At 36.0% G+C, this 57,671-nt stretch carries 35 protein-coding genes; 16 read left to right on the top strand and 19 right to left on the bottom strand.

What is annotated here, in order from left to right:
• Positions 1-138 precede the first annotated feature (138 nt).
• A complete protein-coding gene (locus tag F6K15_RS17910; protein ID WP_293062923.1) occupies positions 139-915 on the bottom strand; it encodes an HAD family hydrolase in 777 nt (258 codons plus the stop codon).
• A 1,078-nt stretch (positions 916-1,993) separates the two neighbouring features.
• On the opposite strand from F6K15_RS17910, the gene F6K15_RS17905 reads away from it, so the two are divergent.
• The 3 genes from F6K15_RS17905 to F6K15_RS17895 all read left to right on the top strand — a co-directional run bounded on the left by F6K15_RS17905 (position 1,994) and on the right by F6K15_RS17895 (position 5,581).
• Positions 1,994-3,904, top strand: a complete 1,911-nt coding sequence (locus F6K15_RS17905; protein ID WP_293062922.1) for a transketolase C-terminal domain-containing protein — start codon at positions 1,994-1,996, stop codon at positions 3,902-3,904.
• A gap of 400 nt (positions 3,905-4,304) precedes the next feature.
• A complete protein-coding gene (locus F6K15_RS17900; protein WP_293062921.1) occupies positions 4,305-4,985 on the top strand; it encodes a hypothetical protein in 681 nt (226 codons plus the stop codon).
• A 314-nt stretch (positions 4,986-5,299) separates the two neighbouring features.
• Positions 5,300-5,581 (top strand): hypothetical protein, encoded by a 282-nt coding sequence (locus tag F6K15_RS17895; protein WP_293062920.1) that lies wholly within the window; start codon positions 5,300-5,302, stop codon positions 5,579-5,581.
• 507 nt (positions 5,582-6,088) lie between these two features.
• Here the strand turns inward: F6K15_RS17895 and F6K15_RS17890 are convergent.
• From F6K15_RS17890 to F6K15_RS17880, 3 genes are all read right to left on the bottom strand, one after another.
• Positions 6,089-8,449 (bottom strand): hybrid sensor histidine kinase/response regulator, encoded by a 2,361-nt coding sequence (locus F6K15_RS17890; RefSeq protein WP_293062919.1) that lies wholly within the window; start codon positions 8,447-8,449, stop codon positions 6,089-6,091.
• Between the two features lie 253 nt (positions 8,450-8,702).
• On the bottom strand, positions 8,703-8,912 hold the full coding sequence (locus tag F6K15_RS17885; RefSeq protein ID WP_293062918.1) for a hypothetical protein: 210 nt from the start codon (positions 8,910-8,912) through the stop codon (positions 8,703-8,705).
• A complete protein-coding gene (locus F6K15_RS17880) occupies positions 8,905-9,900 on the bottom strand; it encodes a sugar ABC transporter substrate-binding protein (protein WP_293062916.1) in 996 nt (331 codons plus the stop codon). The genes F6K15_RS17885 and F6K15_RS17880 overlap by 8 nt, the downstream gene beginning before the upstream one ends.
• Before the next feature lie 426 nt (positions 9,901-10,326).
• Between F6K15_RS17880 and F6K15_RS17875 the strand changes: the two genes are divergently transcribed.
• The gene (locus F6K15_RS17875) at positions 10,327-10,503 is read left to right on the top strand and encodes a hypothetical protein (RefSeq protein ID WP_293062914.1); all 177 of its coding nucleotides are present in this window, start codon (positions 10,327-10,329) and stop codon (positions 10,501-10,503) included.
• A gap of 1,904 nt (positions 10,504-12,407) precedes the next feature.
• On the opposite strand, the gene F6K15_RS17870 is transcribed toward F6K15_RS17875, so the two are convergent.
• Positions 12,408-13,460 carry an adenosine deaminase gene (locus F6K15_RS17870; protein ID WP_293062912.1) on the bottom strand — a complete coding sequence of 351 codons (1,053 nt, stop codon included), beginning with the start codon at positions 13,458-13,460 and terminating at the stop codon, positions 12,408-12,410.
• An 845-nt stretch (positions 13,461-14,305) separates the two neighbouring features.
• Here F6K15_RS17870 and F6K15_RS17865 point away from each other — a divergent pair.
• The 4 genes from F6K15_RS17865 to F6K15_RS17850 all read left to right on the top strand — a co-directional run bounded on the left by F6K15_RS17865 (position 14,306) and on the right by F6K15_RS17850 (position 19,835).
• Positions 14,306-15,640: an adenylosuccinate synthase gene (locus F6K15_RS17865; protein ID WP_293062910.1), complete on the top strand. Its 1,335-nt coding sequence runs from the start codon at positions 14,306-14,308 to the stop codon at positions 15,638-15,640.
• Positions 15,641-16,602: 962 nt separating this feature from the next.
• Positions 16,603-17,199, top strand: a complete 597-nt coding sequence (locus F6K15_RS17860; protein ID WP_293062909.1) for a 50S ribosomal protein L25/general stress protein Ctc — start codon at positions 16,603-16,605, stop codon at positions 17,197-17,199.
• Positions 17,200-17,492: 293 nt separating this feature from the next.
• Positions 17,493-18,734 carry a calcium-binding protein gene (locus tag F6K15_RS17855; protein ID WP_293062908.1) on the top strand — a complete coding sequence of 414 codons (1,242 nt, stop codon included), beginning with the start codon at positions 17,493-17,495 and terminating at the stop codon, positions 18,732-18,734.
• Positions 18,735-19,187: 453 nt separating this feature from the next.
• On the top strand, positions 19,188-19,835 hold the full coding sequence (locus F6K15_RS17850) for a Uma2 family endonuclease (RefSeq protein ID WP_293062907.1): 648 nt from the start codon (positions 19,188-19,190) through the stop codon (positions 19,833-19,835).
• Between the two features lie 34 nt (positions 19,836-19,869).
• Here the strand turns inward: F6K15_RS17850 and F6K15_RS17845 are convergent, their stop codons facing one another.
• The 5 genes from F6K15_RS17845 to gyrB all read right to left on the bottom strand — a co-directional run bounded on the left by F6K15_RS17845 (position 19,870) and on the right by gyrB (position 29,613).
• Positions 19,870-20,082: a hypothetical protein gene (locus tag F6K15_RS17845; protein ID WP_293062906.1), complete on the bottom strand. Its 213-nt coding sequence runs from the start codon at positions 20,080-20,082 to the stop codon at positions 19,870-19,872.
• Between the two features lie 3 nt (positions 20,083-20,085).
• Complete coding sequence (locus F6K15_RS17840) at positions 20,086-22,077, bottom strand: ARC6/PARC6 family protein (protein ID WP_293062905.1); 1,992 nt, start codon at positions 22,075-22,077, stop codon at positions 20,086-20,088.
• 2 nt (positions 22,078-22,079) lie between these two features.
• Positions 22,080-25,109 carry a hypothetical protein gene (locus F6K15_RS17835; protein WP_293062904.1) on the bottom strand — a complete coding sequence of 1,010 codons (3,030 nt, stop codon included), beginning with the start codon at positions 25,107-25,109 and terminating at the stop codon, positions 22,080-22,082.
• 143 nt (positions 25,110-25,252) lie between these two features.
• Positions 25,253-26,119, bottom strand: coding sequence for a 5'-methylthioadenosine/S-adenosylhomocysteine nucleosidase (locus F6K15_RS17830; protein ID WP_293062902.1), 867 nt, complete (start codon positions 26,117-26,119; stop codon positions 25,253-25,255).
• 245 nt (positions 26,120-26,364) lie between these two features.
• Entirely contained in the window at positions 26,365-29,613 is a 3,249-nt protein-coding gene (gene gyrB / locus F6K15_RS17825; RefSeq protein WP_293062900.1) for a DNA topoisomerase (ATP-hydrolyzing) subunit B, read from the bottom strand.
• Between the two features lie 336 nt (positions 29,614-29,949).
• Here gyrB and miaA point away from each other — a divergent pair, with 336 nt between their 5' ends.
• Positions 29,950-30,900: a tRNA (adenosine(37)-N6)-dimethylallyltransferase MiaA gene (gene miaA / locus F6K15_RS17820; RefSeq protein ID WP_293062898.1), complete on the top strand. Its 951-nt coding sequence runs from the start codon at positions 29,950-29,952 to the stop codon at positions 30,898-30,900.
• A 329-nt stretch (positions 30,901-31,229) separates the two neighbouring features.
• On the opposite strand, the gene hpnJ is transcribed toward miaA, so the two are convergent.
• Both hpnJ and F6K15_RS17810 read right to left on the bottom strand, forming a co-directional pair.
• Entirely contained in the window at positions 31,230-32,663 is a 1,434-nt protein-coding gene (gene hpnJ / locus F6K15_RS17815; RefSeq protein WP_293062897.1) for a hopanoid biosynthesis associated radical SAM protein HpnJ, read from the bottom strand.
• Between the two features lie 72 nt (positions 32,664-32,735).
• Positions 32,736-32,924, bottom strand: coding sequence for a hypothetical protein (locus F6K15_RS17810; protein WP_293062896.1), 189 nt, complete (start codon positions 32,922-32,924; stop codon positions 32,736-32,738).
• A gap of 776 nt (positions 32,925-33,700) precedes the next feature.
• Between F6K15_RS17810 and F6K15_RS17805 the strand changes: the two genes are divergently transcribed.
• Positions 33,701-34,576 (top strand): alpha/beta fold hydrolase, encoded by an 876-nt coding sequence (locus F6K15_RS17805; RefSeq protein WP_293062895.1) that lies wholly within the window; start codon positions 33,701-33,703, stop codon positions 34,574-34,576.
• Positions 34,577-35,345: 769 nt separating this feature from the next.
• On the opposite strand, the gene F6K15_RS17800 is transcribed toward F6K15_RS17805, so the two are convergent.
• The 3 genes from F6K15_RS17800 to F6K15_RS17790 all read right to left on the bottom strand — a co-directional run bounded on the left by F6K15_RS17800 (position 35,346) and on the right by F6K15_RS17790 (position 41,678).
• The gene (locus F6K15_RS17800) at positions 35,346-35,516 is read right to left on the bottom strand and encodes a hypothetical protein (protein ID WP_293062894.1); all 171 of its coding nucleotides are present in this window, start codon (positions 35,514-35,516) and stop codon (positions 35,346-35,348) included.
• 123 nt (positions 35,517-35,639) lie between these two features.
• Entirely contained in the window at positions 35,640-39,008 is a 3,369-nt protein-coding gene (locus F6K15_RS17795) for an efflux RND transporter permease subunit (protein WP_293062893.1), read from the bottom strand.
• Between the two features lie 678 nt (positions 39,009-39,686).
• The gene (locus F6K15_RS17790; protein ID WP_293062892.1) at positions 39,687-41,678 is read right to left on the bottom strand and encodes an efflux RND transporter periplasmic adaptor subunit; all 1,992 of its coding nucleotides are present in this window, start codon (positions 41,676-41,678) and stop codon (positions 39,687-39,689) included.
• A 237-nt stretch (positions 41,679-41,915) separates the two neighbouring features.
• Between F6K15_RS17790 and F6K15_RS17785 the strand changes: the two genes are divergently transcribed.
• The 3 genes from F6K15_RS17785 (at position 41,916) to F6K15_RS17775 (ending at position 46,390) form a co-directional block, all read left to right on the top strand.
• A complete protein-coding gene (locus F6K15_RS17785) occupies positions 41,916-42,764 on the top strand; it encodes an Npun_R2479 family HD domain-containing metalloprotein (RefSeq protein ID WP_293062891.1) in 849 nt (282 codons plus the stop codon).
• 861 nt (positions 42,765-43,625) lie between these two features.
• Positions 43,626-44,750: an AI-2E family transporter gene (locus F6K15_RS17780; protein ID WP_293062889.1), complete on the top strand. Its 1,125-nt coding sequence runs from the start codon at positions 43,626-43,628 to the stop codon at positions 44,748-44,750.
• Positions 44,751-45,322: 572 nt separating this feature from the next.
• Entirely contained in the window at positions 45,323-46,390 is a 1,068-nt protein-coding gene (locus tag F6K15_RS17775; RefSeq protein ID WP_293062887.1) for an ABC transporter permease, read from the top strand.
• Positions 46,391-46,723: 333 nt separating this feature from the next.
• On the opposite strand, the gene F6K15_RS17770 is transcribed toward F6K15_RS17775, so the two are convergent.
• Complete coding sequence (locus tag F6K15_RS17770; protein WP_293062885.1) at positions 46,724-46,849, bottom strand: hypothetical protein; 126 nt, start codon at positions 46,847-46,849, stop codon at positions 46,724-46,726.
• 86 nt (positions 46,850-46,935) lie between these two features.
• Between F6K15_RS17770 and F6K15_RS17765 the strand changes: the two genes are divergently transcribed.
• Positions 46,936-47,847 carry a class I SAM-dependent methyltransferase gene (locus F6K15_RS17765; protein WP_293062883.1) on the top strand — a complete coding sequence of 304 codons (912 nt, stop codon included), beginning with the start codon at positions 46,936-46,938 and terminating at the stop codon, positions 47,845-47,847.
• Positions 47,848-48,426: 579 nt separating this feature from the next.
• Here F6K15_RS17765 and F6K15_RS17760 read toward each other — a convergent pair.
• Positions 48,427-48,780 (bottom strand): Dethiobiotin synthetase, encoded by a 354-nt coding sequence (locus F6K15_RS17760; protein ID WP_293062881.1) that lies wholly within the window; start codon positions 48,778-48,780, stop codon positions 48,427-48,429.
• Positions 48,781-49,755: 975 nt separating this feature from the next.
• Between F6K15_RS17760 and F6K15_RS17755 the strand changes: the two genes are divergently transcribed.
• Together F6K15_RS17755 and F6K15_RS17750 are read left to right on the top strand one after the other, a co-directional pair.
• A complete protein-coding gene (locus F6K15_RS17755; RefSeq protein WP_293062880.1) occupies positions 49,756-52,248 on the top strand; it encodes a hypothetical protein in 2,493 nt (830 codons plus the stop codon).
• A 15-nt stretch (positions 52,249-52,263) separates the two neighbouring features.
• Complete coding sequence (locus F6K15_RS17750; RefSeq protein ID WP_293062879.1) at positions 52,264-53,037, top strand: hypothetical protein; 774 nt, start codon at positions 52,264-52,266, stop codon at positions 53,035-53,037.
• Between the two features lie 148 nt (positions 53,038-53,185).
• Here F6K15_RS17750 and F6K15_RS17745 read toward each other — a convergent pair whose 3' ends face one another.
• On the bottom strand, positions 53,186-54,652 hold the full coding sequence (locus tag F6K15_RS17745) for a carotenoid oxygenase family protein (RefSeq protein ID WP_293062878.1): 1,467 nt from the start codon (positions 54,650-54,652) through the stop codon (positions 53,186-53,188).
• Between the two features lie 475 nt (positions 54,653-55,127).
• On the bottom strand, positions 55,128-56,585 hold the full coding sequence (locus F6K15_RS17740; protein WP_293062877.1) for a folate/biopterin family MFS transporter: 1,458 nt from the start codon (positions 56,583-56,585) through the stop codon (positions 55,128-55,130).
• Between the last annotated feature and the right edge of the window lie 1,086 nt (positions 56,586-57,671).

Genomic DNA, 57,671 nt, shown 5'->3' with positions numbered 1-57,671 from the left:
TAAACTTAAAATAATGACACTATTTGCGTCCATATTTTTTCACACTTACAGCTTAACATAGGAAATTGACAAAGTAGTAATGGCAGTTGCTATAGATTAACATTGCATAAAAAATCTTGATTTTGTGGTTGAATAAAATTAATTTTCTTCTAATAGTAATTCTGCTAATTCACAAAAACCTTCTGCTTCTTTTTGACTGCTAATATAAACTGGCTGATGATTCAATTTATCGGCATATTCGAGAATATTTGCTACTCCCACCGACAAAGGAAATTTACTTTTATAAAACAGAGTTTCATCATTAGGACTATCACCAACTGTAATAATTTTTTCTGTTGTTAATTCCGGAAAATATTCTGACAAAACTTGCAATAAACCCGTAGCTTTATCCTGTTCTAAAGGTTTAATATGACATTGCACAGTGCTATAGGTAAAACTATAACCTTTGGAGTGACAAATCTCTGCTATTTGTGTCAGTTCAGATAAACTTAAATCCTGAATATCAAAAGTCCAATCTGTGAGTCTAAACTGATTATCAACAGATTCTTCAATCCGAGGAAATAGACTTTTTAAGTATTGGAAAACTTCAGCTAAATTTTGTCTATGTAGATTAATATTTGGGATAGAAGTTAAAAATTTAGGTGCTTCGCTATGAGTAGGATAAAATAAACCGCCATTTTCAGCGATCGCTCCTACTACTGGCAGATAATTTTTAATAGCTTGCACCCAACCTGCAGAACGACCTGTAATTACTAATACCTGAATTTTAGCTGCTGCTAATTTTTCTAAACTCAGGAAAAGATTAGAAGTAAATTTACCATTTTTAGTTAATGTACCATCCATATCAGTAGCTATAAGTTGAAGATTTTTAAGGGTTGTTTTTGCTACTGTTTCAGAGAGAGGAATCAAAGGCATAATTAATTTTATGGTCGATCATTTCAAAACTTTTGAGATTATACCAATCAGCAAACCCTAATTAAGTCATTCCAGTTCCAAGGAGCTATATAGCTGCCGCACTTGCTCCCTCCGCTTATATGGTTGGGGGAGATGGGGAGATGGGGAGTATTAAATTATACACCATTTTGTGGCATGAAAGTAGCGTTCTTAACATCCATTCCGCAGCTTAATCGCTCTAAGCACGCGATTATTGATCAGGACTTACGCAAAGGCACTATTTATAGATTATAAAGACTATTGTACAATAGTTTTGAGCGCTATATATAGCTTATCTGCGTAAGTCCTATTGATGTTCTATTTATCTATTGTCCAATAGTTATTGCTCTGCTGAGAAAGCGTTGGCGGAGCAAGTGCGGCAGCTATATCGCTCTATGAAAGCGACTATTGATGTTCTATTTACTATTGTCCAATAGTTAGGGATAACCGTTAAAATATCAAAGCTTTTACCTGTAAAGGTTTCAGCTTTTTGATTTCAAATACTGATGTTCTATTTATCTATTGTCCAACAGTTACAGCAGTTTCAGCGCGTTATTGTTGTAGATATGCACAAGCAAGTGCGACAGCTATATACTTTCATGCAACAAAGCCATAGACCACCATTACAATGCACCACCACCTTTATTTTTAGGATATCGACTAAGACCCAAAACAAAATAATATCCAATATCAGGTTCAAATAATTAGCGATCGTACTGTAAGTTTTGTTTTGCACCACCACCTGTTGGCAGAGCATTTCGTTTGCGTAGCATTCCAAGGGAAAGGAAAAAGTGCGATTCACAACCCAATAATCCCAACAATAAAGATTGGTTTGTTGGGTTTCCTTTGTCAACCCAACCTACAAACTAGATGTAGGGGCGAATGGCATTCGCCCTCACTCGATAGTAAAAAAATAAAATAATTATTAAAAAACTCACCAACTATGGTAGGCTTTCTTTAACTCTTTGCCCATAAACATTTTATTCCTCATCACAGGTATGAAATAAATTATGGACACAGATATATAAAACATAGATAAATATTATCACTGTTATTAACCATGACAATTACTACAGCACCATTTCCAATTGACATAGGAAGCTATAAACCACTTTCTCTCGACCCCACAAACCCAACTCTCACAGACGAACAACGCGACACACTCAAAGCAAATATTCAACTTTGCCGTGATACTATAATTTTCTTCACCGCCACTGGTGCTGCTAGAGGAGTAGGAGGTCATACAGGTGGCCCTTATGACACAGTGCCCGAAGTTATGATTTTAGATGCCTTTTTCCGAGGTGCAGCAGAAAAATTTGTACCTATTTTCTTTGATGAAGCTGGACACCGTGTGGCTACTCAATACTTAATGGCAGCTATCGCAGGAGAACTTCCTGTGGAACGTCTGGTAAATTATCGGGCAGCTAATTCTCATTTACCAGGACACCCAGAATTAGGATTTACTCCTGGAGTTAAATTCAGTTCCGGTAGATTAGGTCATATGTGGCCTTATATCAATGGTGTGGCAATGGCAAATCCTGATAAATTAGTCTTTTGCTTGGGTTCCGACGGTTCTCAACAAGAGGGTAACGATGCTGAAGCAGCAAGAATGGCAGTAGCACAAAATCTCAATGTTAAATTGATAATTGATGATAATGATGTTACTATTGCGGGTCATCCCTCCGACTATTTAAAAGGTTACGACCTCAACAAAACCTTGACAGGTCATGGCTTAACCGTACTTGAAGGAGATGGGGAAGATTTAGACAGTCTGTATCAACGAATATGTCAGGCGGCTACAACTGAAGGTCCGATCGCTGTGATTAATAAGCGGAAAATGAGTGTGGGTATTGAAGGTCTAGAAGGTTCTACCCACGGACATGATGTGATTCCTTTAAAATTAGCGATCGAATATCTAGATGCAAAAGGCAGAACTGAAGCAGTTAACTATCTTAAAGATATTGAAAAACCAAAGCAAAGTTACACTTTTATGGGTGTAAGTGACAAAATGGGTTCTAACCGCAACGTCTTTGGTGAGAGTGTGGTATCTGTCCTCAAAGGTATGAGTGAAGAGGAACGCAAAAATCATTTATTTGTTGACAGTGACTTAGAAGGTTCTTGTGGTTTCAAACAAATTCATGATGCTTTTCCAGAGCGGTTTATTAGTGGTGGCATCATGGAGCGTGGCAATTTTTCTGCTGCTGCGGGGTTTGGTATGGAAGCAGGGAAGCAAGGTATTTTTGCCACATTCAGTGCTTTCTTAGAAATGTGTATTTCTGAAATTACAATGGCGCGGTTGAACAACTCGAACGTTTTGTGTCACTTCTCCCACGCTGGTATAGATGACATGGCAGACAATACTTGCCACTTTGGCATCAATAATATGTTTGCCGATAACGGTCTTGATGATGGTTATGAAACTCGCTTATATTTCCCTGCTGATGCGAACCAAATGAAAGCTTGTGTGGAAGCAGTATTTACTCAAACTGGAATGCGGTTTATCTTCTCCACTCGCTCCAAAGTACCAATTCTGTTAGACAGCAATGGTAATGAATTCTTTGGTGAAGGTTATAAGTTTACTCCTGGGAAAGATGAAGTCATCCGGGAAGGTACAGCAGGTTATATTGTCAGTTTTGGTGATGCGTTGTACCGCTCTCTTGATGCAGTGGAACGTCTGAAGCAGCAAGGAATAGATGTTGGTTTGATTAATAAACCTACTCTCAATGTCATTGACGAAGATATGTTGCAGAAAGTTGGTAGTGCTCCTTTTGTATTGGTTGTTGAAGCGTTCAACCGTCGTACAGGTTTGGGTAGTCGTTTCGGTTCTTGGTTACTGGAACGTGGTTTGACTCCTAAGTTTGGTTACTTAGCTACTCACCAAGAAGGTTGTGGTGGTCTATGGGAACAGTTCCCTCATCAAGGGATCGATCCTGAAGGTATTATGAGTAAGGTTAAAGAGTTAGCTAGTTAATTTTCTTTTAAATAGAGTTGTTGGGAAATAAAAATTCAAAAGCCTTAAAAGCTTACTATAATAAGATTTTCAGGATTTGAGGGTCGAAAAACACTATAAACCTTGACTAATAAGGGTTTTAGCCATTTTTCAGCTTAATTCCCAACAACTCTAATAGAGTAATATCATGTTCGGATAATCAGTTATAAATAAAATTTCAGAACTGACAGTACCGAATAAATACTGAAATTATCTTGAAATACTGAAATTATCTTGATTTTTCTCCTTTCTTCCCCTCCTGGGAGGGGCGAGGGGTGGGTTGACTTCTGACTTCCCCTCCTGGGAGGGGTTAGGGGTGGGTTGACTCCTGACTCCTCGCTAAGTTATTTATAAGTATTCAACCGAACATGAATATAATATTATGGTAAAGCAGATTAATGGCTGGATTCTTGAGGGAGTTGTAGCATCTGGTAAAACCACATTAATTACAGAGTTGCAAAAGGTATTAGCGACGAAACATTCTTCTAGAACAAAGGTTTATATTAGTGAACATTACACCGAACGGGTCCTAGAAGATGAAAAAGCCAAGGGAATCTTAACAGCACAAGCTACTATTGATTTGGCCTCTCACATTGTTGAGAAGTTGGAAAGCATTGCCTCTTGGAAATCTGGTAGTAAATTTCATCATAATCAAGGCAATGCTATGATTGACTCCATCCTAGAAAGGTTTCTAGGTAGTCATTATGCCAACCTAAAAACCTTGAAGTTATGGAATTCAACCTCTGAGGATGAATTCAAAATTAGGGATATTTATAAACGTTTAGAAGAACTAGGGTTCTCGGTAGTAATTCTGAAATTGCCAGATTCTCTGATCAACCAAGCTGTTGCTACTACTAAACTTTATAGAAACGCCGCCTGGTCTCGGTATCTGGAAAAAATAGGAAATGATGAGCAAGTAAGTATCTACTACTTAAATTGGCAAAATAAACTATTTGAATTTTATAACCGCATTAGTAAATTTATCGAGATTAAAACAATTACAGTGGATTTTATTCACCACAGAGATTACTATAGTGAATTAGCAAATTCTCTCGTTAAATGAGTATTAAGTTTATTTTCTTTGATATTGATCAAACCCTTGTCGATTATTTGGGTGCAGCGGGTAAGGCTGTTGTACGTCTTGTTAAAGAATAACCAATCTTAAATGGTATTTCTAGTGGAGAGTTTTTGTCCATCTGGAACAATTTAAGAAGCCGTTATACACAGCACATGATATTACTCCTGACTCCTATAAAAAGTCTCACTATTTGTAGCAAAAATTTATCAAATTGCTATTCTTTATATTGATCTATTTATCAGTGTTCAACCAAACATGATATACAATTTAAACACATAATTAAAAAAAACAAAGACAATATGGCCTTAGCAGAAGAATGGAGAGATAGAGGGTATTATGTAATATTTCAGGAAGACTATGTAGTCCTGTTTCCTCGTGGTAGTGGTAATTGCTATAAGATACTTGTTGATGACGGTAAGTGGATGAGATATGATGATGAATTTGAAGAACCTTGGGTAAAATTTGAACCTTCTAAAAAGGAGAAAACTAATTTTGAAGATATAGCTGCTAAGTGCTATTGTTTTTCTGTAGGTGGTGGAATTTGCGATTATTGTTCTGGGGAAAAATTACCTAGTGATTAAGATATTTTTGGAGAATAAATCAAAATTAAATCTTTGATATCATGTCTCTTTGAATACCAACAATAAAAAATTTAGGGAATAGGGAACAGGGAGAAATTTATCAAAGAAAACATTTTTATTATTGCTAATTAATGAGACTTGATATGAAAATTGGGATTAATGCCATTTGAGTAAATATTGACTACAAATTTCTTTTTCCTTGGTCTAAAAATTAGGAGTCAGGAGTCAGAAAGGAAGATAATTTAGAAATCTTTTCTCATCGCTGAATATCAAACATTTTTCTATACTGAATATCTTGTCTATCCTAATTCTAATTTCCCTATCTCTAAAAATTATTTAAACTGTTCAACCGAATATAATATTGCTAAGTCAAGCACTTTTCAGAACTGCCTTAATTTATCTTTTATGGATGTGGGTTTAATACCCCACCGTCACTTGCGGTGCTCAAAATTGTTTGGGGAAGTAGTCCCCATGCAATTTTCAATTTTCCCTCCTGACTCCTGACTCCTAACTCCTGACTCCTTCTTTAAGGAATTTTTCTAGAGTTGCAGCAAGTTCCTGCAGTTGTACAGGTTTACTTAGATAGTCATTCATACCTGCTTTGAAACAGTTTTCTCGGTCTTCTTTCATTGCGTTTGCTGTCATAGCAATAATCCAAGGTTGGCAATTAGATGTAGTATTTTTAAATAGTTGACGGATATGATGGGTAGCTTCTATCCCATCCATTTCAGGCATTTGTATATCCATAAAGATGATGTCGTAGAATTGGTTTTTGACTGCTTCTACTGCTGCTAAACCATTTTTTGCTATTTCTATAGTATATCCTAAGCGATGCAACATTTTCTTCGCAATAATTTGGTTGACAGGATTATCTTCTGCTAAGAGAACGCGTACCATAGATTGTTTTATGCACTGGGAATTATTGGATTTTTGAGTAGTAATTAATGATGAATTTGAGTTTACTTGTTGTGGTAATTCTGGAGCTAGAGGTAAGTCTAAATCTACCCAGAAAATACTACCAATTCCTGGTTTGCTGGTTACTTTTAATGAACCTCCCATTGTCTCTACTATTTTGTTGCTAATTGCTAGTCCTAATCCTGTTCCTTCAACTTTGTTTTGATTCTTTCCTACTTGTTCAAATGGTAGGAATATTTTTTCTAAGTTATGGGGATGAATACCTTGACCTGTGTCTTCTACTTGAAAGCGAATTTTTTGCTGTTTTTCTGATTGTGAATAATTTTCTCTGATAGAACCTACTTTAAAGTTAACTCCCCCTTGGTCAGTAAATTTAATGGCATTTCCTAATAAGTTAATTAGTACCTGTCTTAATCTTTTTTCATCTACTATAATTCTAGGAGGTAATTTGTCAGTAACTTGATAGTTCAAATAAATTTTCTTTTCTTGAGCACGAACCCTTAATATTTCAACTATTCCATGCAGAAATTTGGGGAAATCTAACTTTTCTGGCAAAAATTCTAGTTTACCAGCTTCTATTTTAGATATGTCGAGAATATCACTAATGAGTGTAAGTAAATGAGAACCAGATTGATAAATAATTTCAACTTCTTGTTGTTCTTGAGATGTAAAATTTGGTGAATTTTGCAGAAGTTGGGCTATACCTAATATTCCATTTAGAGGAGTCCGTAATTCATGGCTCATGTTTGCTAAAAATTCACTTTTTGCTTTATTGGCAGTATCAGCAGCTACTTTTGCTTCCATTAATTCAGCAGTACGTTCTTTGACTCTAATTTCTAATGCTTCAAAAGAATTTTGTAACTGTTGAGCCATTTGATTAAAGGATTGTGCTAAAGCTCCTAGTTCGTCATTATGTTTAACTTTTATTCTATGGTTTAATGCTCTATTTGCCATAGTAGCTACAGCTTGGTCTATAAACCGTAATGGCAATACAATTCTATGTCGAGTAAAAGAAACTATGTTATAGACAATTAAAACTATAGATAGAAGAGTCAGCAATAAAAATATTACTGGTATTAGGAATGGTTGAAGTGCTTCTTTTATTGGTTCTTCAACAATAACTAACCAAGGTACTTTGGCTAAACTTTGACTATTAGAGAATACCCAATTTTTATCAATTGCTTGATATATATTTATTTGTGGTTGATATTTGCTACTTTTCCCACCAGATAATGCTTTAAGGTTCGTTGTTTTTTGAATAAAATTTTGGTTCTGATGAACAATGACTAAACCTTCATTGTTTACGATATATACATAACCGTTATTTCCGACTTTAATTTCAATTGTTTTATCCCATAATTCTGTCAAGTCAACTCTCGCCACTAATGAACTTTGAGAAATTCCAATATCATTAGTAACAGCGACCGCTACTTCTAAATATGGTTGTTGATTTTCAAATTTGACGTTACTAATATATAAAGATTCAACTCGACCACGATCAGATAACCAAGGTTGTTGATTTATTTGTTTTTGTTTTGGACGATTAAATCTACTATTTTGTACTAAAACTTTCCCGTCCAGACCTACAACTATTAAATCTAAAAAAGAGCGATTTCTATCTCGCATCTGATTCATTATCAAGTTGATTTTATTAAAATCATTAGTTGTTGATAAAGCAGCACTTGTTGCTACCATATCGCTTTCTAGTGCTAAAAAAAATTGGTTAAAGCTTGTAGCTGCTTCTACTTTGGCATGGTTAATTTTTTGATGAGCTTGTTGTATTGTTACTAACAAACTTAGTAAAGTTGTAGCTGTAATACCGAGAATAGCAATTAAGCTAAGTATAATAACTCTAAATGTTATTTGTTTTCTCAAGGATGTTGGTTGTTGTTCTAATTTCTGAGTTTTGAAATTAGGATAAAAAATTTTGGTGTAAATATTATTGATATTCATGAATTTAATAGTTAAATTTATCTTTTCTTTTACGAGTTTAATACCTCACCGTCAACGGGGGTACTTAAAATTGTTTGGGATTTTAATCCCCATACAATTATACCAATTCCCAAAAGTATTGCTATACTTGGGCAGTACTTCAGTTATCAACTAATCAGCACAATCAAAATCACTTTGCATGCTAATTTCAGCTTGCATTAATGTTAATTATTCTGATGTTTACTTCCCCTCCTGGGAGGGGTTAGGGGTGGGTTCACTCCCCCACTCCCCCACTCCCCCTCCTGGGAGGGGTTAGGGGTGGGTTCACTCCCCCACTCCCCCACTCCCCCTCCTGGGAGGGGTTAGGGGTGGGTCCCCTACTCAACAAAATGTAGAAAAGTTTTTGAGAAATGGTATTAGACCTTCTGCCTTCTGCTTTCTTCCTTCTTCCTTCTTCCTTCTTTCTTCTTCCTTCTTCAATCAAAATTTTCTGAAGTTATGACTTCAGTATTTGGTAAAAGGATAATATTGGGAAAATTTTCTCCATTTTCTAGATGACGAATCATTAATTGAATTGCCAATCGTGCTTGTTGTTTTGGTGCTTGATTAATTGTCGCTGTAATTTTACCTTGTTTAATTGCTTGTAAACCATTTTCTAGGCCATCAAATCCTGTAATAATTATTGGCGGATATTGACTATTTTTTACCGCTTGACTAGCACCTAGAGCCATACTATCATTTGCCGCTATAATTGCATCAATATTGTCAAACTTTTCCAACAAGTTTGTAGTAGTTTCTTGTGCTTTTGATTGCTCCCAGTTAGCAGATTCAATAGCAATTATTTTCATATCCCCTGTTTTTAAACCAGCTGTAAAACCCAGACGACGCTGAATAGAATTATCATGATTTGGCGCACCATCTAAAATAGCTACTGTACCTTTTCCTCCTAATTTTTTAACCACCCACTCACCTATTGATTTTCCCGCAGCAAAATTATCAAATCCAACAAAAGTTAGTATTCTATCACTATTAAGTGGAGTATCCATAGCAATAACTGGTATACCCGAATTAATAGCTTTTTCGATGGCAGGAACTAATCGAATTGAATCAGATGAACCGATGATAATTCCATCTATTTCTTCCGTTTCAATTAAATTTGCTACTAGAATAATTTGGTCTTCAACAAATTCTGTTGTTTGAGGTTTTTCGGAATTAATTATAGTGATATCTACATTGAAATTTTGTGCTGCTTTTTCAGCGCCTTCTTTGACATCTTTCCAATAAGGTTCTTGTGGAGTAGTTTTCAGAATGTAGGCTATTTTCCAAGGTTGGGTAGCTTTAATTTCTGTTTGAAAAATTTTGTCTGATACTTGACTAACTGGAGAAGATAACTGTTTTTTTGAGAAAGTTGGTTCAGGGTCTTCTGAAATTTTTGCTTGGTTATTACAGCCAAAATTTAATAAACAAAGCATGAATATTATCATAGTTGGTAGAAATAAATAGCAGGAATCATACAGATTATTTGGCTTCATATTGGTTATTTAATTTTCGAGTTCGATTGATGATAATTGCAGTAACAAACTTTGATATCTTTTCCAGAGTCGTTATGACAAAATAAGAAAAAATAACCTTGTTCGAGATATGCCTTGCATTATTTACAAAATTATAGAAATGCAGCTTTAATAAAAATCAAGCTTGGGGGTTACCGAATAATTAATAATTAATAATTAAATAATTCTGGTTTAAAGCCTCCCCTTTTAAGGGGAAAAAGCGGTCGAGGGATTGATGAGTTTCCTAACCATATCCAATCGACCAAGAGAAAAGAAATAATACTTCCTTATATTCAATTCCGTAACGGTTTTAACCAGAGGTAATTATCAATTATCCATTATCCATTAATGAAAGCATCTGACCTAGATAAGAGTTTGAGACATGATTATCTAATAAGTTACCATATTTATTCTAGAATATCTACTTTGATTAAGAAGGGAAGAAGGAAGAAGGAAAAAGAGAGAAGGAAAAAGAGAGAAGGAAAAAGAGAGAAACAAGAAGGAAAAAGAGAGAAAGAAAAATAGAGAAGGAAAAAAATAAAAATAATAATAGATATAAATAACAAATAGGATTGAAGAATTTACTTCTCGGTATGAATTTATCAGTGTTTTTTTGTGAATTATATTGAATAACTGCTATTACTAACACCAACTGTGGAAAAATAATTTCACTAATAAAATAATAAGGGCAGTTGAAATACTTTACCGAATAATTAAGGTTTAAAGCAACTTCAGTTGAAGAAGGAAAAAGGAAGAAGTAAGAAGCAAGAAGGAAAATAATAATAGATATAGATAAAAAATAGTATTGAATAGGTTGCTTATCGGTATGAATTTATCAGTGATTTTTTGTGGGATTATATTGAATAACTGCTATTAATAAAGCCTAGTGTGGAAAAAGAATGTCACGAATAATAAGAGCAGTGAAAATACTTTACCGAATAATTAAGGTTTAAAGCAACTTCAGTTCAATAAGGAAGAAGGAAGAAGGAAAAATAATAATAGATATCAATAACAAATAGGATTGAATAAGTTCCTTCTCAGTATGAATTTATCAGTGATTTTTTGTGGAATTATATTGAATAACCCCTATTATTAATACCAAGCGTGGAAAAAGAATATCACGAATAATCAGGGCGGTTTAAAAACTTTACCGAATAATTAAGGTTTAAAGCAACTTCAGTTTAAGAAGGAAAAAGGAAGAAACAAGAAGCAAGAAGCAAGAAGGAAAATAATAATAGATATAGATAACAAATAGTATTGAAGAGGTTGCTTCTCGGTATAAAATTCTCAGTGATTTTTTGTGGAATTATATTGAATAACTTGAATAACTGCTATTACTAAAACCTAATGTGGAAAAAGAATGTCACGAATAATAAGGGTAGTGAAAATACTTTACCGAATAATTCAGGTTTAAAACAACTCCAGTCAAGGAGAAAAGCGGTCATTTTTTAGCTTTAAAATTAGCGCACAACGCCCGTTAACTGCTAGCCTCTTATATCATGTCCGGTTGAATACTTACACTTTGGAAGAGGTAAGGCAGAAGGCAGCTATGCTGTAGGCAGAAGGAAAGAAAAGGTTAGAAGGGAAAAGGTTTTTTTCACTGATTATCCGGACATGATATTACAGAGGAACTCAAGCTTTTTCCTTACAGTGCAAGATGCTACACAAACAGAATACTGCGTAAAAATATTGCGGAGCAAAACGCCATATCCAATGAACTAAGATGAACCTATCCCAATAATAAGATTTTTGCTAAAAACTCTAAATATTTTGAGATTACAAAACGAAAAATAAAGCTTTTTCAACATATTTTACTTAGGGCTTGCTGATTAAATATAAAAACATTGGTAGGTAAAGGTTTTAGCCTTTTGAAGTCTGGAAAAAGTACAAGAAGTTAGGTCTAAAACATCTCACGGAGTGAGTATTTTCGGGTAGCTATGGCAAAAAAATCACTCTTACTATTATGAATGGCCACTGACTCTGTAATCCCTATTTATTCTAACTACTCCCTACTCCCTACTCCCTATTCCCTACAAAGAGCAAAAAGACTTTATTCAGCAAACCCTACTTAAACAAATAAATCTGTTAAAAATAGTGGGATAGGTTCAGAAAAGAAAAAAATTATTTTTACTCAACCATATTCATTTCAAGGAGAGGTAATTATTAATTATTAATTGTTGAAAGGAGATTTTTATTTGACCAAAAATATAAATTTTAGTCGATTTCGTATTATACCAAGGGTGAAAAAAATGCTTAACTTAGGTGAAACTCGTTAGCTTCGCATAACTATCGTTAATGTCCCTACCAAATCTCCTACTCCCCTACTTCCACCCTCAAGAAAATGTAGCAAAAATTTATCACGCTTGGTATTAGATAAAAAAACAGCCTACTTATAAAGTAAAGCTGCCTAAGAAATGTAGTTTTTACTTTTATACCAAATTAGAGTTTATGACTCCTGCAATAATAGATTCTGGCTGTAATAATCCTGTTAACATTTCCTCTGGTCGCTGACCATGAGGCCAAGCAAAAGCATGACGAAATGCTGCATCTTGACAAGCTTGTAGTTGTCGAAAATCAATCACATCTAATGTTAGTAAATTCTCATATTCAAACGGCAAACGTACATTATGTAAACCAGCATTATCTGTACAAATAGCAATATCTACTCCAGCATCAAAACATTTGTCAAATACTATCTTTAACTGACTCATATTATCCATAGTACCTGTTTTGAAATAAGTCGTTGGACAAACTTCTAAACATTGCCCTGTATTAGCTACCTCTTTTAATAGTTCTGGATGTTTTAAAGGAATTTGAATTCCATGACCAATTCGCATTAAATAAGGTAGTAATTCTGGATGACAACCGTTGGGAGTTTCATAAAGATGTCCAGTAGTTTTTACTTTCTGGGAACGCGCATATTTATACAGTTTAATAAACTCATCTATACGTTCGCCATAATGATTATCTCCACCAGCTAAATCTATAGCACATACATATTCTGGCATTTGCACTGCTAAATCTACAATTGCTTGATTCACTTCATAGGGTAACCTACTGTGCATACATAGAATTTGGCTAGTAACAATAGGATATTCATTTTGTTGACTTGCCTTACCCACAGTCGTAACTATTTCTGACATTAAATCTATACGTTGAGACTGAGATAAATGCTCTGGAGTTCTCAAGTAAGGAGTATAACGTAACTCTAAATAAGCTAAATTTTCAAATGTATAAGCACCTCGAATTAAGCGATAAATAAAGTAAGGTAATGTCTCAATAGTTTGAACGTGTTCTACTAATGTATGTAGTTCCAAATATTCATCTAATGTGTTCCTTGGTTTTGTATAAAATTCTTCAAATTGTTGATATTTGGGAAAACGATTTGCTAGCTCCTCGTTTTGACGTTGGAAATATCGCCATAAAACTCTAGGAACTACGGAACCTCCTAAATGTCGATGTAATTCTGCGTGTAAAGCCATATAAATTTAATTTATCCTTTAAGTATAAATCTTAATAGCTAATCTTGATATGTAGTTAATGTTGATAATTCGTAAGCATTTAGCCGTCAGCTATCAGCTATTGCTTTTAGTTTACGATAAAAGCTCTATTAATTGTCTTAACTACAAAAGTTGGTTCCCTTGACCTTAAAGTCAGTTGTTAATTTAAACACTGTTCTTAAAGAGAAAGTCTTTTGACTGATAGCTGACAGCTAATAGCTGTTTGCGCAGCATTCCGCAGGAAATGCTTACGATAATTCTATCTAGGATGGTAATAGTATTTTCTAGGATTAAACAATCAGTAGTTATACCATTTCTCAAAAGTTTTGCTACATTTCCTTGGGAGTAGGGAGTAGGGAGTAGGGAGTAGGGAGTAAGGAGTAAGGAGTAGGGAGTAGGGTTTAAAGAAATAAGATATTTTGGATTAATGCCGATAATCGAATGCAAACATTACTGAATTATTATTATTACTTAATAACTGAAGTTGCATTGGAAGTATAGGATTATTTTTGGGAATTGGTATTATCCAGTCATAATTAAAGAATTGAATTTGCTAATTAGCAACCCAGTTAATGTTAATTATTCTGATGTTTAATTCTCATTAATTCTCACTGTAGAGACGCTGCATGCAATGTCCCTACCTACTCCCCTACTCCCCCACTCCCCCTTATGCTAATTCCTCCTATTTGAACCCTCAATCACAGCAAGAGTTTTAGATATACGGGTTATTGTAACAGTAATTAACAAAAATTAACAAAAATAAATTGACATAATATTTAGTAGATGCAACAATAGCAAATCGTGTTAACTATCCGTAGAGGAGACCCTTGGCTAACGTAATAGTGATAGGTGCCCAGTGGGGCGATGAAGGAAAAGGAAAAATTACTGATTTGTTGAGCAAGTCAGCAGATGTGGTAGTGCGTTACCAGGGGGGAGTAAATGCTGGCCATACTGTTGTTGTTGATGGTCAAACATTTAAACTACACTTAATTCCTTCCGGTATTCTTTATCCTGATACTGAGTGTATCATTGGCTCTGGAACAGTTATCGACCCCAAAGTTCTGATTGAAGAATTAGACCAAGTTGAAGCTTTAGGAATCTCCACATCAAATTTGATGATTTCTCAAGCCGCTCATGTGACAATGCCTTACCACAGACTAATAGACCGAGCATCAGAGGAACGTAGAGGTAGTCAAAAAATAGGAACTACAGGAAGAGGTATTGGTCCAACTTATGCTGATAAGTCCGAGCGTACTGGGATTCGGATGATTGATTTGATGAGTCCAGATAGATTAAGAGAGCAGATAAATTGGACGGTTAATTATAAGAATGTAATTTTAGAAAAGCTTTATAATCTATCTCCTTTAGAGCCAGACGAGGTAGTAAAAGAATATTTGGAGTATGCAGAGCGACTCAGACCTAACGTTATAGACGCGTCCTTAAAAATTTACAATGCAATTCAGCACAAACGCAATATTTTATTTGAAGGAGCACAAGGTACTCTCCTAGATTTAGACCACGGTACTTATCCTTACGTTACTTCCTCAAATCCAGTGGCAGGAGGTGCTTGTGTGGGTGCAGGAGTAGGACCAACAATGATTGACCGAGTAATTGGGGTGGCCAAGGCTTACACTACTAGGGTGGGAGAAGGACCATTTCCCACGGAAGCTAAAGATGATATAGGGACATTGCTGCGCGATCGCGGTGCAGAATTTGGGACAACAACTGGTCGTGAACGTCGGTGTGGATGGTTTGATGCGGTAATTGGACGTTATGCAGTCCGAATTAATGGTATGGATTGTATGGCAATTACTAAATTGGATGTATTGGATGAATTGTCAGAGATTAGAGTATGTGTAGCTTATGAAATGGAGGGCGATCGTTGTGAAGATTTTCCCAGTAGTTCTTTGCAGCTAGCTAAATGTAAGCCTATTTATGAAACTTTACCTGGTTGGCAAAAGCCAACTGTAGATTGTAGAAGTCTTGAAGATTTACCCAAGCAAGCTTTAGATTATTTACGGTTTTTGGCAGAGCTAATGAATGTGCCTATTGCCATTGTGTCTTTAGGAGCTAGTCGTGACCAGACTATTGTAGTTGAAGACCCAATTCACGGGCCAAAGCGGGCACTCTTAGGTTCTCATGGTACTACGATTATTTCTTAATTAATCGAAATTGATTTTAATGTGGATGGGTTTGAAGAAGGAAGAAGAAAGAAGGAAGAAGGAAGAAGGAAGAAGAAGGAAGAAGAAAGAAGGAAAAATATGGCGCGAGTTTTAAGCTTTTGATATGTCTACGCCCTTTCCTTCAACTGTGATAATATCTATCTATTTCTGTTATTTCTCTTAATACTAACTTCTGCCATAAATCATAATTATAGATATTTTAGAAGATTTGGTAATCCTGTCGCCTTCCTCGATCCTCAGAAATTTTGTATAGAGACATAATGACATAATAGAGTTGTCGCTAAATAAAGGGAAAAAATCGCTCCAACCTAGACAGAGCAATAATTCTAAGCATTTTTGCTAGTCAAGAGCTACAATCTTTACATAACAAGGTTTCTGGTATTTTTTGAAGTTATAAAGCGACAAGTCTAATATTAGATTATCAGTTTGACACTCCACGGGATAAATCCGCATGGATTCTTCAGAGGAGTTGCAAATCGGGTTAAAACCTCGATTTTCACATTGCTCGTTTACGAAGTATGCCGTTAGGCAAACAACCACATTGCCAGTACCGTACCGTAGTACATATACAGCAGCAGTCCACGCTTACGGTGTCAATGGCCAATACTCTCTCCGGCCAAAAGACCATTGAGACTACTTTTTAAGTTTAAGGTCAATTATAACACATTTTTTGACTACGGATTAAAATCCGTCGAGTCGTTTCCATCCACCGCTTAAAAGACGGTGGTTTCCCACTTACCGAAATTTTACGATGATTGAATAATTATAAATAAGGGAGTAGAGAAAATAGAGAAATTTGTTGTTGAAGTGAAAAGAGTGTTGTTTCCAGATAGCTATTAATAAGCAATTTTCCCTTCTTGCTTCTTTCTTCTTTCTTCTTTCTTCTGCTATGTCAAAAAATTTGATATAATTGGTAAGCAAACTAAGCGAAAAAAGTCAAGATGGAAGTTACAGTAGAATGTCAAAAAAGACCTGAAGGTAGCAAAACCAAAGCTCTAAGACGAGAAGGATTAATTCCTGCAGTATTATATGGTCATCAAGGTACAGAATCAGTTCCATTAACAATTGAAGTTAAAAAAGCACAAAAGTTGTTAAAGGATACCTCTATTAACAATACTATCATCGATCTTCAAGTTCCTGATATTTCTTGGAGTGGCAAAACTATTCTTCGGGAAGTTCAATCTCATCCCTATAAACCCTTAATTCTTCACCTAAGTTTTTTCTCCGTAGCTGCTCATGGAAGTCTAGATGTAGAAGTACCTATACATTTTGTTGGCGATCCAGTAGGAGTTAAAGTCGGTGGTGGAATTTTAGACCAGACTGTTACAGAATTAGCAATCAGATGCAAACCAGATAAAATTCCTGAAACATTAGATATAGATGTCTCAGGTCTTAAGTTAGGAGAGTCTCTTCAGCTGAGTCAAATTACTTTACCAGAAGGAGTAGAAGCGACAGGAGAAGCAGACTTAGTGTTAGCGCGTGTAATGGCTCCTGCGGGAGCGTCATCTACAGAGTCAGAAGGTGAGGCAGCAGAATAAAGTAGATATTTCATAAGTATCAGTTGATATTATTATGACATAGGTGTGAAAAAAAATGTAGAGGCATTTCATGGAAAGTCTCTACAAAAATTTCTCAAAAAGTTTAACGAAAACCTGAAATAGATGTAGGCAAGGTATTAGATAAAAATGGTGTCTAGTATTTTGTAATAATAAAAAATACTAGATTGATACACCTTAAATGGTGCAATAAATGTAGGTTGGGTTGAGGGACAAAACCCAACTTACTTGGTTTTTGTAAGGTAAAATAAAATTTAGAGTAAACAAGAAAAGTTATGGAAGAAGAATTATTGAATCCAGGGTTTGAAACACCAGAACTTGAAGACGATCAATTTACCGACCAACTAAATAGACTAGGTTTAAATATTATTCCACCGATTCCTGATTGGCAGATATACGATCCAGATGGCCTAGTTCAGAGTTTCGCAGATGCAGAACTCCCGGCATTCGATGCTCCACTTGTGGGTATATTTAATCCAGCAACAGGAGCAGGTAATACACCTCATCCCGATGTTGGCGTACCAGAAGGAAACAATATCGCGTTTGCTGACAGTGGTTTGCTAGCGGGTGAAGGTCGAGTAGGAATATTTCAGCCTCTCAATACAGTGCTGGAAACTGGTAAAAGATACACCTTAGAGGTAGAAGTAGGAAATCCTCAAGCCTTTACTCTGCAAACATTACAAGCTAGTTTTGATTTAGATGGTTTTCCGGGTTATCAAGTGCAACTGTTGGCAGGAGATGAAGTGTTGGCAGTGGATGATAACTCTCTATCTATTTCAGAGGGAGAGTTTCAGACAGCAACTGTTTCCTATCGGTCTAGTGTAAATGATGCTTCCTTGGGAGAAAACTTGGGCATCCGTTTGGTAAACCTCAATGAAAGTGAAGGTAGGTCGGTAACTTTTGACTCTGTAAGCTTGAGTGTGGCAAGTATTGGCACTCAAGGCGACGATCGCCTTGTTGGTACAGATGAAAATGACCAAATTATTGGTGTTTTGGGTAATGATACGCTATTTGGTAAAGATGGTGATGATGTTTTAGAAGGTCGTCTTGGTTTTGATATCCTTTTGGGTGGGGATGGTGACGATATTCTCAGAGGTGGTCAAGGTCGCGATCGCCTTAATGGTGGTAGTGGAAACGATACTTTGGCAGGTGGTGCAAGTATTGATCGCTTTATCTTCAATACTAATGTGGCTTTCAATTCCGACGATATTGGTGTAGATAATATTACAGACTTCCAGTCAGACTTGAGACCAGACGAAGATGGAAACCAAGGAGACCTAATATTACTAGATAAGACAACTTTTGCTGCTCTTAACAGCGATAGTGGAAGAGGTTTCAGTGATGATAATGATTTTGAAATAGTTGACACCGATGATGCAGTCAATAGTTCTGATGCTTTCATTATCTATAATGAAACATCAGGGGAACTATTTTACAACGCTAATGGTAATATAAATCAGTTTGCTCTCTTAGAGAATGCTCCTGCTATAACTGAGGATAATTTCCAAATCAGATAAGTTTTGTTTTGGGAAATTTTAGTTGAATTGTTACAAATTACTTTATCAATGGTGTGTTGTATTTTGTAATAATAAAAAATACTAGATTGACACACTTTAAATGGTGCAATAAATGTAGGTTGGGTTGAAGGATGTTAGCGCCAGCTTATCCGTAGGATAACCCAACTTACTTAGGGCTTGCTGGTTAAACTAAAAGTATTGACAGATAAAGGATTCAACCTTTAAAGGAGCGAAAAAAGTGCCTGGTTTTATGTTGAAAATTCTCTAAAACTTAGCAGAAAAGACAGGGGGGATAGCAGAAAAATAACTCTGACAATTGTTCCGACTATCTTTTCTATAATTCCTTGTTTCTCCTAACTATTCTAATCTCCCCTACTCCCCCACTCCCCTACTCCCCTACTCCTGAAAAAGACTTTTTCAGCAAACCCTACTTAGTTTTTATGAGGAGAAAAAATGCTGCTTAAACTCCAACAATTAACTGTTCCTCCAGGACAGCGAGTGTTATTAAAAGATGTAAATTGGCAAGATTTTGAAGGAATTTTAGCCGACTTAGGAGAAAGTCGTAATTCGCGAATTGCTTATGATAATAATACTTTGGAAATTATGGCATCATTACCAGAACATGAAAGTGCAAAAGTGATTATTGCAGATTTATTTAAGGTGCTGATGCAGGAGTTAGAAATTGATTTTTGGCCTCTTGGTTCCACAACTTTTAAAAATGAATTGATGCAGCAAGGTATTGAACCTGATGACTGTTTTTATATTGAAAATGAGGCAAAGGTACGAGGTAAGAAACGAATAGATTTAACTGTCGATCCGCCTCCAGATTTAGCATTGGAAATTGACGTTACTTCTCGGACTCATCCTAATATTTATCAAAATTTAGGTGTTCCTGAATTGTGGAGGTTTGAGAGGGGTAAGTTGAAAATTGATGTGTTAGAAAATGGGGAATATGCAGAGTCGGAATTTAGTATTCATTTTCCTGATTTGCCCTTGACTGATGCTATTCCTGAATATTTGGAACGCTCTCCATTTATAGGTTGGAATAAGACTATGAATACTTTTCGTGTTTGGGTGCAGCAACAGGTTTCTGCAAAATAAAGTAGGTTGGGTAGAACGATAGTGTTAGCGGAGCTTATCCGTTAGGATAAACCCAACAAAGTCGAATATTAACTTGTTGATAATTCATATTGTTATTGAGTTTTGTTTCTAAACCTAACTTACAATCTGCTGGTGTTGGGTTTCGTTTCTCAACCCAACCTACAACTTTAATTAAGAGGTGAAGTGCAGCGGAATGTAGTTTGATACCCCGCTCCAAAACACAATTTGTGAAATAATTTTTAGACAAATTTTATTGGCTTATTTTCTGAGAACCAGCAATTTTCCAACGACCATTTTCCCACTGTAAACTATAACGATATACACCAGTGGTGGGATTACTCCGTGTTCTATCAATTATTCCATTAACCCAAAGTGTAGAGCTTTGGTATATTCTTACATCAATTATTACCCGATCTCCTTCTTCATCAAATTTTCCAGAAGCTTGAACTGTAGGATCGCCAAACCTATAATACCCATACTCTTTTCTCAGCCATTCAACTGTTCCTTCTCTCTGCTCAAAATATTGACCTGTTGTATATTGTCTGAGAATTTTAATACTAAATGGATAAGCAAAGACTTTTTTCTTTGCTTGTAACCATGATTTTATTAGTCTTACCGCTTCTGGTTCGGTAATTCTGATGCCATTGCTAGTGATGACATACTTTGGAACTCTAATAGCAGGTCGATCGTTAACAATGATACTAACCGTTTTACTAACAGTATTTTTACCGTCATTAACAATCACTTTTAGAGAATCTTGATCGATTTGTTGACTTCTATAAATGACTCCATTAGGAGCTGCAAAAATATTATTAATAAGACTTATATTGCCACTTAAAGTAACTTCCTGAGTTTGGTTATTTTCGATATTATCCTCTGGTAAACCTTGAGGTACATTTGTTTTTACAGTCAGTTTACCGTTTACAGTTTCTAGAATAACACTGATATTTTGATTGTTTGGATCGCTAATATTAATATCAGTAATAGGGAAATCCCTATTTTGGTCGGGGACTTGGATATCCCTAGGAACATTAATCACAGGTGGAGGATTGAGAGGATTAACGGTTATGCTGACGCTTTTGCTAATAGGTTCGACAATTAGAGCATTAGGTGGCCAGACCAAACCTTTCACTAGATTATTAATAGACATAGTAATGCTAAGAGAATCTTCTCCACTAAAGTTTTGATTTCCTTGATAGATGATACTATCAGAATTAGCTAGAGTGGTATTGACTTCCGCAACCGTACCACTTAGAGTCACTTTGTTACTTTTATTATTGCTGATTTCTTTAGAAGTTAATCCACCAACTACATCGGGTTTAACTGTGAGTTGACCGTTACTGACTTGAAGAGTAATTGTAATTTTTTGATTTTCAGAACCATTAATACTAATAGAACTAATAGCTAAATTTGCATTTTCTTTAACAGTTTGAGCAGTAGGAACATTGAGAGTGATGTCTTTTTGTGTAGGAATAACATTAATGTTTGTGCTGAAGGGTTCGCTGATAGCATTATAACCATCGGCGATCTTAAACTCTACTGTACGAGAGCCAAAAGTAGGATTTTCTGAGACGTTCTGATAGACAATATTGCGAACTACAACTTCAGCAATTTTCCGTGTAGTGTTTCTATTAAAAGTAACTTCCAGAGGTGTTGTTCCTTCACCTCCAGTGAAATTACCGATAATAGTTCCACTGTAGGTAATGTCGTTGCCATCAATACCAATTTGACCCGAATTTATGCCATGATTACGGATACTTATTTTGTCCTCAGGTGTGACGTTTGTTGTGAATTTTACTGTTAATTTACTGAAGTAAGGTGAAATAAGATCTTCAACATTAGCTATATCAATTATAGAAATACAATTATTTTCTTTGATACAATCGGGAATTTTTTCTCTTGGCGACTTTGTATTTGTTGGTAATGGTGATATTACTACTGTTTTTTCTTTTCCTTTAAATATAACTATATTAATCGCTAAAATTCCGATTATAATTACCAAAATTCCAATCACCCAACCCCATTCTACCAAAAACATTTCAATCTGAAGCCGTTTTGCAATTACTGGAATTTCATCATCTTCTGAAGTCTTTTTCCACTTACTCAACACAAACTTTAAGGTCCTTTTATTATATTTACGTTGTTGTAGTGCTTCAGGTAATAAACAGAAAGCTTTGTATAAAGAACTAATCAAAGATATATTTTGATGAGAATTAGGGCGAGAGTTAATTTCATTTTGCATAGTTAACATTTCTCCTTAATTTCTTTAATACGACGTTCTTCTTCTCGATCTAAAGCTATAGCAAAAGAAGTAAAAGCTAGTAAAGCAATTTTTTGGGCTGCTGTTTTAGCTTTTCTTGGTTTTGTTACTTTTTTGTTTTGATCAGCTTGATTTTGCTCTCTCCTAACCCACCGAAATAATGCTTTTTCTATGTGAGTTAATGGAGGTTCTGAGTCAAGCCAAATTTGGTACAAACGTCCTTTTACTTTGATTTCATCATCACCATCTTTTAAGCTAGCACGTTGTTCAAGATAAATTTCAGTCAGGATACCAACAAAATAGTTACGTTCACGATTTGTCAAATAGAAAACTAAATTTTGTAATTTATTTTCAATCTCATTAAAATATCGTAGTGTTATATTATTAATTGCTAAGATAACAGCTTCACGAATAAAAGGATGATTCTTTTTGTTAAAAATTAAGAGAGATTTTTTTTCTTTGAGAATTTCTTCAAATCTCTCAACTACCTGAATCAGTATATTATTTTTATCTTCTTCTTTATACTCTATTAGTCCATAGGTTAATACTACAGTTTTCAGTAAAGTATCATACTTAGTAATCTTAGTTATATCTATATCTCTAGTGGATTGAACCTGAAGACATTCAGTGTACCATTTATCAAGTATATTAAGAACATTTTTTCGGTTTTCATCCGAGTAAATATAAGCATGAGCTAAACTTAAAGCGATCGCATGATTTAAAAAGTCTGCGTGTTTCTGAGTTATCTCTTTTAGCCAATCACTTAATTGTTCTAAATATAAAGGAACTATATGAAAAAGGGTATGATAACCAAAGTAAAGATGAACTAGAGGAAATCTGCTTTCTGATAATTCTTCTAACCACTCATATAATTTTCCTGAGAGTTGATGTTTATTGACATCTTTATTATAATCATTGATGGCAGAGTTAGTTACTGCTAAGGCTACAGTAGCACCAATACAATCATCTCTAACCTCACCTTCTTGTAGATTATTTTTCCACTCTATATAGCCTCGATAAAATGAAGCTCGTAAAAGAATTTCAGGAGAATATTCTAAACAACTACGAAATATTAATTCTTCTTGCCATAATCTATACTTGTATAAATATTTTTTTCCCTTATTTATTTGATATTGCCAATGACTATCCAATGATTTAATTAAATATATATTCCCATCAAATGACTCATCTACAGCAATAATAGATTTTAAGTTTTTCTTCCCTAAGTAATACTCTTGCAATTGAGGATTTTCAATTTCTTCTAATTCATCTTGAAACCAGCTTAAGTTAGCCAGACTGTTAACTATAAAACTGCTTGTTTTTGTGAATATATTTTGTTCGTTTTGATTATATTCTATTTCATTTTCCTTCCCTAAACGATTCTTGAAAAAATTAATTATTTTTGCTGATATTTTGCTTTGGTCTTCAGTTGTTTGAAATTCTTCTTCTTGAATGACTTCAAAAATATCTTGATCTATAGTTATGCTATAAAAGCTTTCAATAATCTGAAAAAATTCTTGTTGACGACCATAAGAATACCATTGTGCAATTACTTCTGCTGCAACGTTCTGTACAATAATATTCTTATCCAAAGCTAGAGTAATTAAAGCTCCTTGAATTCTAGTCATTGCAATTGTAGAATCACCAGTTATACTGGCAGAAACTAAACCAAGGTCTGTAATTGTTTCACCAATTACTTTGCGTAACTGATTACGTTTTATTGCATTACCATACAATTCCCATTGGGAATAATCTTTAAATACCGATTTTTGAACAAGCTCTATTAAGACAGATAGCGCATTTATAATCTGTCTCCCGTGACTTTCCCATGCTACTTTCAACAGCGTCCGACGGTTGTCGCGGGATAGTATATTAATAGACGGAGCATCAAACTTATAATTTTTGGTTTTAATAACTCTAAAATTAGGAGAGATATTTTGATATAATCTATTGGGGAAAAACTTAAAATAATTTTCTTGAAGTTTCTCTAAATCATGATAGTCTAAAGCACGCAAAGATGAATCTCTTTCCTGCCATACTTTTTTGACTAAAGTTTCTAAAGCAGCAAATAATTGGTCTTCAAAAAGACCATCAAAAAAGCTTAATCCCAAAGCTAGTAGTTGTTCGCGTGAATCAAGAATTTCGTAATAAAGTTTTCTGATAAATTTTTCATCATTCTTGGCAATTTCTATTAAATTATCAATATCAATCTCTCTTTGTTTATTTTTTTCCTCTTCAGTTTTTTCCTCTTCGACTTTTTCCTCTAATTCCTGACGCAAAATATCTACAAAACGGAACAAATTAGTTGGCGTATTCAAACTTTTCGCTACTCGAATTAATTCTTGGCGTAAACCCTGTTTATTATTCTTTAAACAAGGATAGAATCCTTCTAGTAAGTTTACCTTTTTGAGTTGGTCGAAAAGTTCTCTTGCTAAATAATTTTGGCTATAAGTAATTTTATTAGTTAAGTCAGGGAAAAATTTTCTAGCATTTTTTTCTAAGCGCCAACTCGAAAAACTTATTTCACTGCTAATAATTACATAATGTTTTTCATTAGCTTTTATTGTCTCATAAATTTCCGATAAGTTTGATGTAAAATTTTTAGGAGTAAGATCGATCAAGACAAAAATCGTTGTTGAATCTGTCTTAGTAATTTCTAGTTCAAGGTTAACTAGCTGGTGATTAGAAGTTTGTTGCCACTGCTTAACAGGCGATCTATCTTTGTAAGATTCTGGGATTTCTTCTGTAATCTTTTCTCCAAGAAGCAAAGCAAGATTGAAAGCTAGTTGTTTTTTATCAATTCCTAGATTACCTCCTAACACTAAAAGCCTTTCTTCTTTGAGTATATTCAGGAGTTCAGGAGTTATCTCTGGACTTTTAAACTGAAATAATCTTATTTTTTCCAGAGATATTTCCTCAAAAACAACATCACCATAATAGTTAGCTATTTTTGCATAATCACCAATTACTTGACTCTTAACATCTTTATTAAATTGATATTTAGGCTGATTCATATTTTAAATTTTCATTGGCTTCATTTATTAGTATTTATTATTTAAGTACTAGACAGAATTAATTGTGCATTTTTGATTTCTGTGTCATAGAGCTATCATAAGAATCGACAACAAAAAAATTATATAAAAATAATTTTATCTACCTACTTCTTGTTATTATTTATAGTTGCCCCGTCTCCAATGACTTGAGCTTCAACACTTCCAAAGAATTGATATTTAGGTCCTTGACTCTCAGGAATAACTGGACTTTTATCTACTTGCTTTTCGCTATTGGTATCTGGTTTTAGTTTGCCCAATACCTCAAACGCAAAAGCACTAGCATGATGAGCCGCTATTTCTTGATAGCCACTAGCATCGGCTTTACTCTTACCATCAATTAAATCAGAAATCCCTCGAATAATTAATGCTGAAACTTTTTGATTAGCATGAGCAGCTTGCAAAATACCATGGCTTTCCATTTCCACTGCTAAAGCATCACCATAATTATTTTGAAGAAAATTAAACAAATCCGATTCTTTATTCGCAACCACCTTTTCTCCGGCTGCAATAGGAGCAACAAATACTGTAGGGTTTGCTGAATCAGAAAGTCTAGCTAACCAATCTGTTTTTCTAGCTTCAGCTCTTGCCCGGTGGATCATATCATGGGTTGAAAGACCTAAATCGGGTCTAGGTTTAAATGTCTGCGCTACCTTCCCTGATTCATAACCATAAACTTTGGTAGCTGCTACCACATCTCCTAGTTTGACATCTTTCATGCCTCCTGCTACCCCTACAAACAGAATCACATCAGGATTAAAATAAGCGATCGCTCTTTCTGCTTCTATAGCTGCGGATGAATTTCCTGCACCTGTTTCCACAATACCTACTTCCCATTCATTGTATTTACCAGAAAATTGACCCTTCTCATAAATTGTTCCTTGAGGGTGTATCATCTCTTGTAAATTACTTAGATGATTGCGTACCGCTATATATTCAATTGGAATAGCTGTTAGAATAACTGAACAAGGCATAGATTTATCTTTTTAATTAACTTACTTATCCTTTACATACTTACCCTAGCAAATTTAAAGTAAGATTGACAACTGAAAATCTATAAAAAAGCTGTCCTCAAAGGATAGAACTTTAGACCCAATTTTTTTACAGTAAAAAGCCTTTTGTCTAGCCAAATTTACTATACTACCGATCGCAATTCTAGAGTGAGCAAATATTGAGTTATACCATCCAACATCAACTCACATTTGCCCACCCTACCTAATTAAATATCCAAATCAGTAATATTTAATTTGGGTCCATAAGTTTCAATAAACTCACGCCTGGGAGCAACCCGATCGCCCATCAACACCGTAAATATCCGATCCGCCTCCGCAGCATCTTCAATTTCTACTTGCTTCAAAGTCCGAGTTTCTGGGTTCATTGTTGTATCCCAAAGTTGTGCTGGCATCATTTCACCAAGACCTTTAAACCTTTGGATAGTATAGTTAGCATTAGCAGGAAACTCATTTTGAACCAGTTGGTTGAGTTCGCGATCGCTATAACAATAGTAATGATTCCGACCCCGCTCCACTTTATACAAAGGAGGGCAAGCAATATACACATAACCCTGGTCAACCAACGCTCGTTTATATCGGTAGAAAAATGTTAATAACAACGTGCGGATGTGGGCACCATCAACATCTGCGTCAGTCATAATAATTACTTTATGATAGCGTAGTTGAGCAACATCAAACTCATCACCTTTGATACCCAAACCTAAAGCTGTAATCATTGATTGAATTTCATTATTTTTGTAAATCCTAGCATCATCCGTTTTTTCAATATTGATAATTTTACCCCGCAACGGTAATATTGCTTGAAAACGGCGATCGCGACCTTGTTTGGCACTATTATGCACAAAAACTCCGCTAGCTAAGGCAAAGTTATGAGTATTAGGAACTTCAATGTCGTAAACATCCCGTCGTTCTTCCAGAGGTTCAATAGAAACAACCCGATGATTATAGTTACGAATAGCATCCCGCGCTAAAAGTTCGTCTCCTCCAAAATAGCGATCGCAGAAAGTCTCAAACTTCAACATTGACTTATCCTTCTCGCGACGACGATAAATATCATACAATTCCAAATCTATGAAACGAGAACTCTGATAAACCTTATGCAACGCCTCAAGAGTCTTGCGATAGTAAGTTTTATTTAATGCCTCGCGACGTTTGGCACGAAATTCAGGAGTCCACTGTTCCTTAGTTTTTTGCCGTCGCCACTCCAACAAATCTTCATCTTGCCATTGCTGTTTTGCTACTTCAGAAGCTGCCTCCCGTGCTTCTGGGTTATTATCAAAATAATCCCGCACTCGTTCAGCTTGAGCTTCACAGTTCTCAGCTTTACTCCAATATTCCTGCTGCGCTTTCATTAACTGTTCGCGATTTTCTTCACGATACTCTTCATTGCTATCATAAAACTCCCGCCATTTCTGAACCATAAAAGCTTTATATTCATCAACTTCCCACTGTGCTTTCGCTTGTTGTGACAAAATCTCTCGCGTCTCAGGTTCCTGCATTCGTTCCTTCATCTTCGCCCGATATTCATCAGTTGTATGAGCTTGACGACTTTTTTCTTTGACATCAGGACGATGCAAAGTGAATTCAAGATGTTCCCTGTGTAATGCTAAGTGGTCCTCTGCTGGAAGTCGTTGAATATTGGTAGGATTATTATTGAGTTTATTAAAATCAACATGATGACGATGGTTGCCATCTCCTGACTTATATACTCCTGCATTCAAGTTATAAAAATCTGCTAACAAATGGGTATAAATCCAACTATCTTTTTTTGGATTCCAAACCATTTCATAACCATCTAATCCCTGACCAGTTTTTGTCTTTTGAGATAACTTTCGATACAGAGGCATCAAAGCATCATTTGGTGTTAATAAAGCTGCTGGTTTATAACTACCATCTCTGAGCATAAAAGGATGATCTGGAGTACAAATTAGAGTTTCATCATTATCCAAAGTTATCTTAATAACTCTGGCATTTTCCTTCGTCATTCTCGCATTAATTATCCTTTCAATTGCCACATATCCCTTCTCATTAATTGTGTAACAAAAATGTTCTTTACCCTCAGCTTGTTCGGCTACTATTTCTCCAAAGCTGAGATTACGTCCATCAGCTAAAGCAATTTGTTGATTTTTGAGCCAACATCCTCCAGCGCTGTCGCCCTCGACTAGGTATATCTCGGATTCTTCAGGGTTTTTCGTACTGCAATCGGCTAGTTTTCCTGGTAATGGAGAAGATTCTAAAACAGATTTTCTCCTAACTAAATCCCTCGCTCGACGAGCTGCTTCTGCTGCTTTAAAAGCTTGAATAGCCTTCTCTAAAACTGCATCAGCAATTTGAGGATTAAACTCTAAATATTCAGTTAAAACTTCTCCTACCAAAGAGTCAACAATACCTCTAACTTCAGTATTGCCCAACTTAGTCTTTGTTTGACCTTCAAATTCTGGTTCAGGAACCTTTACAGAAATAACTGCCGTCAAACCTTCCCGGACATTTTCACCACCTAAATTAGAATCACTTTCTTTGAGTTTATTCCGCTTACGAGCAATACCATTCATAGTTCTGGTTAAAACAGTTTTCAACCCCTCCAAATGAGTACCACCATCAATAGTCCGAATATTATTGGCAAAACCGAGAACATTATCACTAAAAGCATCCACACACCATTGCAAAGCTACTTCCACTTGTACATCATTCTTTTCCCCTTGTACAAAAATCACCTCTTCATGCAAAGGTTGCTTTTCCCGGTTCATATAGACAACATATTCCTTGATACCACCCTCATAACAATAAGATTCAACTCGTGGTTCATCACTTTTGATTAATTCTAGGCGGTGGTCTGTAATCGTAATCTTGACACCTGCATTCAAATATGCTAGTTCTCGCAGACGACCAACAACAGTACTGTAGTCAAACTCTATACCTGTAGTAAAAATTTGTTCATCGGGGAGAAAATGTACTGATGTACCCGTGCGCTTTTCTTTATTAGACTTAGATTTCAGGTTACCAGTAGGTTTGCCACGCTCATAACCTTGGATATGTGTCTTTTTATCCCGCCAAACCGTTACCTCTACCCACTCTGACAAAGCATTGACCACAGAAACCCCCACTCCGTGTAATCCCCCAGAAACTTTATAACCACCACCACCAAATTTACCTCCAGCGTGGAGAACTGTCATAACTGTTTCTAAAGCTGACTTACCTGTTTTAGAATGAGTATCCACCGGAATTCCCCGGCCATCATCTGTAACTCTAACAGAACCATCTTCATTCAGATCGACTTCGATGTGGGTGCAATAACCAGCTAGCGCCTCATCGATAGAGTTATCAACAACTTCGTAGATTAGATGATGTAGTCCACGAGGCCCTGTGGTACCAATGTACATTCCTGGTCGTTTGCGTACCGCTTCGAGACCTTCGAGAACTTGTATTTGTTCAGCGCCATAATCGCTGCTGGCCATAGCAATATCCCTCCTAATAATGGCTTTAATCGCAACTTTTGTCAAAAAATGATAAAGTTCTAGTAAATTATAACATAAAAGCCTTAAAAGCGACTCTAGGCTATTTTGAAGAGAAATTTATTTAGGGGATATACCCAGTAGTATATAAGTCAAAAGTCTATAATCAGGAGTCAGAAGTTATAGCAGAAGAAAGAAGGAAGAAGGAAGAAGGAAAAGTATTACGTTGTCTGAGTTTTAAGCTTTTGATCTGTCCTAACCTTTGCTTTGACTGCTATATATTATGCTTGGTTGAATACTTAAATAATGGGAGAGATGAGGAAGAAGTAGTGAAGTGCCATGAAACTTTCTATCAATGGAAATGTTATTTATCTGAAGATAATGTTAATTACTATTTGTGGGCCTACTGCTATGGGTAAATCTGGATTAGCTTTGGGTTTAGGCCAAAGATTAGGATCGGCGATTATCAGCGCAGATTCTCGTCAAGTGTATAAATATTTTAACATTGGAACGGCAAAACCAACTACAACAGAACGGGAATTAGTACCTCATTACTTAGTAGATATTTGTGAACCCACGGAAATTTTAACTCTAGCAGAATACCAGGAACAGGCACAAGATTTAATTAGTAAAACTGATGTGGCATCTCCGAGTTTATTAGTGGGGGGTACGGGTCTGTATATTAAGGCAGTAGTTAAAGGTTTAAAGATTCCTAGAGTTGGGCCTAATGAAAAGTTGCGATCGCAGCTAGCAGATTTAGGCCAAAAACAATGTTACGAAATGTTACAACAAGTTGATGGGATAGCTGCTCAAAAAATTCACCCTAATGATGCGGTACGAACGTTGCGAGCATTGGAAGTTTTTTATGTGAGCGGGAAACCAATTTCTCAACAGCAGGGAGAAAACCCACCAAATTATCCTATTTTGCAGATCGGGTTAGACTGTGATGTGGAAGTTTTGGGTGATCGTATTCGTCATCGGACTAATAAAATGGTGGAAGTTGGGTTAGTGGAGGAAGTCAAATTTTTATGTGAAAAATATGGTACGGAGTTGTCGTTGTTAGATACATTGGGTTATGCAGAAATGAAACAATATTTGGCAGGAGATATTAGTTTAACTGAGGCAATAGATGCAACAGTTTTACATACTCGTCAGTTTGCCAAGCGACAACGGACTTGGTTTCGAGCATATCCAGAAATTGAATGGTTTGATACAGCAGCAACAGGTTTATTAGATAAAGTTTGGGAGCGAGTGGAGGAGTTTATATCATCTCCGGTTGAATACTTATAGATAAGGGAGTAGGGAGCGGGGAGATTAACGAAGTCAGAAGTCAGAAGTCAGAAGTCAGAAGTTAGAAGTCAGAAGTTAACCCACCCCTAACCCCTCCCAGGAGGGGAAGTAGGGGATGCGTGAGCAACTCTCCAAAAATATTGCGCCTTAAAAGGCGGGGTTTTAGACCTTTATGATTTTGATAAAGAAGATAGTTTTTTTCATCACTACAGTAGTTTTGCTCTAGCAATAAGACAAGTATTTCAATGGTTAGAGCAAAACTACAAACAAAAACTTGATTATAACGCGTTGTATTTAATTTGACAGACCTACTTATTATCACTTTGAAGTTAATGACTAGCAGCTCTGTGATGACGCTCTCTCAGATAAGAGAGAAATTCCCGACCCTCACGCAAACGACGCACCAACATTTGCGGGTCTGCCAGCATTTCACCAACTATAGGAATAATCGACTTTGGTCTAAAATAAAACTGACGATACATCCGCTCCACACCATCTTCAATTTCACTACCTGAGAGATGAGGATACTGCAAAGCTGACATCTGAATTCCAGAATTTGCTACCAAAGCATCGCCAGTAAACCAACCATTTTCCTGAGCTTGACTATATAATTCTGTTCCAGGGTAGGGAGAAGCGATCGACACCTGAATTGTATGAGGGTTGACTTCACAGGCAAAACGGATAGTCTCCTCAATAGTTTCCCTACTCTCATTGGGTAAACCAAGAATAAAAGCTCCATGAACTTTAATCCCCAACTTATGGCAATTTTCCATAAATTTGCGGGCGACTTCTAATTTAATCCCTTTCTTGACTCCATCCAAAATTTTTTGATTACCAGATTCAAAACCTACTAACAGCAAACGCAGTCCGTTGTTTCTCAATTCTTTGAGGGTGTCATAATCTAAATTTCCACGGGCGTTGCAACTCCAGGTCAGCTTCAGTTGTTTCAAATGTTCGCTAATAGCGATCGCTCGTTTTTTATCAATAGTAAAGGTATCGTCATCAAAAAAGTATTCTCGTACAGAGCTACCCCAAATTGCTTTTGCCTCTGCCATTTCTCGCCCCACTGCTTCGGGACTTTTGGCACGGTATTGATGTCCGCCGATAGTTTGTGGCCATAAACAGAAAGTACATTTAGCAGGGCAACCGCGACCTGTATATAAGGAGATGTAGGGATTGAGTAAATAACCTATTAGATATTTACGAATATCGAGATGTTCTGCATAAACCGGAAAAACGCTAGGCATCGAATCCCAGTCGTGAATTAATTCTCGTTCTGGGGTATGCTGAATATTGCCTTGGGAATCAAGGTAACTCAACCCTTTAATTTCTGCAAAAGGTTTCCCTTCGGATAATTCTTTACAGGTATAATCAAATTCGTTGCGACAGACAAAATCAATAATTGGATTATCCCTGAGAGTTTCTTCGGGCAAAACTGCTACATGAGCGCCAACAAAACCTACTTCTGTCTCAGGGTTTTGCGCCTTAATAGCTTCTGCACATTTAACATCATTGGCGAGGGAAGGGGTACTGGTGTGCATAATTACCAGTTCATAATCTTTAGCAATTTTGAGCACATCTTCCACAGTTTGATTATGGGGAGGAGCGTCTACCAATTTACTTCGGGGTACTAGAGCAGCAGGTTGGGCTAACCAAGTGGGATACCAGAAGGAGGTAATTTCTCGTTTTGCTTGGTATCTAGCTCCGGCACCTCCATCAAAACCATCAAAGGACGGAGGATTTAAAAATAGAGTTTTTTTCATCTTGAATAGTAGACTCTTAAGATACAGGGATATTCCGGGGAACATTCCTAGGTTTTCTTTTTATACCATAAGTTATCTGAAGCGACTTTTTGATTCAAGAATTCTCAACAAAAAAAGTTTTTGATAGTTGCATACCTCTTCTCTGTTTAAACCTATAATCATGGGATTTCCCCAAGCAATTCCCATTACTCCTGCTGCTCCTAATCTGCTAATATCGGCTAAATAATTAGCTTGTTGTTCTGGAGGAATATCTGGATTCAACAATTAATAATGAATAATGAATAATGAATAATTACCTCTCCTTGAAAGAAGAGGATTGACAAAGAGATGAAAATTTTTCTTTATTATCCCCTTAAAAGGGGAGGCGCATACCCACAATTTTTCGGTAAATTCTACATAATATTCTTGCCAACATTTATAAACATCAAAATTTTGTTGAGTTATGATCAAGGCTGAAGTTGATAGATTAAAAGATGGTATAAAGTTGAGATTTGTACAAGCTCTCTGAGCAAATACTATCAAGCCACCATTGGCATAGGTATGCAAAATTTTATGCCATTCTTGATATGACCAATTGATTAATTCTGATATACAAAGATGATTTATATAACTATATATTAACTATATAACTATATATAGTGTCATTTTCTTTTTATCTTTACTGAAACGTCAAATAATTTCCTGAAATTACTGTAGGATCAAAGTTTTTATCCTATAAGATCTGACTTTTGACTTTTGATATCATCTCCGGTAGCATAGGTCTTGTATAGAGAAGGTAAGGAAGAAGGAAGAAGGAAGAAGGAAGAAGGAAGAAGGAAAAATTTTACTTATATGGCGGTAGATATTTCCCCAACTTTTACACGGGACTATACCAATTGACATGATATGACTTCTGTGAAACGGTATAAGTTAACCCAAAAAGTAATAGCTCGAATAATAACAAGCGTGATAAATGTTTGCTACATTATTTTCTTTGTTTTAAATGGTATAATATCATCATAAAAAATCTCATTTGACACTCTATTTTTTTTAACAAAATGCTAGCTAAAATCAGAGATACAGAAATCTATTTTGATGTTGAAGGTGCTGCCCTAGTGCCAGATGGGGAAAGGATGCGAGAAAAACCTGTTGCTTTTGTGATTCATGGTGGACCGGGTGCAGACCATACTTCCTATAAACCTACCTTTTCTCCCTTGAGTCAAAAATTACAATTAGTGTATTTTGACCACCGGGGGCAAGGGCGATCGGCGAGGGGAGCAAAAGAAACTTATACCTTAGAAAATAATGTGGAAGATATGGAAGCATTGCGTCAATATTTAGGGCTAGAAAAAATTGTGATTATTGGTACTTCTTATGGAGGAATGGTTGCCCTCAGTTATGCAGTCCGTTATCCAGAAAATGTTAAATCTTTAATTGTTATTGCTACTGCTGGAAGTTCTAGGTTTTTAGAGCTAGCAAAAGTTAATTTAGCCAAAAAAGGAACAAAAAAACAACAAGCGATCGCTCAATTTTTATGGGATGGTAAATTTGAGAATGAAGCCCAACTGCAAGAATATTTCCAATTAATGATGCCTATGTATTCATTAAGTTATAAACCAGAAACATCAGGAAAAAGTTGGAATAGAACTATTTTATCTCCTGATGCTATTAATGTTGCATTTGGCGGTTTTTTACGTTATTATAATGTGCTTGATGAGCTAGATAAAATTACAACTCCCACTTTAATAATAGCAGGAAAACATGATTGGATTTGTCCTCCAGAATTGTCAGAAGAAATCGCTACAGCTATTCCCAATGCTGATTTAAGAATCTTTGAAAATAGTGGTCATTTAATCAGGGTTGATGAACCAGAACTGCTTCTGGATGCAATAATTGACTTTTTGGTTTACAATAGTAGAGTTAATATCAAATAATGAAAAAATCTATCCTCGCAACGAGGGGCAAATCTACATAACAGGATTTGATCTTATAGGAGATTTTGATTCTATAAAAATGAATGAGACTCTATTACAAAAATTTCTTCAATTGATTGCAAACTATTTAGGTTTGCAGATTCGAGAGCCAGATTGTAATAGTTTATGTAATAAGATATTTGTGCGGATTAAATCACTAAGATTATCTTTACCTGAGCAATATTATCAAATTTTAAGAGGTTATTTGGGGACTTGAAAATAAATTGTATGAGCGATCGCTATTAATTTAATTTATACTTTTGTTATGAGCGATCGCTCATACTTTGAACATCAATTCCTTGTAGAGTAAATATTTTTTTCTTAATGCAGTTGAATCATCCGTAAATTCCTGTGAAAAATTCTTGCCAATGCCGTTTTTGATGAATTATAGAATCCTGACGTTGGTGAAAAGAGGTATGATATGATGTTTGGTTAAATACTTACACTTTGGAGGAAGGAAGGCAGAAGGGAAGAAAAAGTTAAAAGGGATCAAGTTTTTTGATCACGCTCTTATCCGTTAGCGTAGCTCCCCCAGAGGGGGCACATGATATGATCTCAAATCCGTTTAATATCAAATCCGGTAGCATCGGTGTTATTCAGTATTGAAAGAACTGTAGGGGCGAATGGCCATTCGCCCTTACACATTGTATGACGATCAACAGAATTATATTACTCCGAAGCCAACGGATTTGATATAATTCGGTCTAAAAAAATGTTTCATCTTCAAGCATTACCAAATATTTCTCAATATTCCCCTCCTGAAAGGGGGAGGGGCTAGGGGTGGGTCTCCATCTCCCCATCTCCCCATCTCCCCATCTCCCCATCTCCCCATCTCCCCATCTCCCCATCTCCCCACATTCCGCTCCTGGGAGGGGTTAGGACTGGGTCCCCATCTCCTCATCTAATTACACCGATGCTACCAGATTTGATATGATATCATGTCCGGATAAGAGCGGGATAGAACTCCGTTGCGCACTCCGCGTTAACGTGCGTTGTGCGCTAGCAAACAAAAAACTTTCTCCTTCTATTCCTTATTTATTCCCTCCTGACTCTCCCTCCTAGCTCGCCTCCTGGGAGGGTTAGGGGTGGGTGGGGGAGGGGCGAGGGGTGGGTTGACTCCTAAGTAATTAAGATTAATATCATACCCTAATTTACCAACGCCAGAATCCTTTTTCGATCCATTCCGACTTTTCCCATTGCCATTAACAGAAACATCTAACTGCGGGCGAGTTTCCTTACCCCGGAACAATTTCTGTAGCGAATGCATAAAATTATCAATATAGGTAAACCACACAGGTACTACCACCAACGTCAACAATGTCGCAGTCGAAAATCCACCTATCACAGCGATCGCCATGGGACTTCTTTCTGCGCCTCCTGCTCCTAATTCTAAGGCGATGGGTAACATTCCAGCAATAGTAGAAAACGTGGTCATCAAAATTGGTCGCAACCGGGAAATACCTGCCTCTCGCACTGCATGAAACTGAGACATTCCTTCCTTTTCATTTGCCAACGAACAGTCTACTAACAAAATTGCATTCTTTGTCACCAACCCCATCAACAACACAATGCCAATTAAAGCAAACAAACCCAATTCCTTCTGCATCACCAATAACCCCAACAACGCGCCACCAATAGATAACGGCAACGCTACCAAAATTGCCATTGGATAAAGAAAATTATTGTATAGCAATACCAGAATTGCATAAATACATAACACTGCAAACCCCAAAGCACCTAAAAATCCAGTAAAGATATCAATCATAATCTTGGCATCACCGTCAGACTGTTCGGTAACACCCTCTGGTAGTGGGTTCATTGGTGGCAATGCTTTCACCTGTTCTACTGCATCTCCCAAAGAAATTCCCTGTAAATTTGCCTCCAAGGAAACCTGACGATAGCGGTCAAAACGATTGATTTCAGCAGGCCCACTACCAATAGTAATCTCAGCCACTGCCGACAATGGCACTAACCCACCATTTTGACTAGGAATGCGTAAATTTTTAATGGCATCCAAGTCATTTCTAAATTTTTCTGCCAACTGCACTCGAATCGGAATTTGACGGTCTGGCAAATCAAACTTAGCTAAACTTGAATCATTATCTCCCAAAGTCGCCAATGAAGCTGTACGAGCGATCGCCTGTACGGAAACTCCTAAATCTCCAGCTCTAGCAGGTAATGGTTTAATCAAAATCTCCGGTTTCACCAAACTCGCACTGGAAGTCACATCCACCAAACCAGGAATTTCTCGCATTTGCGCTTCCAAAGCATCTGCCGTTTGTTTCAAAGCAGTTGCATTTTCACTCTTCAGAATCAGGGTTAAATCCTTATTACCACCTCCTCTACCTCCACCACCAAAACTCACCCGCGCCCCCGGAATATCCTGAAATAGAGGTCGCATCTGTTGTTCAAACTCCTTTTGGGAAATCTCCCGCTCTTGCCTGGGTAATATATTCACATACAACTTGCCCTCATTTACCGACTCACTATTTCCTCTACTACCAACATCAGCAAACACACTGGTGACAATCGAATTTTGCTCTAATAATTGCATTGCCTGTTGAGCAACTTGTTCAGTTTCAGACAAAGTCGATCCAGGAGGTAATTCTAGGAAAACTGTACTTACAGCATTGTCATCAGAACCCATTAACCCTTTAGGAATTAGTGGCACCAGTTGCAAGCTACCAATAAAGAAAGCTAATGCAATAATTAAAGTAGTAATTTTATGGCGCAGTGCCCAAGTTAATAAGTTATTATAGGGACGATTTTTTGGTTGTTTGTGATGTTCGACTCCCACTTTATCATTTAAAAATGAGGAACTTTGAGACTGTTTTGGCTTCAACAACCGCGCTCCTAACATTGGCGTCATAGTGCAAGCAACCAATGTGGAAAACATCGTCGAAACTGCTACCGTTACGCCAAAAGGCTGGAAAAATTGACCGGGCACTCCACCCATAAATGCCACAGGTAAAAACACTGCCACAATAGTTGCAGTTGTTGCTACCACAGCCAAACCAATTTCTGCTGACGCATCCAAAGCAGCTTGGAATGGCTTTTTCCCCATCTTAATATGTTGGTCGATATTCTCAATCATACAGATGGCATCATCCACCAAGTTTCCCATGGCTAATGCTAGTGCTAACAAGGTCATCCCGTTGAGGGTGTAGTCTAACATTTGCATTACTAAAAAGGTGGGAATAATTGATAATGGCAATGCTACTGCCGTGACTAGAGTTGGACGCCAATCTCGTAAAAATACACCGACAACTACAACAGTGAGAATGGAACCAATAATTAGAGCGTCTACAGATGCTTGATAGGATTCTTCAATATCTGTTGCCTTGGTAAAAATTAGTTCTAAGTCTATATCTTCTGGTAATGTTTGTTTCAGTTGGGCAACTTGTTTCCGCACACCTTTTTCTACACTCACCAGGGTAGTACCTGTACTGCGGAGTACGCCAAAAGCAACAACTGGTTTACCAATTTTATTTGACTGGGGAGTGTTTTTTATTGATGAGTCTTGTGCAAAACCCTGAGTTTCATCCTCACTATTTTTTTCTACTAACCAAGCTGTTTGTCTAGTTTCGCCAAAACCATCGATAACTGCACCTACACTGGACAGTGGTACTGCTCCACCAGAGGGTAGGATGATTCGATATTCTTTTAATGCTTCTACCGTGTCAGTGCTACCAAGGGTACGAATACTTTTTTCTGTGCCTCCACCTTGAGAGCGTCCACCGGGTATATTAGTGTTGAGGGCGCGAATTTGATCGTTGACTTGAGTAGCAGTAATGCCAAGACTTTCGAGTCGGTCTGGGTTGAGTTCGATCAGAATTTCTCGGTCTACTCCACCAATACGGTTGATTTGGGCAACACCGGAAACACCGAGAATGGCACGACTAATTTCTTTGTCAACGAGTTCACTGAGTTCTTCGACTGAACGTTTATCTGAGGTTACAGCGTAGGTAACTATCGGACCGCCTCCAATAAATTCTTCTCTTTTCACAATAGGGTCGTTGATATCTGCAGGTAAGTCCTCGCGTATTTCGGTAACGGCATTGCGAACATCGTTGGTGGCGCGGTCGCTATCTACTCCTAAGTCAAAATTGATGGTGGTTTTAGAAACTCCATCAGTTACTTTTGAGGTTAATTTATCGATATTTCCCAAACCCGCTACAGCATCTTCTATTTTTTTTGTTACCTGAGTTTCTAGTTCTGTGGGACCTGCTCCTTGTTGAGTTACTGTGACTGATACTGCTGGAACATCGATGTTGGGAGTGTCATCTATTCCTAATTGGAAAAATGACATTAATCCTACTATTGTTAAGATTAAAAACATCACAATGGTAGGAACTGGTTTTTTGATTGACCAAGCTGAGATATGAAATGACATAGTAATTTAATTCAAAAGTCAAAAGTCAAATGTCAAAAGGAAGAAGTAATTAATTCCAAAATCAAAAGCAAGAAGTAATTAATTCCAAAATCAAAAGTCAAAAGTAAGAAGTAATTAATTCAAAAGTCAAAAGTCAAAAGTAAGAAGTAATTAATTCCAAAATCAAAAGCAAGAAGTAATTAATTCAAAAGTCAAAAGTCAAAAGTAAGAAGTAATTAATTCCAAAATCAAAAGTAATTAATTCAAAAGTAATTAATTCAAAAGTAATTAATTCAAAATTCAAAAGTCAAAAGTAAGAAGTAAGAAGTAATTAATTCCAAAATCAAAAGTAAGAAGTAATTAATTCAAAAGTCAAAAATCAAAAGTCAAAAGTAAGAAGTAATTAATTCCAAAATCAAAAGTAAGAAGTAATTAATTCAAAAGTCAAAAGTCAAAAGTCAAAAGGAAGAAGGAAGAAATAATAGGGAGTTAATTTGAGTATATTTAAGCAAGCAAAGCAGGAAGAATAAAGATGTGTTTTAGCTGTTCGGCAAAAATTCATTCCTAGATTCAGCAACGCCGTTATTTTAGTTGAATTATAGTTATTTAGAAAAGGTGGAAATATGGAAATCAACTAACCTATAAAGTACATTTTTTTATTGTTATTAAATTTTATCCAAAATCCAAAATTTACTAATTTTATTCAATTACTTTTACAATATCTCCATCTTTCAGATAACCAGCACCTGCAACAACTACACGATCGCCTAATTTTAAACCTTCTTTTATTTCAATTTTAGCATTAGCTAAATCGCTGTTTTTACTCAGGATTTTTCCTACTTCTATAGGCACGGCTTTAACTCGATTATTTTCTCCCAAAACATAAACAATAGATTTTCCATCTGCTTGAGGTAATACTGCTTTTGCCGGAACTTTTAACCCTTGATTAGTTGCTGTTGTAATTGTTGCCCGCAAAAACATTCCTGGTCGTAATAAATCACTTTTAGGTAGGTCAATTTTGATTGTAGCTTCGCGACTTTCTTGGTCAACTAATGGCGCTATTTCTCTAACTGTTCCTAACATTTTTATCCGACTATCAGCATCAGAACTAATTTGAACTTTTTTGCCAACTTTTACTTGCGCTAATTGAGTTTCTGGTACTTTTAATTGTAGTTCTAATTGATTATCTTTGATAATAGAAAACAACATTTTACTGCCAGAAGTAACATCACCAACGCGAGCTATTCGTTCCGCCACGATGCCATTTGCTGGTGCCCGGACTAAAGTCTGTGCTAACTGAGTTTTTCTCTCTTCTACGCGAGCTTTGTCACTGTTAACATTTGCCATAGCACTGTCAATATTTGATAAAGCGCTGTCAACTTCTGCCTGGGCACTATTTACATTCGCACTTGCACTACTAACTTTTGCTTCTGCACTGCGTAGTTGAGCCATGACACTACTGACATTTGCTTCTGCACTTTCAACTCTCGCTTCTGCACTGCTAACATTTGAGCTAGCAATATCAACTTTGGCTTTAGCACTACTAACGTTGGCATCGGCAATTTCAATTTTGGCTTCAGCACTACTGACGTTAGCATCAGCACTTTCAACTCTAGCTTTAGCACTATCAATATTAGCCTCAGCAACTCGCACTCCTTCCCTAGCAGTTTTCACAGCAGTGCTACGAGTTTCCAATTCTTGAGCACTAATAACCCCCTCTGACTCCAGAGTTTGGTATCGCTCAAAATCTCTTTGAGCTTGTTCTTCGTTAGCTTTTGCTTCTGCTAACTTAGCTTCAGTTTGAGCTACAGATGCCAGAGCTTCATTGCGACTCGCTTGTGTTTGTTTCAAGGCAGCAATAGCATCATTGCGACTCGCTTGTGCTTGTTTCAACGCAGCAAGAGCATCATCTCGACTTGCTTTTGTTTGTTTCAAACCAGCGATCGCTTCATCTGTACCTGCTTTTGCCTGAGTAATAGCAGCTTTAATTTGGTCGCGGTCAGCTTCAGCTTGTTCGCGGGCAGCAATTGCTTGCTCTACCCCAACCTTAGCCTTGCTATAAGCAGCTTTTCTTTGTTTTACTCCACTGCTAGTAGATTCTACTTGAGATTTGGCCTGGTTAATTTGCGACTTCAAAACAGAGTCATCTAAAATTGCCATCACCTGACCTAAAGTGACTTTGTCTCCTTCTTCTATCAATACCTGTTGAATTTGTAACCCAGTCGCCTGTGGTAATACTGGCAACAGATCAAAGGCAACAACATCACCTGTGGCATCAAAGGTACGTTCTACTGTTGCTAATTCTACGGCCGCTACTGTGACACTCATAGTAGGAGCCAAGTTATTTTCTACCGCATTTGTAACAGTTTGTGCGGGAGAATTTCCCGGAATAGTTTCACTCCCAGAGTTTTCCTTTTGTCCAGAAACTAACTGCATACTTACCACACTAGCAACTACACCGATGCCAATACCAACAATTAATCCTTGCCATCTAACTCTATTTTTCTGGGGAGGAAATGCGGCATTATCACTAATGATTTCTTCGTCTTCCTCTTCCTCTTTTTGAGTATAGATACTCAGAGTATTTATATTGTAGCTCTCGGCTTGATGAGAGTTGTCTAGACGATCGCTATCTTGCTTTTTTAGTATATTTTCTGGTATAATTTTATTTCTCAATTTACTTTCACCCATTTCCATCACCACTCAACAATTATATTGTAAAGAAAAATTATCGTTTTGTTAGATTTCTTTAAACCATGAAGTAACAGGAGATAAAAATGACCCTGATTTTGGTTTCTTTGTCTCATTATCTTTAGCACTATTTATAATATTAAGTAAAAATAAATGACGTAAGAAACCAAAAAATAACTTAAACAACTACAATATTTAAAAAAGTCTAAACAATCAAAACAAATTTAAGAAAAAAAAATGTTTAATGCCACTGAAGTATTAATTAATTCATTTGTTGAAAAAATAAAAGATGGCTACCGTCGTACTTACGGCGGTTATAAGTCTAACTACGAAGAAATTATTGGTTGGGCAGGAAATATGGCACTAGAAAATATTGCCAATAGCGATGCCCTTTACCATAATGTAGAACATACAATTCTGGTAACTCTTGTCGGCCAAGAAATTCTACGGGGAAAACATATTCGAGAAGGAGGAGTTGCCTGCGAAGATTGGTTACATTATATTATTTCCTTAGTTTGCCATGATATTGGATATGTAAAAGGAGTTTGTCAGAAAGACAAAAAAGGATGGTACGCTACGGGTAAGGGAGATGAAATGGTTAATTTGCCATTAGGTTGTACAGATGCTAGTTTAACTCCTTATCATGTGGACCGGGCAAAATTATTTATTAATGAAAGATTTGGCGGTCACAAATTAATTGATGTAGAAATAATTAAGTACAATATTGAGCTAACGCGTTTTCCTGTTCCGAAAGAATCAGATCATCAAGATACTGTTAATTATCCTGGTTTAGTAAGAGCAGCAGATTTAATTGGCCAATTAAGCGACCCCCGCTATCTCAATAAAATTTCTTCTCTATATTATGAATTTGAAGAAACAGGTTTTAATGGAAAAGTAGGGTATAAAAATCCTAGCGATCTGCGTGATAATTATCCGCAGTTTTTCTGGCAAGGAGTTCATCCTTATGTAAAAAATGCTCTGAAATATTTGTCTCTAACACAGCAAGGTAAGCAAATTATTGCTAACCTTTACTCTAATGTATTTGTAATAGAGCATGACCCTTTATCTAATAAGGTTGCTGTTTAGAGAAGGAAGAAGGAAGAAGGAAGAAGGAAGAGGGAAGAGGGAAGAAGACATCTAGTTATCTAGGCAATTATTTATCTACCAGAGAAGGAAAAATTTTATTTTGTCTGAGTTTTAAGCTTTTGATATCTCCTAAATTTTCCTTCAACTGGTATAATATTTTGTTGAAATAAGTAATTTTATTTATCAGTTAGCCTCCTAACGGAGGAGCTACGCTATCAGTACCTCTGCAATAAGGAGGCTTGAAATACGGAATTCTCTTTTTTTATCCCCTTAAAAGGGGAAACCTTAGACTACGATTTTTCGGCAACAAGAAAAAGAAAATATCTCTAATACTAAATCCAGTTATTATCGGCTAATTACTTAAATGTTAAAAACCTTTACCTCTAAACATTTTAATTTTTTCAACACTATCTTATATAGCCAAAGGAAGAAGGAAAAATCTTGTTTTGTCTGAGTTTTAAACTTTTGATATTTCCGCGCCCTTTTCTTCGACTTTTATACTTTCTTTCTCACGGAAAAAATTATGTGTTTAGATAATATTGAAAATTTTCACAGACAAAAATCTCAGGTGACTATTTCCAATAATCAGTGTCAAGTAATTTGTGATACGCTAGAATTCTACAAAACAGGAATATCATAAATTTTGAAGCTGCCTAAGCTATTACCAAAAAATTGTGGTATGAAACCTCTCCTTTTAAGGGGATAAAAAGAAAAATTGTAAGCATTCAGCTATTAGCGGTCAGCTAATAGCTGAATGCTTACGAAAAATTTTCCTTTGAGTCAATCCTAATCCGTTTAAAAGGAGAGGTAATTGTTAATTATTAATTATTAATTATTAATTATTAATTATTGAACGACTTTATGAATGTCAAATTTTCACCTATTCAACAGTTTCTAATTACATGGTTATTGTTATTAGTAGCAGGATGGTTAACAATCGAAGCAATTAGTTATGTAGGTGAAATAGTTAGTATTATAATTACAGCAGGATTAGTGGCATTTTTATTAAACTATCCAGTGTCTAAACTACAAAAAATTTTGCCCCGCAGTTTGGCAGCAGGTTTAGTATATTTAACCGCTGCCTTAATAATATTATTTATCGGTCTAACTATTGTTCCACCAGTTCTTAACCAAGCTCGACAATTGTGGTTGAAATTTCCCGACTTATTAGAATCTGCCAGATGGCAATTAACAGAATTTCAAACCTGGAGTGAAAATAATAACTTACCCTTCGATGTCGGTATTTGGCAACAACAATTATTAGCAGAAACCCAAGAACAAATACAAGCGATCGCTACTACCAGTTTGGGTTTGGTCTTAGGAACAGTTAACTGGTTTTTCGACTTAATCTTAATTTTAGTAATCTCTTTTTATATGCTCTTAGACGGAGAAAGAGTTTGGGATAATCTGACAAGTATTATTGTGCCAAAAGTACGGGATGTATTTACAAAATCCCTAGAAGTTAATCTGCAAAGTTTTGTTTCTGGACAGTTGCTATTAGGTTTATTTATGGCAACTACCTTATCTTTTGCTTTTTGGTTTCTTGGTGTTCCCTATTTTCTACTATTTGCAGTATTTATAGGTGTCATGGAATTAATTCCATTTATTGGCGCAACTTTAGGTATTGGCACTGTAGGAAGTATAGTAACATTTATTAATTGGTGGTTAGCTTTAAAAGTGTTGATTGTGGCGATCGCTCTCCAACAAATTAAAGATAATATAGTTGCCCCAAGAATTATGGGTAATTTAACCGGACTTAGCCCAGTAATTATTTTTGCAGCATTACTATTAGGTGGTAAAATAGGAGGACTTTTGGGAGTAATATTAGCAATTCCACTCACTGGAGTTTTAAAAAGTATTGTAGAAGTTGTACTAAATCCAAAATTACCACCCCAAACAGGTTCTTTCTTTTATAATCCTATGGATGAAGAACATGAATTCTCAGAAATAGAAATAAAACAATTAAATCAAAAAATTTCTCCTTAAATTTTTCCTTTTTATCTCCTAGCTTCTGTCTAATATCAAGTCTCATTAATTAGCCATAATAAATTAGCTATCTGAAAAGTTTTTTGATACTGAATTTTGCCCCCCTAACCCCCCAACGCATGGGGGGAACAATAGTCAATTTGCTTCTAACAAGTCCCCCAATGGGTGGGGGATGCGCGGGGGCTTGGATGTATTGGCCAAGCAAAGTTTGCCAAGGATTGAAATTTGCCCCCCTAGCCCCCCAACGCATGGGGGGAACAATAGTCAATTTGCTTGGTCTAGTCCCCCAATGCGCGGGGGATGCGCGGGGGCTTGGATGTAGTTGCCAAGGCAAGTTTGCCAAGGATTGAAATTTGCCCCCCTAGCCCCCCAACGCATGGGGGGAACAATAGTCAATTTGCTTGGTCTAGTCCCCCAATGCGCGGGGGATGCGCGGGGGCTTGGATGTAGTTGCCAAGGCAAGTTCGCCAAGTATGCCATCTTTATTATATTGTGGTTAATCAGTGCAACTTGATTAACTTATTAAATTTATTCCTTCTTCCTTCTTCCCTCTTACTTCTTCCTTCTTAAATATGAAATGGTGGAAAAATCTTAAAAAAAATCCTCTAGCAAGATTTGGTGCATTATTACTATTAATTTTTTACATAGTAGTAATTGCTGCTGATTTTGTTGCCCCCTATGACCCCTACGCATCTCAAACTAATGGTTCCCTATTACCACCCACTAAAATTTATTGGCAAAACCAAACAGGTGATTTTATTGGACCCCATATTTATCCCACAACTCAAGGACCAGTAGATTTAGAAACTGGACTTCGTAAATTAAACGTAGAGTTAGATAAACCATCCCCTCTCGGTTTATTTGTTAAAGGAACACCCTATAAACTGTTTGGCATCTTGCCTTTGGATCGACATTTATTTGGCAGTATAGGTGAAGCAAAATTTAACATATTAGGCACTGATGAACAAGCAAGAGACCAATTTAGTCGCCTAATTTTTGGCGGTCGTATTAGTCTATTTATTGGCTTAGTAGGTATTCTGATTTACTTTCCTCTAGGGATGATTATTGGAGGAATTTCTGGTTATTTTGGTGGTTTAGTAGATAGTATTTTGATGCGTTTTGCTGAAGTATTAATGACAATTCCAGGTATCTATTTATTAGTAGCATTAGCTGCCGTATTACCACCTAGTTTAACTAGCGCTCAAAGATTTCTATTAATTGTTGCTATTACTTCATTTATTAGTTGGGCAGGGTTAGCAAGAGTAATTCGTGGACAAGTGCTATCCATAAAAGAACAAGAATTTGTCCAAGCTGTGAGGGCAATGGGAGCAAATTCTTTTTACATCATCATCCGTCATGTATTGCCTCAAACTGCAACATACATAATTATCTCAGCCACCTTAGCCATTCCTAGCTTTATTATCTCAGAATCAGTTTTAAGTTTGATTGGTTTAGGCATTCAACAACCAGACCCATCTTGGGGAAATATGCTATCTTTAGCCACCAACGCTTCAATCTTAGTATTACAACCATGGTTAGTATGGCCACCAGCACTATTGATTATTTTGACAGTATTAGCCTTTAATTTATTAGGAGATGGGTTGCGAGATGCTCTAGATCCAAGAAATTTACAAAGGTAATTCTCAGGAGTCAAGAGTCAGGAGTCAGGAGTTAGGAGTCAGGAGTCAACCCACCCCTAACACCTCCCAGGAGGGGAAGTAGGGGCGAATGGCCATTCGCCCCTACAGGAGTCAGTGCAAAATTTGTAGGCTCAGTTAGACGGCTAAAATCTAGATTGTGAAAGGCATTTAACAATCCGTCGTAACGCACTATTCTAGCTGTGTCGGTCTACTACATCTTAAATTTATTTGGCTTTTCCCTGTTCCCTGCTATAAATCTGATGATTGGCAGAATAGAAAAAGATAAATTTTTCTTTAGGGTTTAATACCTCGCCGTCCACATGGTATTTACAATTAGTTGGGGTTTGAGTCCCCACCCACTTTTTCTTTTTTCCTTCTTCCTTCTTCTTTCTTCCTTCTTTCTTCTTTCTTCAATTTAAACAATTTTTTTGAGGATAAAATATGATGTTTGCGTAACATTCTGTAGGAAAGTTTCTCCCATAGGAGGCTAACTGATAATTGATAACTGATAACTGATAACTGATAACTGATAACTGATAACTGAAATGACTACTACTTTAAAACCTAGATCAGATATAGCGACACAATTAGTAAATAGAATTCTATCCATTAAACCACTAGCTAATTTTGCTAAAACTCAAGCACGAAAAATGATTATTAAACGTGCAGAAAAAATTGGTGTACCTTGGCGCAAACAAGCAAAAGAACTTTCTGAACGTAATTGGAATAAAGAATGGGAAATAGTAAATAATCCTAATTTGATTTATCCAGAATATTACCTTACTTCATTTCATGCTTATGAAAAAGGTAATATGAGTTGGGAAGCTGCAACAGAAGTAGAAGCAGCATCTTTAGCAGTTCATGCGAGTATTTGGCCGGAATTAGGTATTGCTGGAGATGCTAAATTTCGTCAGACTTATTCTGATATTCTCAAAGCAGAAATTCCTACACCAAATGATATTTTAGACCTGGGATGTAGTGTGGGATTAAATACTTTTCCTCTACAAAAAGTTTACCCAGAAGCTAAGTTGACAGGGGTAGATTTATCACCTTATTTTTTAGCAGTTGGTTTATATCGTTCCCAACAACAAAATTTAGATATTAATTGGGTTCATGCTGCTGCGGAAGAAACTGGTTTGCCTGATGCTTCTTTTGATTTAGTTTCTATCTCTTTAGTCTGTCATGAACTACCACAAACTGCTACTAGAAAAATATTTCGGGAGGCAAGGCGGTTATTACGTCCGAACGGCAATATTGCAATTATGGATATGAATCCTAAATCAGAAGTTTATGCCACAATGAAACCTTATGTTTTTACTTTGTTGAAAAGTACGGAACCTTATCTGGATGAATATTTCACTTTAGATATTGAAAAAGAATTGATAGATGCTGGTTTTATGGCTCCCAAAATAATATGTAATACTTATCGTCATCGTACAGTTATTGCTAGGGTATAGCAGAAGAAAGAAGGAAGAAGGAAGAAGGAAGAAGGAAGAAAGAAGAAGGAAAAATATTGCGTTGTCTGAGTTTTAGAGATTCTCGATCTTTCCTAACTTTTGCTTCGACTGCTATATCTTTTTCTTTTGAGTTTACAGAAGCTTTCATTTGGGTAAACCACAGTAGGGACGTTCCATGGAACGTCACTACAAGATTTGAAATGTGAAGATGTGGTTCATTAATTTGAAAAGCGCTTTCATTAATGGATAATTGATAATGGATAATTGATAATTACCTCTGGTTAAAACCGTTACGGAATTGAATATAAGGAAATATTATTTCTTTGTTTTCCCCTTAAAAGGGGAGGCTTTAAACCAGAATTATTTAATTATTAATTAATTAATTATTCGGTAATATTCTGCCATCTACACGATGTTTACAAATTTTTAGGGTTTGAGTCCCCATCCACTTATTCCTTCTTCCTCATTTTAGGGTTTGAGTCCCCATCCACTTATTCCTTATTCCTCCTTCCTTCTTCCTTCTTTTAGGGTTTGAGTCCCTATCTACTTCCTCCTTCTTCCTTCTTCCTTCTTCCTTCTTCAATTACCTTGAGGCCAAACTCCAGAAAAGATATTTTTCACCGCAATTGAAATTCGTTCAATATCTTCTTTTAAAAGTGGCGGCCACATTACTCCTTTTCGTCTACCAGCTTCAAATAATTTCAGGCTTTCCATTGCTAATAAATATAATCCGGCAACCAATTCTCGGTCTAGAAGGGGGTCTCCTTGTAACATTTCAAAAGAGATTTTTAGAGCTAACAAAATATTAGTTGCTTGGCCGGGAATAGGAGGTTTACCTTGTTCGAGACGCATGAGGAAAGCATCTGGATTAATTTTAGTTTCTAAAGCTGTTCCTTGATCGATGAGAAATTGACGGGCAGTTTCGTAATTCATATTAATAATTAGTATGATTCAACTATATTTATTTCAGTTGTACCACTTAAAGCAAAAATGTCACGGGAAAATATAGCAACGGTTGTTAAAATTTGAGAATCTCTTTCTGATGCACAACAGGAGCAAATTATTGAGCATTTACGGGAATATATTGCTGATTTAGAAGATGAATTACAGTGGGATAAATCTTTTCAGAGAACACAAAATAAATTAGTAGAAGTAGCCAGACTTGCTAAACAACAAATTTCTCAATAAAAGGGGCAAGCAATGGATTATGATAAGTAATTTGTAGGTTGGGTTAAGCGAGAGCGAACCCAACAAAAACTCATATCAATCTTTTGTATAACCGGACAGAATATTGCGATATTTTTCAACTCAATTTACCCTTGCTACTTAATATTAGTTTCTGAGTAATTTGTAGGTTGGGTTAAGCGAGAGCGAACCCAACAAAAACTCATATCAATCTTTTGTATAACCGGACAGAATATTGCTGTATTTTTCAACTCAATTTACCTTTGCTGCTTAATATTAGTTTCTGAGAAATAGTAGAGCGATCGCTAGACTGAAAAAACAGTTTATACCTGGTTGATATTGAGTATTTTAATTTTCCATATTTTCTGCCTAATATCTACTGCACTAAATCGAAAAGTGATACGGTTGAATTTTATAATTAACAATTAAATATTTATTTTTAGTTTTTAATTACTACTCCAATAAACAGCAACAGAAATACAATTAATTTTGACAAAATTCATTTTGTTAAGCTAAACTGGATATTCATAGAGGTAGGGTGCATAACTTCAATTCAATGGAAGGGCTATACTATGGACAATAGTACAGTTTGAACATGATGTTTTTCAGAACGTTGGAGAAACCCATTTTAATGAGATAAGTTTTGAATATTTAGAATCCCAGGTTGAAGAATTACCAGAAATTAAACCAGACTTCCTTGAACTAACAGAAGAGAAAATATTAGTGTTAGGAGGTGAACTGGGAGGAATTAATAAAAATGAATTACTTTTACAGCTTGCTTATTGCATTGCTAAAAAAATTGATTCTCAAAAAACTGATTCCGATCAAACTAATGCTCAAGTTGATATATCTATTAAAGTTTGGAGACGTAGTTCAAGTCAACAAATTATTGATTTAGAACTAGAACTCAGAAATACAAAACATCCTACTATTTTTGTTTTTACTGATATTGAACCTCAAAACATTAATAGTAGTTTACAACATATTTACGAAATTGCTAAATTACTCCCACATTGGGTTTTATTTAGCACAGATAGAAGTTTCTCTAGTTGGCATCTAGGTGAAAATGCCAAAAACACTTTTTTTCCAACGGATATAAATCCTCAAGATATTTATGGTAATAATTTTTTAGCCAATGAGCTTGAAAAGAAACTCGTCGAAGAAAATCTCAAAGTAGAAATAAATGAATACTTAAAAAATGATGCTCAAACACTTAAATCAATTGCGGATAATTTAGGTACTTTAGGCAATATTTTTCAGTTTGTAAAACTATTTGCTAGAAAATCAAAAGAATCAGAAACTCCACAAACAGATGTAGATATTAATGCTCTAATCAGCGATTCAAAAAATGACGAAAAATTTATTAGAAACTTATTCCAAAACATTTTAAAAGATGATCCCCGACAACAACTTTTAGCATTGGGAATCAGCTTGTTCAACGGTATGTTTGAAGACCAGCTATTTACGGCCTTAGAAAAAGTATTTACGGAAGCTTGGCAGAAACGAAACCCATCTCTCGCAGCTCTTGATTATTCTGACTTAGAGGAACTTAGAGATAATTACTTCGATTTTCAAGAAAATGATGACTTATATGAAGGAGTTTCTAATAGTTTTAAAGTTGTCGAAACGAAATCTTATAAAACAGATATTCGTTCAATAAACATTCTATCTCTGGGAAATCGTGACAAACTTTTTGAAATAGCGTGGGAGACTCACCGTAGGCAAATTATTAATGCTTTAGAGGTATTAGTTGATATTGTTAAAGAGTCTGCGTCAGAAAAAAATAATTATCTTCCAGGAGAATGGGATTTATATGGCGATCCAATACGACGTGAGAAACTGCGTAGTGCAATTACTAATACTTTCAGCAGTATAGGTTTAATTTCTATTAATGCAGTATATAGTTCTTTGTTACAGTTAGCTACAGATAAAAACTTAGAGGTGCGAGCTGTGGCCGCAAATATTATTGCTAGCTGGTATAACCCTAAGAAATCTGATGGAAATCAAAATGAGAAATTATTTAGAATTTTGCAGTCCTTTTATGGTACTGCTTTACAAAAAGAATACGCTCAACAAAGTCAACAGATTAATGAAAAAATAGGAGAGGGAGATAATATTGAAAGTCAGGATGAATCTAAACAGAAAGAAACTGAAAAACAGCAAAATAAAAATAAAGTAGACCAGATTAAAGGTAAAGTTGTTCAAGAAACACAAAAGACTTTAAAGAATATTATAGGGTTATCAGAAAAGTATCAGAATAAAGAGGAATTGTATTATGTCAGAAAAGAGCTAGACTTACACGATTATATTGGAGCGACTGTAGCTGTTACTATTGGTAACGTAATTTATGAATATTATGAAGGTAAAAATCTTTCCGATGATTTCTATAAATGGCTTGAAGAATTATCAGAAAGTAGACTTCGTTTGGTTCATTATTACTTTGGTTATCATACAATGTTTTGGGTAGTGCCTTTGCATTTAAAAGAAGAAAAAATGCAGCTTCTGCTCAAAAAAATAACACAAAAGCACAGAGAATTTTTGGATTGGCGGGGTAGCTTAAGTCTAAATGATGGAATTGCTAGAAGTTTAGCCCATGCTTACAACTATCCAGAGAATCGTTTGGAGGTTAAAGACATACTTGATAGTTGGTATAGTGAAGTTAGAAAAAATGTAAGAAAACAAAATACTGAGGAAGATACTAATCATTATACTTTGCTTCAAACTGTTGTACTAACCTACGGAAAAATTAAGTATGATGAGGAACCTCCTATCTTAGTTAATGATGCGTTGAAGCGGTTAAAAGAAGTTTTCAATTTACTGCGTTCGGAGGAAAGTTTTGAGTATGAAAAATATCTCGTTGTGCGTAAAGGTGTAATTGATACAATTTATTGTTTGACAGAAAAATATTTCGATGAGGTTCAATCAGAATTACAGGAGATAATCTCGACTTTCAATTCTGAAGAACAGAAAAAATTAGTTAATAAGTTAACTGATATGTATCTTACACAATTTGGTAATTTTGTACGAGAAATACGAGAAAGAGGAGAGGTTGAGGATAAAGATATTGAAAAGGAAATATCTAGACATCCAACTAAAATTGAAAAATCTATGAATGCCTGGATTCTGGTTCAGAGTAAACCAATAATTCAACGTATTGCAATACAGGCTTTAGTTGCTTTTGCTAAAGCTGCTAGAAAAGAAGTCCAATATCTATAAAGATGGTAAAAAACTATGAGAGTACAGGAAAAAAAACAGCCACAAGAGTGGTTAAATAATCTATATATTCCAATTGTAGTATTTTGGGTTGCTTTTTTTGATGAAGAAAGTCAAGGAACAAACTATCAACCTATAGTTCGCAGTTTATTACCCGAAGTTTTGAGACAGCAGAAACTATCCAAAACTGACATGGAATTTGTTTTAGATAGTTGGAATAAATCAGATTCAGATGATTACTTAAAAGCAATTTCTAGACTATTAAAAAGTGGGATTTACTGGTATAACCGTCTCTGGATAGGTTTTATGGCTTTATTTGTAATATTGGTGATGTTCAGCTATTGTTCTAATAATAGTTCAAATCGTAGACGAAATACTTATTCATCTAGGAGACCAGCACCAACTTTTACTCAACCTAGAGGTAGGTCAAATAATACTCGTAATAATTATGTAAGACCTACATATAAGTCAAGAACTAATACGGTTAATCAAAGAACAAAACAAGAAATATTTGACAAAGTTATCTTTGATAAAACTTATCGCGCAGGCAACTTTAAAATCAAATTAGGATCGGATGCTCAAAATGGAAAAACTTACTATGGCTGTGACGCTACAAACAACTGCATTTTCTTGAAGCATGGAAAGCAAGATTTAAGAAAGCGAAAGATTACCTGGAAGAATGGTCAATATACTTACTCTGTTTTCTGGGATGAAGGTGGTAATTCAATGTACTTAAATGTTTTTGAAGGAAATCGACCATTGCTCAAGGAATTAATGCGTCCACTTAGCTAAAGATAAAGTCTAATTGTAATAACTAGACCCAATCTTCAACCAGATATTGTGTAGATAGTGGAGTATTAAATCTACAAAGAAAAAATAATTTTTGGTGTATTCTTTTCTTTTACCTAACACCTACCACCTATCACCTAAAACCTAACACTTACTCCCCAAAATAATGAGGTGTAAAACTCCCATGTAAACCATAAGGAATATGATGCTTTAAATGCAACCTCGCCACAGGTTTCTTACTCAAATCTCTAGCATCCAAAATCACAACATCTGACCTATGTTCCGCCGCATCATACATCAACATCAATAACCAACCATCATCTTCATTCACCCCATTCGGAAAAGGAACAAATAAAGGTTCACCCGCAAAACCTCGTGGTGCAACACTAAAAATTTGACGTTCTCCTGTTTGCCAATCAATCTTTAATATTGCTTGTAAAGGAGCATTTCCACTTGGTTGTTCTGCTACTCCAATAAACAAATATCGATAAGCTTTTCCCACATTATTCGGATTTAGATTCGGAAAGTCACAACAACGACTTTCAAGCAATTTATGTTCTACATTATTCTCTGACAAATTAATCTTAAATCGCCATAATTGACTTGCTGGAATTGAGTCAAAATCTAATTCACGAAAATCATCACCCATGTCAACTTTTGGGAAAGATTCATAACAAATAGAATCTACATAAATTTCCCCATTCTTTTCCCAAGCATTAGCATGATGAAATATAAAACAAGGTTTCGTTTCCAAAATTTTCATAGCTTTACTACCATCACGAGGAATTAAAATAACCTGTGTTGATTTATTAGGTGAAAATTCCAAACATTGACCTGCACTTTGCAATCCCAGGAAGAAAGGAAAAGGATTAAAAGTAAGAGGATTTTGGAAAAAGATACAGTAATTTGGTGTAATTGCCATATCGTGTAAAAAGGCAAAACCAGGAATAGAATTAGAGTAGCGTTTGAGTAATTTTCCCTGACTATTAAGTTCAAAAATAGTGATGGTAGTTGACAAACCTGGTTTGACAGAAAAATTAACTAAAACATCTCCTTTCCCATCCTTTCCTTTATCAATTCTGGGGTGAGCAGAAAAAGCTTGACCTGGTTGTAAAACTCCATCTAAATCGCTAAGGTTAATAGTTTCTAAATTCTGGGGATTTAAATGATGAGGTTGCCCTGGTTCCCACAATGCCAAAAGTTTATTACCCCAATAAAGAATACCAGTATTAGCACAATTTTTAACGTTTACATCGAAAATATTCGCTAACCAACCGCCTGGTTTTTGAGCACCAAAACCTCGATAGAGAATTTTTCCTGCTGCTTTTTCTGCCACATAACCTTCAGTTTTAACAAAGCTATTTCGGAAGTAGGCACGACCATTTTTAAAACCAATAGAACAAACCATTCCATCCCCATCAAAAGGATGAGCGATCGCCTGACCATTAATATCTAATAAACCTGGTCCGTTGCGGAAAAAAGTACCATTCAAATCTGCTGGTATTTCACCTTCTATATCATCAATCCAATAATCATATTCATTAGGTTGAGATTCATATCCTTTTTTCCAATCTTCACGGGTATAAGATGTAGATTTTTCTATTTGTAAATTTGTCATAATTAGAGTAGTTATTGAGTTGATGAAAGTACAAAATTTTATGTTTTTAGGGAATAGGGAATGAATAGAAATATTCAGAAAAGAGGGAGTAGGTCGTAGGGAAGTTGCATGCAAGGTCCTTACAAGGGAGAAAGAATTAGATTAATAAGAGTGGAATAATTGATTTTATCAGGACTTACGCAAATTCACCTTGAAAACACAATTTGTAGGGGCGAATGGTATTCGCCCTCCCCTTAACGAAGTCAGAAGCTAACCCACCCCTAACCCCTCCCAGGAGGGGAAGTAGGGGATTTAAGCCCCGCTCCAAAAATATTGCACCTTAAAAGGCGGGGTTTTAGACCCATGTTATTTTGATAAGTAGAGTCTCTGCGTCGGTCCTGTATTATATCAAGTCTCATTAATTAGCCATAATAAATTAGCTATCTTTAGTCCTCTTTAGTCATCTAAAGATGACTTCCGCTTTGAGCCAAGAAATTTATTTCTTGGCGGATGAATTATGACTTCTAATTTCAGTATTAGGCACCATTTCTGGTAAATATTCTGGTAGAAAATTAGAGATGCCAACTTCAGTTCCGATAGGTTCGGGTTCTAATACTGGTAGAGAATTAATATTTTCATTTTCCTGCATTTGAGCATTAGCTGCGGGCAACCAATTTAATACAAATAATGGCAATAAGGTAGATAGGTTAGTGATAACTATTAACAACCACAAATTATCAAAATTTGTCTCTGTAACTTTGAGCCAGTGCATTAACAATGCGCCGCCTTCATGGGAAATTAATTGAGCTAAATTATAGATAGACATTAATAAAGCAAATAGAGTTGCTTCTACTCCCGGTGGGCAAAGTCTGGCAGCTAAAACTAATACAGGCATGAAAGCAATTTTTCCCATTACTGTTAGCACTAAACTATCTCCTAAACTAAACCAATGGTCATCGATACCTATACTGCGGTTAGCATGAGTAACTAGCAGTAAAGTAGTCATTCCTAAAACAGCAGAAATAACTGTAGACCATCCGAAAATTTGCCGAAAAGGAACAGATTTAAAAAAGCGTTGAAATAGCCAAACACCTATTAAAGCTGCAACACTTGTTACTAACTGTATCCTGCCTAAAAATTCTGGTTGAAATCCTAATTCATTTGTGGAAAAGAAAAAGAAAGCTGACTCAGAATTAGGGGTTGCTTGCCAAAGAAAAATGAAAGCAGTTGGTAATAAAATTGATTTTTTAGTAACAGCTATTTTTACCTGTTTAATTTGCTGTTTTACATTGTCAAAGTTAATCCCAATAGTAACTTTTTCTTCATTAATTAACCAGGCTACAACAGAAACAATCAAAGGAAAAATAGCTGTCATTAAAAATACAGTTTGATTGCTAAAATGCTCTAGTAAATAACCACTCAAATAAGCAGTTATTAGTCCTCCTAATGCTGCAGCTATCCAACATAAAGATTGTAGAGAACCCGTACTACTAACAGATTCTTTTTGTACTCTTTGTACAACTAAAGAATCAACAATTACATCACTAATAGCCACCGATAAAGAACTCAGAGCGATCGCTCCTGTAGCTGCTAATGGAGTATGTACCCACTTTGCCAATGCTACCCAAGAAAATGCCCCCAGTATCCCAGAAAAAATCATATAAGGTCGTCGTCGATAACCTAATATTGGCACTCCGTCAGAAATAAACCCAAAAACAGGCTTAATCATCCACGGTATGACCACAACGCCAAACATTGCCGATACTTCAGCCGGACTCATGGCCAATTCATCCTTGAGAAAGAAGCTGACCGCAAGACGTCCCAACCCTAAAATTCCTTGGACGAAGTAAACAAGCAATATAGCCATGAGTTCCGGTGTCGGTTCATTGCCAAAAAATACTCTCTGTTTGAGAGATTCTTTGAGCTTGATTATGCCTTGAGAAGATATGAACATCAGTTAACGCTTATTAACATTTTTTAACCAATATAATCTTATCTTAACTAGCCATCAGCTATCAGTTATAGCGCTGTGCGCAGGCAACAGCTCCGGAAAGCAACAGCTCATCTGGGGGAATAAATTGCCTATCATACAAGACTTTTAGCTATTTGGCCTTTCCTGTAATTTGTAAATATACCAGCGCTCATTGCTATATCAGCCGAAAAATTTGTGCATATATTAGACACCTGTTTGCGCAGTATTTCGTTAGGAAAGGCTTTTAAATGCTACTTTTTCGTAGATTTTTCGCCAATAACAGGACAATTTATCAGGACTTACGTCAAGGCACTATTTATAGAGTATAAAGACTATTGGACAATAGTTTTAAGCGCTATATATAGCGTATCTGCGTAAATCCTATTTAGATCAAAAGTATGAAATTCAAGTTATAGCGATCGCCACAACAAAAACTAATCTAAAATCTAAAAACCCAGGCGCTATAGTTGAAAAAACATCAATCTATAGATTCACACTATCTATATCTATAGTGATCGCCACAACAAAAACCAATAGAACTTACGCAGATATACTATATATAGTACTCATAACTATTGTCCAATAGTTACTGGACTCTATATACAGTGTCTTTGCGTAAGTCCTGACTTTTTTACTTTTTTCGTCGATCAAATTCCGAGTAAATAATTAAGTATAAATACTTGCTATACATGATTACTCAATCGCGGCAGCTATGATTTTGTTCTAAAATTCTGTCTCCTTAGTTCCCCTCCTGGGAGGGGCTATGCTTTATAAACATCTTTCTTAAGATAAAACGTAGACAAAAAAGACAAGTTATGGGTAAGTCTGGAAGCGGCTTTTTCGGGAGAAAATTGTATTGAAAAATACACTATAAGTGAGGACTGTAGACAAAATTCTTACTCCCCCCTCTTCCCCCTCTTCCCCCTCTTCCCCCTCTTCCCCCTCTTCCCCCTCTTCCCCCTCTTCCCCCTCTTCCCCCTCTTCCCCCTCTTCTCCCTCTTCCCCCTCCTCCCCCTCTCCCCACCCTCCTACAAGGGTTTCAGGAGTTCCTTATAAGGGATAGCTGGG

It is taken from the genome of Okeania sp. SIO2B3 (assembly GCF_010672525.1).
GTDB lineage: Bacteria > Cyanobacteriota > Cyanobacteriia > Cyanobacteriales > Microcoleaceae > Okeania.
The sequence above is the reverse complement of the archived record's forward strand: the minus strand, read 5'-3'. Positions and strand labels throughout refer to the sequence as shown.

What these genes read in the sequence shown, in the direction of transcription:
- F6K15_RS17745 (WP_293062878.1), bottom strand. Translation starts at nt 54,652, where the DNA reads ATGACAAATTTACAAATAGAAAAATCTACATCTTATACCCGTGAAGAT.
- F6K15_RS17880 (WP_293062916.1), bottom strand. Translation starts at nt 9,900, where the DNA reads ATGCTTTGTTTATTAAATTTTGGCTGTAATAACCAAGCAAAAATTTCA.
- F6K15_RS17750 (WP_293062879.1), top strand. Translation starts at nt 52,264, where the DNA reads ATGAGAGTACAGGAAAAAAAACAGCCACAAGAGTGGTTAAATAATCTA.
- F6K15_RS17895 (WP_293062920.1), top strand. Translation starts at nt 5,300, where the DNA reads ATGGCCTTAGCAGAAGAATGGAGAGATAGAGGGTATTATGTAATATTT.
- F6K15_RS17770 (WP_293062885.1), bottom strand. Translation starts at nt 46,849, where the DNA reads ATGTTACGCAAACATCATATTTTATCCTCAAAAAAATTGTTTAAATTG.
- F6K15_RS17835 (WP_293062904.1), bottom strand. Translation starts at nt 25,109, where the DNA reads ATGAATCAGCCTAAATATCAATTTAATAAAGATGTTAAGAGTCAAGTA.
- F6K15_RS17855 (WP_293062908.1), top strand. Translation starts at nt 17,493, where the DNA reads ATGGAAGAAGAATTATTGAATCCAGGGTTTGAAACACCAGAACTTGAA.
- miaA (WP_293062898.1), top strand. Translation starts at nt 29,950, where the DNA reads ATGAAACTTTCTATCAATGGAAATGTTATTTATCTGAAGATAATGTTA.
- F6K15_RS17790 (WP_293062892.1), bottom strand. Translation starts at nt 41,678, where the DNA reads ATGGGTGAAAGTAAATTGAGAAATAAAATTATACCAGAAAATATACTA.
- F6K15_RS17805 (WP_293062895.1), top strand. Translation starts at nt 33,701, where the DNA reads ATGCTAGCTAAAATCAGAGATACAGAAATCTATTTTGATGTTGAAGGT.
- F6K15_RS17740 (WP_293062877.1), bottom strand. Translation starts at nt 56,585, where the DNA reads ATGTTCATATCTTCTCAAGGCATAATCAAGCTCAAAGAATCTCTCAAA.
- F6K15_RS17900 (WP_293062921.1), top strand. Translation starts at nt 4,305, where the DNA reads ATGGTAAAGCAGATTAATGGCTGGATTCTTGAGGGAGTTGTAGCATCT.
- F6K15_RS17840 (WP_293062905.1), bottom strand. Translation starts at nt 22,077, where the DNA reads ATGCAAAATGAAATTAACTCTCGCCCTAATTCTCATCAAAATATATCT.
- F6K15_RS17830 (WP_293062902.1), bottom strand. Translation starts at nt 26,119, where the DNA reads ATGCCTTGTTCAGTTATTCTAACAGCTATTCCAATTGAATATATAGCG.
- F6K15_RS17760 (WP_293062881.1), bottom strand. Translation starts at nt 48,780, where the DNA reads ATGAATTACGAAACTGCCCGTCAATTTCTCATCGATCAAGGAACAGCT.
- F6K15_RS17785 (WP_293062891.1), top strand. Translation starts at nt 41,916, where the DNA reads ATGTTTAATGCCACTGAAGTATTAATTAATTCATTTGTTGAAAAAATA.
- F6K15_RS17860 (WP_293062909.1), top strand. Translation starts at nt 16,603, where the DNA reads ATGGAAGTTACAGTAGAATGTCAAAAAAGACCTGAAGGTAGCAAAACC.
- F6K15_RS17905 (WP_293062922.1), top strand. Translation starts at nt 1,994, where the DNA reads ATGACAATTACTACAGCACCATTTCCAATTGACATAGGAAGCTATAAA.
- F6K15_RS17795 (WP_293062893.1), bottom strand. Translation starts at nt 39,008, where the DNA reads ATGTCATTTCATATCTCAGCTTGGTCAATCAAAAAACCAGTTCCTACC.
- F6K15_RS17775 (WP_293062887.1), top strand. Translation starts at nt 45,323, where the DNA reads ATGAAATGGTGGAAAAATCTTAAAAAAAATCCTCTAGCAAGATTTGGT.
- hpnJ (WP_293062897.1), bottom strand. Translation starts at nt 32,663, where the DNA reads ATGAAAAAAACTCTATTTTTAAATCCTCCGTCCTTTGATGGTTTTGAT.
- F6K15_RS17870 (WP_293062912.1), bottom strand. Translation starts at nt 13,460, where the DNA reads ATGGCTTTACACGCAGAATTACATCGACATTTAGGAGGTTCCGTAGTT.
- F6K15_RS17910 (WP_293062923.1), bottom strand. Translation starts at nt 915, where the DNA reads ATGCCTTTGATTCCTCTCTCTGAAACAGTAGCAAAAACAACCCTTAAA.
- F6K15_RS17800 (WP_293062894.1), bottom strand. Translation starts at nt 35,516, where the DNA reads ATGAGGAGATGGGGACCCAGTCCTAACCCCTCCCAGGAGCGGAATGTG.
- F6K15_RS17780 (WP_293062889.1), top strand. Translation starts at nt 43,626, where the DNA reads ATGAATGTCAAATTTTCACCTATTCAACAGTTTCTAATTACATGGTTA.
- F6K15_RS17875 (WP_293062914.1), top strand. Translation starts at nt 10,327, where the DNA reads ATGAAAGCATCTGACCTAGATAAGAGTTTGAGACATGATTATCTAATA.
- F6K15_RS17890 (WP_293062919.1), bottom strand. Translation starts at nt 8,449, where the DNA reads ATGAATATCAATAATATTTACACCAAAATTTTTTATCCTAATTTCAAA.
- F6K15_RS17850 (WP_293062907.1), top strand. Translation starts at nt 19,188, where the DNA reads ATGCTGCTTAAACTCCAACAATTAACTGTTCCTCCAGGACAGCGAGTG.
- gyrB (WP_293062900.1), bottom strand. Translation starts at nt 29,613, where the DNA reads ATGGCCAGCAGCGATTATGGCGCTGAACAAATACAAGTTCTCGAAGGT.
- F6K15_RS17765 (WP_293062883.1), top strand. Translation starts at nt 46,936, where the DNA reads ATGACTACTACTTTAAAACCTAGATCAGATATAGCGACACAATTAGTA.